The following is a 57671-nucleotide window of genomic DNA, read 5'->3' on the forward strand; positions in this document are numbered from 1 at the left end:
TCCAAATCCTACTTATGATGTAGAAGATCAAATGTATGTTAAAGTAAATCGTATTGTAAAAAATGAAATTTATTTTACCTCATCGATAAATCGTTTTTCATGGTCGGGAAAGATGGTTAAAGTGGAATAGATGCCTTTTTTGTGTCAATTTATGTTGTGTCAATTTATGTTGTGTCAATTTTTTTTTGTCACAGTAGGATTTGCCACAACTTTGTGACAAAATAATTTATTGCAATTCATTTTGTCACAAAAAAATGCATAGCTAATTATTTTAAAATAACCCAAATAGGCACATGGTCAGAAATATTTCGGGCTTCTTGTATCTCTGGGAAATCAAGATAAAAAGGAATAATTCCTTTATCGATTACTTCAAATTTTTTTGTGTTAAAAAAAATATTATCATACTCGGAAGCCAAACAATCATTTTGAATACATTTTTGACGCAAAGATGTTTTCTGATTGACAAATACCGATTCATATCCCATTTTTCGTAATGGAAAAAAAACAGTATGTGATTGCGGACAGTTGAAATCTCCTATGAAAACCAAATTTTTATTGGGATACAAATTAGGAAAAAACTTGAAATATTTTATTTCGGTTTCAGGTTGTAATTTTTTGGTTTTAGCATGAAAATTTACCAAGGTTATCTCTTTTCCTTCGTATGTAAACGTTCCTAAAAAAGGTTCTCTTTCAATTTCTTCTACATAAGTAGCTTCTAAAAAAGGATCGCCTATTTTCTTAACTTTATTAGGCTTCCATAAAAAAGCATATCGTTCTGCTTTATAAGCATTACCCGAAGTAGGATTGCTAATGGCATAGTCCCAATGATTTCCTTTTCTATTTAAAGTTTCTACTAATAAAGCAACTGCTTGAGCTCCTGCATCACTCACTATAACTTCTTGCAAGGCTACAATATCGTAGTCTTTTACTATTTGCGCCATATAACTAATATCCTTTTCACTTTTTGAACCTCCTAAATTTTCGATATTCCAAGAACAAATTTTAATTTGACTCCATGAAAATAGGCTGTAAAATAAGGCAAGAACAATACACTTTAATTTCATTATGGGATTTGGTTTTATAGTATTGGGTTTGTGAAAATAAGGAATATTTTTTTAATACGATTTTAAGAGGCAATGGCAATTTCAATTTCAATTTCAAAAATCAATGGTAATTTCAATGTATAAAATTATAGGATTACTATTTTTTTAAAAAAAGTTACTCTACTACAAATTCATAAGTAATACTATCTTGGTCTTTCCCTATAAGTTTACCATAATCTATCCATTGTACAAATACATCTTTCTTTTCTCCTTTGGCATTCACAATTTTACCTGCTCCATATTTATTTCTAATATTAATGTTCCCTTTTATTTCATTTCCTTCTGCATCATGACCTACAATATCATAATTGTATTCATAATGCTCAATTCTACCTGTTCGGTACTCATATTTGTGTGTTTTGTCTATATGATAAGTTTTCTTTTCAACCTCAGTTATTTCTTCTGCATCATTAGGAAGTATAGTGTCTTCTTCTTCCGCATAAAAAGATTGTATTTGCTCTTCGGGACTTTTAAGGGGCTCTTGATGGGTTTCTTTACAAGAGAGGGAAAAAAGGAAGAGGGTTAAGAGGAGTAGTTTTTTTGTCATAAGCAATCTTTTAATTAATTATATCCTAAAATAATTGCGCATGTTGCAGCAATTTGAGTAACTTTTTCATCATTAGTATAATCTGAACCATAAGTAGCTTCATCAATACAATTTTTCAAATTTAAAGCATGACTTTTAGCTTCATTTATAGAAATATTAGGTTTCATTTTCATAATAAAATCTGCACAAGTAGCCATTTTATTTTCATCTGTTGCTGATTTCCACTCTTCGATTTTTGATCGATGTAAATTTCCGCCAACATACCATTCATTTCTACTGTTCGAAGATAGATTCTCTTTATAAACTTCATCAGAATAAGAAACTTGATTCTCTAATTCTTTATCTTTTTTAATTTGCTGAATTATAAATAGCATTATAATATTCATTAAAATTAAACATATTATTATTCTGTAGTATTTCATGATAAGATGTTAGTATGTTGTATATAGATGACTAACACAAATCCCACAGACATTTTTCCCTATTTTAGCAGCTTTTCTCTAGCTTGTTGTTCATTCAAACAAGTACTTTCGTTAAGCCAATTACCTTCGTTTAATTTCATTTTTTTACAAATAGATTCACTATTTGCATTACAAGCATCAATAGTAAATTTACCTTCAAAAATGTGAATTTCATTAGTGCTATTTTTTTTCTTAAAACTGTAGGCTTTCTCCATAATATTAGATTTTATTGAATTAGATTATTTTTTTAAATAGTTTAAGCAAACTTTTAAAATTATCATAATTTTAATAATTATTTACACGCATTTACACCTGATTTTCAACCTCATAAAACCCAACGGTTTCAAGCAATTCCTTTTCAAATTGATAAATATCATCAATAGAGCTAAGAGCTTGCCTAGTCTCATTTTTCTTTTCATCAAAAAGACCTAAATATTTTTTGCTTCCGTTAAAATGCAATCGACATAATGGCTTTCGGTTGTTGTCATCTAACAAAATTCCAAAATAAGATTGTGTATCACGATGTACAATTCTGTCAATAGTTATTTTCCTTCTAAGTATCGCCACCACGATTCTATAGCCTTCTAATTCTTCTTCAGTAGTTTCTACTTTTGTAGTTTCTGTTATTTCTTCATTTTCATCGACTTGTTGTTTTTCGGCTTCTTTATTTAAAGCAGCATTCAGCCGGTCATTTACTTTTTCACTAATGTATTGGTTAAACCCCTTTTGCACTAAATCTTTAAATTCATCTATTACTTTTTCTGTTAACCTTCCTGAATATACTTTACTAGCAAACAATCGAATAAAATCGATAGAAGGAGTATTAATCTCTTCTTGTATCAATTTTTTAATCTCTTTTGTATATTTTAAAGAACTAGCATTGTTTACAATATTATTTACATCGAAATTTGATTTATGAAACTTCGCAATCTCATTAATCACATTTTCTTTTACATTGGTTATATCAAATTCTAAGAATGGTTTTTCATCCATCTTATTCTTTTCGTCCAAATCTGTAAAAAATTGATATTGAATACCGTTTGTAAGTAAGGCAAAACGTGTTTTAGTAACATGAAAATAGCGCAATAGTTGTGAGTTATGAATACTTAAATTTTCTCTCCAATTTTTACACTCTATAATTAAAATAGGTTCATTGTTTTCAAAAATTGCATAATCAACTTTCTCTCCTTTTTTCAATCCAATATCTGCTGTAAATTCTGGAACGACCTCTGTTGGATTAAATGTGTCATATCCTAGAAGATTTATAAACGGTAAGACAAAAGCATGTTTTGTCGATTCTTCTGTTTCTATTTTATTCTTTAGCAGATGAATCTTTTCCGCTAAAGCTTTTAATTGTACTTGTATTTCCATATTTTATTGTTTTACATCCTTAGCAGGAACCCAACCTAATTTCTTATTTTTGTTCAATCCCACTTTAATCCAATCTCCTTTTTTTTCAATTAAGGTAAGTTCGTCTCCTTTTTTCAGTTTTTGAACAATTATCCCTGTGGTTTTGGGTTCTTTTCTTAGATTTGCTGTAAGTGAACTAACTGTAATTGTTTTACTTTTAGGCTTTTCTAATTCAAATTGGGTTAGTTTTTCTTTTGCGGCAGTAGTTGTTTTTTTATGGGAAATGGACGGAAAAGTTTTTGTTTTTGTTGCTGCACAAACACCGCAACTACCACCACTAGAACAATGTTTGCATCCAGAACAATTTTTGCAAGCTGTACAATTAGCAGAACCCGTACATCTTCCTCCTTCTTTTTCACAACAAGAAGCTAATAATTCTTTTTTTTGAAAGGTTTGACTTTGCAGCGTTAAGCTAAAAGTCAATAATAGGGTTAATAGGGTTGTTCTCATTTTTTTTGTTATTTTATATTCCAAACTTAAACCCATTACCTATCAATTCCTTACGGAAAACCGTAAACTCAATTTTTTTTTAGGTATAAAAAAAATGACCTAACAAATTTTAATCTGTTAGGTCATTTATTAAGTATAATATATTTTACACCAATCCTAAATCTTTGGCTATAGCAATTAAATGTACCGTATTATTGGCTTTAAAATTAATTTTAAGTTTGTTGATGCGTTTTTCAATAGTACTTTTACTATTGGGCGTAATGCCTAATTCTTTAAATTTAGTTTCCATTTCGTCTTGTGTAATTCCTAAAGACAATTGCTTAAGTAAATCTAAATCGTAAGCATCTATTTCATTAGCTGTTTTATCTTGTAAGACGTGACTTAAACTGGGGGAAACATATTTTTTATCCGATTCAAAAACAGTGGTAATCGCTTGTTTTAATTCGGGAATACTGTTTCTCCCTTTCATTACAAAAGCATCAATATCATATTTTTCGAATAATGATTTTATGCGATACGGTCTGTCTTCAATAGAAAAAGCAATTACTTTTATACGAGGTTGTTCTTTTTTAACAGCCACAATTAATTCTTCACCAGAATGCAATTTTTGAGTATCTTTTCGATAATCTTCTTTAAAAGACAAATCGGTTATGAGTAATTGGAAACCAGTATTATTTTGCAGTGCGCTTTTTATTTTTAACAAGGCATCGTCGCAATATTTTGCATAATCTATTTGTTCTTCCAAAATATGCAATTCTTTAAGTGCTTGCTTTACTGCAAAATTTAATCCGTCTATATCTTCTGCTATAATTACTTTTGAAAACATACGCTACCTTATTTGGGAAATTCAATATTAATTTTTACTCCTTTGTTTGTTTCAGAATCAAAATTAATCTTTCCTTTAATGCTATGAATACGGTTTTCCACATTTTGAAGTCCGTTTTTGAAAACCTTATCTTTTTCAAAACCTTTGCCGTTATCGGAATATTTTATTTGTATGTTTTTGGGTAAATTTTCAAAACGAATCACTACTAAATTCGCTTGACTATGTTTTTTCATGTTTACCAGTAGTTCGTTCAAAATACGATAGACTTCAATTTGTTTGTTTTCTTTTATTTTTCCCCAATCGACAACTGTTAATCCTTGTATTATAACATTTACTTGCTCTGAAGTATAACTTATAAATAATTGGTTTAGGGTTTCGCTAAATTCTTTTCCTGTTCTTATTTCGCTGGTTTGTTTAGAAATATTTCTGGTTTTATCATAAATAGCATCTAAATCTTGTAAAACGGTTTCTTTGTTATGTGGATTTTGTAAATCTTGAGTATCTATAAAAGTTAATGTATTAAATACATCGTTAGCTAATTCGTCATGCAGTCTTTTGGAAATGCGGGTTTCTGTTTCATAACTGATTTTCTCTTCTCTTTCTTTATTCTTTTTATGAATAATATAAAAAATTGCTAAAGCAATACAGACACTTAATATAAAAAGTAATAAATAAATTATTTTTTGCTTCTTTTGATTCTCGCTTTCTTCTTTTGTTATTCTAAAATCATATTTTATATCTGCAAATTGGTTTTTAGTCGTTTGTCTAACAAATTCTACACTATCTTTTATTCTGTAAAATTGATTATAATAATACTTTAATTCATCAACAGTCAAACTATTCTTTACAAGAATGTCTAAAGCTTCTAATTTGTCATCTGGATTATTAACAATTCTTGCAGATTCATAAGCTTTTTTAGCATAATTTACAGTTGATTTAGGATCTATTTTTTGATAAAATTGAGCTAAATGAATTAGTGAAGGTGTTTTTTCAAAATCATCTCCTAAACTATCTCTTATTTCTAATGATTCTTCAAGGTATTTAATTGCTAAATCTTTTTTATCTAATTTAAAATATGCGTAGCCCAAATTATCAATGATTTTAGCATAATATTTTCTATTTAATTTTAGAATAGGATTATTTAATATTTCATCAAACTTATTGATAGCAGTTTCGTATTTCTCTTCCATTAAACTTATACTTATAACTCCTATATTATTTTTTATAATAATTTGATTTAAAGGATCTGAAGACAACTTTAATGCTTTCTCATAATATTCAATAGAAGAATCATACTTTTTTAGTTGTTCATAATCAATTCCTAAACAATTATAAATAGAATATATATAGCTTATACTATCACATTTATTGAAATATTGAAAAGATTCGGTTGCAGTTTCTATACTTCCAGCAATATCTCCTAATTTTTCTTGTAATTGAGCTGTTTTTAAAATAATAAAAACTAACCTAGTTCCTTCATTAGGTTTACAAGATAACTTCGCTTTATTAAAATAAAAAAATGCACTATCTGGCATATTTTTATTTTCAAATAACGCTCCTTTAGTGTAACTGTCAGAAAACTCTTTATCCTTTTCATTATCTACGCATGAAATGAGAAAAAGGATTAAAAATAAAAACGGGAAATGTTTCATAACGAATTGCATTTCCCGAATGTATTAAAAAATTAGCAAACTTTTGCCATATGCTTATGGAATTGTTGGCGCTGGTGGTGGTGGTGGATTTATTTGACCATTTTGCCCACCTGTATCATCATCTGCGTACTGTGTGGTTTTTACACTATCTGAAATATCTTCGGCTGTACATGAGGTAAAGCTTACTGAGAACAAAACAACTGCTATAAATAAATATATAATTTTCATTGTATTTTTTATTAAAAATTGGACATAGGAATAGCCGTTCGAGAAAGTCTCGATAATTGATTTTTACAGCTATTGCCGTGAATACTTTGTTGTGGGAAGTGAAGTGAGCTGGAACAGAAAAGTCTTATTTATACTTCCCAGATAAAAATCCTAATCTGTTTAGCATCACTTTTTTAGAAGTAGTTTTGTACATTTGTTCTTATCGCGATGAAGAACAAGAACTAAATCTGAGACAAAGATTTGTCATTTTTTTGGCAGTGTTGATATGAAATTCTGATAGTTCTGATAGTTATTAAGAAATCTGAAAAAATCTATTAGAATCTGAAAAAATCTGAAAAATCTAAATAAAAAATATGGGAAATAAATACTTTGACGCATACAGAAAATGCATTAAAAAAAAATATGAAATTGAAAAAAATGGAATTCATGCAAATTTTCTATTAAACCCTACTGAAGCCAGACTTAGAAACTTATGTATTATGCTTTTTAGAGAGCAAGAGAAAAAAGATGACTTACAGAGTTTTAAATTATATTTTGGTTTTGAATTTTCTATAGACCAAACATTTGAGTTGAATAAGACAGAGCCAATGAGTAAATTTAAAACTATTGGTAAGTTTTTTTCAAAAGGTAAATCATTTCTACAAGACAGTAATGGATTAGACTTAGCCGCTATGTTAGTAGGCTTTGATGAAAGACCTTTCAACAGGTTTTCAAAAATGTCATTAGATGAAATAGAAAATATTTATAATTCTTTAGATTCGCAGAAACAAGAGAAAGAGAAGACCAAAGAAAAAGAAAAAGAAAAAAAAGATGATAACGAATCTACTATCAAAATCAACTTTTTAAGAAAATATATCCGAGAAATTTCTATAGCTGGTTCATCTCTACTTCTCACTTTTTTAGGCATTAATTATTTTACATCTGAAAAAGAATGTATGGCGTGGATAAAAGATCATTATCAAGAAATAGATTGCAATGCTATGAATGAAAATCCCAATATAATAGTAATTCCAAAAGATGAAAAATTAATTGAGAATTTTAAAAAAATTATTCCTTGCGATACGACTCCATATAAAAAGAATGGAAAAGCATGTTTGTGGTATGGAAAATCGGCAAACAAAAATGAATATGAGTTTTTTACTTTTCATGATGTACATCCAGAAACAGGAAAAACGTTAAAAGAAGTAACTGCAACCATTATGAATAATTACGGCAAAGGACCTTGCCAATAAACACTCACTACCATGCAAAATCATTACGAATTATCTGATACAGCTTTTGAACAACGCTTTAAAGCCGGTACTTTTCCTCCCGAATTGTTCACTCATGAAGCGCATTTACGACTCGCGTGGATTCATATTCAACATTATGGTGTGGCTCAAGCGGAACAAAATATTGTAAGCCAACTTAAACATTTTGTAACCCTTGTGGGCGCAGAAGATAAATTTAATATGACATTAACTGTTGCTGCTGTAAAAGTGGTCGCTCATTTTATATCTAAAGAAAATTACAGTCATTTTAAAGATTTTATAGCGGCTTATCCTAGACTGCTCACTCATTTTAAGGAAATGATAGCACAACATTATAATCAGGATATTTACCATTCTGAACAGGCAAAAAAAGTATTCTTAACTCCAGATTTATTGCCTTTCAAGTAAACCTATTTTGTTTTTCTCATTTTCCCTGTTCTTAAAAACAGGTAATTCTACTCATTTTTTTAAATTTTTTTTAAAATACATTTGAAAAAAGTAAAATAAAAAATCAGTACCTTTTAACAGTAGAAATCGCTATGCTATCTTTTTCAAAAAAAAGATAACACATTAACCATTCACTTTTTAGTTAGAAAAGTAACAAATAAAACATTCATCAAACATCTAGACAACGATAAACAACATGATGAAAGAGGAAAAAACAATAGTGATAGGTTGCGATCAGAGTGACATGTTGGCTATTTTATTGGATCGGTTAAAAACCATTCCCAATTTTCTAGTCAATGTTATTTCTGTTTCTCGCATAACTGATTTATTGAGTATAACCAAATCCTTGTATCCTTCTTTACTCATTTTTAATTTCAGAAATAATCAAAATGCAATTGAAGACTTCAATCATTTTGTAAACAAACCGGAAATTCCTCTTTTGTGTCTTTACAATCATTATGATTCTCAATCTTATTTATGTAACGATAAAAACATTATTTTTTCTTATGCTTTGGAAAGTATCCACAACAAAGCTTTTTTTACTTCTACTGTACGATCTATTTTTCTTTTAAAAAATCAGTCTCAAAATACGATTCCAAATACTTCTTTAGCAGCACAAGCCATTGAGAGAGATATCACTCATACAAATCGAAATATGAGCCGATATGTGTTAGAACTAGATCAAAAACTGGAAGTGTTACACAGTGTAAAAGAACGCATTAAAACACTTTGTCCATCGGTCGATAATGCTACACGTATGGAACTTCTTTCTATTGTAAACGCGATTAAAACTTCTGCAAATGACACGAAACTCTGGGAAGATTTCAAACTGTATTTTGAAAAAACAAACCCAAATTTCCTGCTCTTATTAGCAAAAAAGCACCCGCAATTGACTACCAAAGACTTAAAATATTGTTGCTATTTAAAGATGAACATGTCTAACGATGATATTAGAAGTTTGTTAGGCATTAATCAGGAAAGTGTGCGTACTCACAAATATCGCTTAAAAAAGAAAATGCGACTTAGCAAAGAATTAGATCTACACTCCTATTTAAAAGCGATTTAGTTTTTAAAATTCCTTAAAAAAACATTTGTTTATTTCTCTTATGTAACTCTTACAAATCAACTTTGTGAGTCGTTTTCTTATTTTTATTTCTGTACGAATATACCTTTGCTATCCAATATATGTCTACGTTTTGTCTATGCCCTTTTAATGGATGTACACGAAAGGTATATTGCCTTTTCTTCATTTACTGAAACAAGCCTTTTAACTTTACGTCAATAAAAATGAAATCGAGAAAAAGGTTTCTTTTTTCACCAATTAAATTGTTTGTTTATGTTAATGAAATCACTACAATTCACTACTTCGGTTCTTGATCAATATATCAAGAATAGATATCAATTGAGTGAAAGTAAAGTGATCTTAAACAACATAATAGACACTAATGGTTCAATACCTACTAAGAATGAGAACAAAATTGTTATTTCATTAATTAATATTGAGCAAGAAACGTTACAACCTTTCTATGTTCGCAATCAAAAGCTAGCCAATGGCAGTTATGGCGATCTAAATCCAACGCAACGTTTTAACTTGGATTTACTCATTACAGCAAATTTTGAAAATTATGAGGAATCCTTAAAGTTTTTAAATTCAGTGATTCAGTTTTTTCAATCCTATGTGGTTTTAGATGCTACTAATTTTTCAAACATTCCATCTGGTTTAAACAAACTAGAATTTGAAGTAGCTAAATTAAATTACAATCAAATGCACAATTTATGGACAGCTATGGGTGCAAAATACCAACCTTCCATAGTTTACAAAACGCGATTAATAAGCATTCAGTCATTTGATAATGAAAACTTTACCACAGCCATAACCCAAACCGAAAATCATTAAATAAAAATCGTATGAAAACCGCTTTCCATATCCTTTTTTCATTACATGTTTTTCATGAATACTTTGAAAACGGAATATGCAATTGCCTGGTTTTTAAACCCACTTTTACTACTTTATCTCTAATAAAAAAATATGGATTTAGAATAAACGAAAATAGCAATGGTTTTACTTTTTACAGTACAAATAGCAATGCAAAAGATTACTTAAGTTACATTGAAAACAATACAGGAATAGATTGCTTTGAATTCGAAATCGTCTCAACTAACGCAAATTTTAATTCTTTTACAGACATTCCTACTAATGCAATAGTTCAGTACTCTTTTTTAAGTAATCTGGTAACAGTAGAAACCGAGACTTTAATTCTCCAAAATAATTACATTACAGTTGCAAGCGCAAATGGTATGGGTACCCTAAAAATTTTCTTTACAGATATTATTACTCAATTTATAAACAAGCTCAACTGCAATTATTTAATACAATTGAATTCTAGAGCTACACAATGGCGCTATTATGTTATTAATGAAAGTCAATTATCTCTTAGCAATCCTCAAATTGTAAGCAAGAATACCATTTCTTTTGAAGAAGCTATCCCAGTTACTATTGCAAATGGAAAAAAAGCACTCCTTTTTTCATCGGGTAAAAATTTGATAAAAATGAGTGAAGGGGTCAACTATAAATTTGATTTGATAGACAAAGCTATATCGACCAACTCAACAAGAAAAGTTATTTTTAAAGGGTTACCTAATCCAAATCCAAAGTTTTTAGGAATAGAAGAAGAATCAGAAAATAAAACAGTTACATCGCCCATGTATGTATATATATAAACAATTAATAAAAATAAACATGAAAAACCATGATTGAATCTAACATCAAATCGCCTGGTGTTTACATTAACGAATTGAATGCATTTCCTAATTCGGTAGTCCCAGTTGCAACAGCAGTTCCCGCATTTATCGGGTACACACCCACAGCTTCGTATGAAGGTAAGTCATACACCAATGTAGCACAGAAAATCACCTCTTTTGCAGAGTTTCAAGCTATTTATTGCTTTCCAGATCCGCCTCCACCAGCGAGTCCAGCAAAACAGTACCAGCCACAGTATTATTTAGTAAAACAAAAAAGTCAGCCTACAAAAGGAGATTATATGCTTATTGATAATGCTTATTATTCCATTGTACCTGATCCAAATACTATATATTATTTGTATAATAGTATCAAATTGTTCTACGAAAATGGTGGTGGCGATGCTTATATCGTATCAGTAGGTTCGTATGGTGCACCTTCAAACACACCTATAAATCCTGGCGATCAAATTATCAATCCAAATGTGCAATTAACCGATTTACAAAACGGTCTCGCATTATTATTAAATGAACAAGAACCTACTATGTATATTTGTCCAGAAGCCACATTACTTAGTGTGGAAAACAATGGTACTCTAATGCAAAGTATGTTATTACAGTGTACAGAAATGCAAACCGCAGTAGCCATTTTTGACATTATAGGCGGTAGAAATCCCGATCCTATTATGTACACAAATGATATTGAAACTTTTAGAAACAATACGGGTTCACAAGGATTAAATTATGGCACAGCCTATTATCCATTTGTAGGTACCACTATAATGCAAAACCAAGATATCGATTATACTAATTTATTTGGTGGAGATACCAAACAATTAGAAGCTATTTTAAATCCCGCAGATAATCCAAATCCAAGTGTAGCGAGTATTATGGGAAATATCAATAATCCTAATTCTGGATTAACGGTTACTCAAAACAACAATGCTTTAATCAATGCTAGTAAAACGTATAGTCTAATGATTAAACACATCTTATTTGATGCTAATATTTTACCTCCAAGTGGTGGAATGGCTGGAGTTATCACGACCACTGATAATCAAGAAGGCGTTTGGCAAGCACCAGCAAACACCTCTATGGTAGGAGTTTCATCTTTACCTATTCGTTTATCCGAAACACAACAAGGTGGTTTAAATGTGGATGCCGTTTCTGGGAAATCAATCAATGCCATTCGTTTCTTTAATGGTTTAGGAATTTTAATTTGGGGTGCCAGAACCTTAGACGGAAATAGTCAAGATTGGAGATATTTACCTGTAAGAAGAACGATGACTTTCTTAGAACAATCTTGTAAGTTGGCTGCCAATGCATATGTATTTGAACCTAACGACAAAAATACTTGGGAAGCCGTAAAAGCGATGATTGGCAGTTTTTTAACTTCCATTTGGAAAGAAGGTGGTTTACAAGGTGCTTCCGCTTCAGATGCGTTTTCTGTAGCTTGTGGATTAGGAACAACCATGACTTCTGAAGATATTCTAAATGGTTTTATGAAAGTAACTATTAAAGTAGCTATTGTAAGACCAGCCGAATTTATCGTTTTAACATTCCAACAACAAATGGCTACATCAAGCTAAGAAACATTTTTTTAAACACAATTTTTTAATAATTCAAAAAATAAAATATTATGGCAGCAGATGACGGAAGCGTAGAAGGCGCAACATGGCCCATGCCAAAGTTCCGATTTGAAGTGGATCTGGGAACTGAACTAACAAAAGTAGCATTTCAGGAAGTATCTGGAATGGATGTTGAAAACCAAATTATTGAATATAGAAAAAGTAATAGCCCTTTATTTTCAACTGAAAAAATGCCAGGTATTACTAAATATGGAAACGTAACTATGAAACGTGGTGTATTTGTAAATGACAATACTTTTTGGGATTGGCATGCACAAATCACGATGAACACCATTAAAAGAAGAACGGTTATTATTCGTTTACTGGACGAAAAAGGCGGAACCACCATGCAATGGCAATTGAACAATGCTTGGCCCACAAAAATTACCAGCACCGATTTAAAATCGGATGGAAATGAAGTAGCAGTGGATACACTTGAAATTGCTCACGAACAATTAATCATTACAAATGGCAAGTAATTATCCTGTTGGATTTTATTTCCAACTTTCTTTTAAAGGTGAAGATGCCGCTTTTAAGGAAGTATCTGGAATTTCAAAAGAATTTAATATGGAAGAAGTAGTATGTGGTGGGGAAAACCGATTTAAATATCGGCTCCCTACACTCACTACTAGTCAAAATCTAATTCTGAAAAGGGCCTTGGTATCTAAAGGATCAGAATTGATGAATTGGTGTGCAAATACTTTAGATCAAGGTTTGGCTAATCCTATAAAACCACACGACGTCTCAGTTAGTTTATTAGACGAAAAAGGTACAGTATCTATTATGTGGACATTTTATAATGCTTACCCTGTAAAATATGCTATTTCAGATTTAAAATCACAAGAGAATGAAATTGTTATGGAATCGATTGAACTAGCTTATAATTATTTTGTAATTACTTCTGAAACTTCAACTACTAACTTATTTGCCTAGATAGATTATGCCAATAGAAATTAGAGAATTAATCATTAAAACTGAAATAACCTCTAGTAATAAAATACGAGAAGATATTCCAAAAGAGAATGAAATTAATCTATTAAAAAAGCAATTACTCGATGAGTGTAGAAGAATGATTACTGAAAAAACAAAAAAAAGCAACTATAAACGATAATGTAAAAGATATGAGTGGCAGTTTGGAATTAATGAAAATTACAGGATATACAGATGAAAATTTCCAGCAAGCTTTTAGTGGTCAACCTTATACCGTTATGTTAAACCCTGAAAACATTAAATGGCAAAGAGGTATTGAATACAATGAACAACAGGCACCCAATACAAGCGCCCCATCTCAAAAATATAAAAGTACTCCAGTAGAGAAACTAAGTTTTGACATTACCATAGATTGTACAGGAGTAGTAGATCCTGATAGAACCGATATGTTTAAAGAAATTAATGCCCTAGAAAGCATTATATATACTTATAACGGAACTATTCATCGTCCCAATTTTGTAAAAGTGCAATGGGGAAAAAATATTGTTTTTAAAGGTGTTTTAAAGTCAATGGATACTTCTTTTACACTTTTTAAATCAGATGGTAGTCCTTTAAGAGCGAAACTATCTTTAAGTTTTTCAGAATATATCTCACCTCAAAATGTAGAAGAATTAGACAAAAAAGAATCTCCAGATATTACTCATTTAGTAAATGTTGTAGAAGGGAATACATTACCTCAACTATGCGAAAAAACTTGGAATGATGATTCAATGTATATTCAAGTAGCTCAATACAACGATCTAAACAAATTTAGAAATTTAAAAGGAGGGCAAAAATTAATTTTTCCTCCTATCATACAACCTATATAAATGGCAACACAAACCGAAATAGCAACAGGTAACACAGCAACATTCACTGTAAAAGTGGATGGTTCTGCAATTTCTAGTGATCTTAATGTATTGTCTATAAACATAAGAAAAGAAGTAAATAGAATTGCTTCTGCCACCATAACCATTTTAGATGGAGAAGCAACGACCGGTAAATTTGATGCCAGTTCTTCTTCCACATTTGTTCCTGGAGCCAAAATAGCAATTGAATGTGGCTATGATTCCAAAAATGAAACTGTCTTTCAAGGTATCATTACCGGACAAACCATTCGTATAGATGAAATTGTAGGTTCTGCATTAGAAATAGAATGTAAGGATGAAGCGATTAAAATGATTGTGGGTAGAAAAAGTCTGACTTTCAATAAAAAGAAAGACAGTGATATTATTTCATCTATTATTGGAACCTATTCTGGCTTAACTGCCAAAGTAACAGCCACAACAACAACTTGGCCTGAACAAATACAATATTATGCTAGCGATTGGGATTTTATTATGGCTAGGGCAGAAAGTAACGGTATGCTAATTACAACTCTTAATGGAACTGTTACTGTAGCTCCACCAGATGCCAATACTTCTCCTGTTTTAAACGTTTCTTATGGAAATGGATTGATGCAATTTAATGCTATTTTAAATGCTATTACACAAACAAATACTGTAAAAGCAAGTACATGGGATTATAAAAATCAGGCCATTGCCTCTATGCAATCTAATGCCAATGTCACAGGACCAGGAAATTTATCTACTAAAAAACTTGCAGATGTAATAGGACTTTCTGATTATGATTTACAAACTACAGCTCCTCTTGAAAATGACGATTTAACTAATTGGTCAAAAGCACAATTAATAAAAAGTGAATATTCTAAAATTCAAGGAGAAGCTAAATTTCAGGGAACCAATTTAGTAAATCCTGGAAATTATATTACGTTGGGTGGTCTTGGCGACCGATTTAATGGGGATCATTTTATTTCTAGCGTTTCGCATGACTTGTCTGATGGAAATTGGTTGACTGAAATAAATATTGGAATGTCTCCTATTTGGTTTACAGAAGAACCCGATGTTATGGCACCGCCTGCTTCTGGATTACTTCCTGGAGCTAGGGGTCTATTTAATGCAACTGTCAAAAAAATCTATGAAGATCCTGATTCTCAATATCGGATTTTAGTAACTATTCCTTTATTTGACACTAACGGAGAAGGGGTTTGGTCAAGACTTACAAATTTTTATTCTACCAATGGAGCTGGCGTTTTTTTTCTACCTGAAGTAGGTGATGAAGTTATTGTAGGTTTCCTAAATGAAGATCCTAGATATCCTATTATCCTAGGAAGTGTTTATAGTAGTTCTAAAATAAAACCTTATGAAGGATTAAATCCAAATGAAAAAAACAGTATTAAAGCCATAGTTTCAAAATCAAAAATGGCAATCGAATTTGACGATGAAAATGTCGTATGGACACTTGTTACTCCTAATAAAAACACAATTATTGTAAGTGATAAAGACAAACAAATAACTGTCAAAGATCAAAATGACAATAGTATTGTAATGTCGAGTAGTGGCATTACTATAAAAAGTGCCAAAGATATTAATATAGAAGCTACACAGAAAGTAAACATCAAAGGTAACCAAGGAATTACAATAAATTCATCAGCTGGTGATGTAGCAACTAGTGGGATAAATATAAAAGAAACGGCTCAAACACAATACACAGCTAAAGGAAATTTAACAGCCGAAGTGCAAGGAGGTACACAACTAACCTTGAAAGCGGCTATGGTAATGATTAATTAAAAAATAAAAAATATGCCTCCAGCAGCAAGATTAACCGATTTTCATGAGTGTCCTATGCAAACTCCTGCAGTACCCGCTCCTATTCCACACGTAGGCGGACCAATAATTGGTCCAGGAGAACCTACTGTACTTATTTGCAAACTACCTGCTGCAAGAGTAGGTGATATGTTAACCTGTGTAGGTCCTCCCGATTCTATCGTAAAAGGTTCTGCAACAGTAATGATTGGTGGCATGCCTGCTGCCCGTGTAGGTGATTCTACCGCACATGGTGGAAGTATTGTTTTAGGCGCATTTAATGTAATGATAGGTGGATAATAATAGTAAAACATACAAAGAAGAAAACCATTTTTTAGGTTCAGGATGGGCTTTCCCAGTCACTTTTTCAGTGGGAAACCATCAGCTGATCTTATCCGACTATGAACAAAATGTGAACCAATCGATAAATACCATTTTACTAACTCATAATGGAGAACGCATTTTAAATCCCAGATTTGGTTCTGGTTTACAACAGTACTTCTTTAGAAAAATGGACGAAACACTAAAGGGAGAAATAGAAGATACTGTAAAATTCTCTTTAATGCACAATGAACCCAGAATTACTGTAAAAGAAGTAAATGTATCCTTTACAGATATAGTAGCTGGACTTATAGAAATTCAAGTGGTATATATTTTTAATAATACTAATACAAGACACAATTATGTATTTCCTTTTTACATAAAAGAAGGAACTAATCTAAAAAGCAGATAAATGAATTCTCTGAATCAAAATACATTTATGACTTCCCTTAAAGAAGCTTTGGTGCCATCGTCAACTTTGATAGATGGCAGAACAGAGCGTGATTGGCTGGGTTTCATAGCTGATTTTGCTTCATTAATTAATTTTTATGACTCTTACAATCAAATTAATGGCAATTGGTCTCCTTTTATTTTAAAAGACCCTATTGTGATTCTGGCAACTATTTCAAGAACTAATGTGAGTAAGAAACAAACAGTCTTTCTACAAACTTGCTCACATATCAATATTTTGTATGAGAAAGATCAAAACGATCAAAATATTGGTTCTTTAATAGTTTCGCTTCTTGACCAAATCTTTAAATTGTTCTTAAAATTAGAACGCTGGATTCATTTTTTATTACAATCCAATCAAGAGTTTAGTCTAAAAGAATATATAATCTATCAGGTTGAAAATATTTATAGTGCTCAATTATGGGCTTTATTATCATTAAGAAAACAATTAATTTTACATAAAATCATTGTTACCTCAGAAGCCTTTGAATGGTCTGTTTTTCAAAAGGCTAACCCACAAATTTGGAAACAAAATAAAGACAAAAAAACATTTTGGGAAGTGCTACATTTGGATGCCACTTTCTTAAAAAATAAAATCCCCGATTTTATTCGAGTTATTAAACAATCAGGAGAGGAACTTTTTACTTTTTTTACATCGTTAACCCATTATGCAAAAATTGCCTTTCACAAACTAAAAGAAACGAAAAGTAATTTTCCGGATACTGTATTGATGCGTACTTTCATTAATTTATTAATGAATCATTGTAAAGAAATAAATGAAATTTCAAAAAAGCATTTGAACTTTTATTATTCTGATATCTTAAAGCAACAGCTCAAAAAAGCACAACCAGATCAAGTGTTTGCCTCCATTCAATTGGCAAAAAAAAATGCGGCATTTTTATTGCCAAAAAACACCTTATTTACTGCGGGTATTGATACCGAAAATAATCCCATTTATTTCTCATCTAATGAAGAAGTTAGTTTAAATCCTGCTTCGGTGTTGCGTGCTAAAACCATTTTTACTTCAACTCTAAATGAAGGCAACACTGCTTTTTTACAAGAAATTGCCTCTCCATCTACCCTTCAAAAAGACGAATCAGGGAAAATAATGGGTTGGCCTATTTTTGGTGGCAATATCTCTCCTCTAGCAACAACTGTGGATTTTGGTTTTGCTTTAGCTTCTCCATTATTGTTACTCAAAGAAGGTGGTCGAAATATTCAACTGACGTTGTTTTTTAATGAACCTAATGCGATTATTTTTTTAAACAATGCTCATTTCTATCTCAGTACTCAAGAAAATTGGTTTGCAATTTCTCCCTCAATTACAGAAGATTCTAACAACACAACCTCAGTTATTTTAAACATTTCTTTAGACAATAAACAACCTGCTATTGAAGCATTTTCAATAAATCCTGATGGTTATACTTGTGAATGGCCTTTATTAAAAATAGTCTTTACTTCTTTCCCAAGTGGTAATATTCCTATTTTAAATGCATTGCAATGGGACATTACGGTAAATAATGTTGCTTCTTTGCAATTAGCTAACGATTTTGGTGCATTGGACCCTAAAAAACCATTTGAATTATTCGGTCCTACTCCTGTTATAAACAGCAATTTTATTATAGGTAGTTCGGAAATTTTTAGTAAACCTTTACAAACATTAGAAATTAACTTAAACTGGGATACGCTACCTGATAGTTTTCAGAATTACTACTTAGAATACAACAAATATATTTCTGCAACAACTCAAAATACTAAAAAAAGCAAATCAATATTCCCAAATCAAAAATCACATGGGTTACTACAAAAATTAGAAAACATCATAAAAGGCGGCTTAAATATTGTAAAAAGTGCATTTCAAAAAATTGTAGATTCCATTATTGCTTTATTAAAAGAAATTGTACAACTATTAAAAGACCTTTTAGGAATCCTTGAACCCGACCCAACTATTCCTTTTAATAATGTTTGTTTCACAGTTGATTTTGAAATTTTAAACAATAGTTCTTGGTCTTCATTCCATATGATTAAAGAAGGGGTTGCAATAGCATTAGATGGAAGCATCACTCCTATTCCCTATGTTCCAAATCCTTATTGTGTACCTGAAGCAGACACAACGGCTAATTTACTCTTCAGTACGAATGACAGTACAAAAGAATGTCTTTTAACAGAAAATAGTTTTTTTAGATATACTTCTCCTTCAGGAAACGAAAATAAAACAATGTTTGATCCTAGCATCCAAAATACTCCTTTTGTTTATTCTGATGAAAGTAGGTCTGGATTTATAAAAATGTCCTTAACGGGTCCTAATCCGTATGGTTTTGGTAGTCAAATCTATCCAGAAGTAGTTTCTAATATTGCACTTCAAAATGCTTTACTCATTTCAAAAGACCCGAAAACGAATCCTAAAAAATTAGCAACAGCTGCCAAACTACCTTATTCACCAAAATTAAAAAAAATAACAGCGAATTACACTGTATCTGAATATTACGATGTAACCCAAACGGGAAATTATCCTTTACAATGTTTTGCTTATACGCCTTTTACTACATACTCAACATATAATAATAATGGTGATTTACCTCTTTATAATTTTAATGTAGGAGAAAATCATTTAGACCCTATGCCTAATAATGGCATTCCTTTACTATCTTCTTTTTACAATTATAAAGGGTTTTTATATATCGAATTAAAAGATGTTTTGGCTCCAAACATAATGAATCTTTATGTCGAATTAGGCAGAAAAGAAGGTACTATTCCAACCAATACAAAACCCGATTATTATTATTTGAGTACTAATGGGTGGAAATTACTTCCTGTGTTATCTGATGGAACCAATAATCTAAGTTGTTCAGGAATCATCACATTTAATATACCTAAAGATTGTAGCAATAAAACAAACATAATGTCTAGTCAAAATTTTTGGATTTGTTTAGCAACTAAAAGTGCTGTCTCAAATTACCCAGACATTACTTTTTTACAAACCAATGGTATATTGTTATCTCGTTCTGGAACTACTTTTCTATCAGCTTCAACAGCACCAAAAATAAATGCTAATGTTATAACAAAACCTAAGTCTTCTATTCCTGAAATTGAAAGTGTTTCTCAACCTTTCCCTTCCTTTGGAGGAAAACCAATGGAAACAGAAAGTATTAAAAATATACGTGTAAGCAACCGTCTTAAAACTAAAGATCGCATTGCGAGTACAACCGATTATTATCGCATGATTCAAGAAGAATTTCCAGAAATCTTTTTTTCTAAGTCGATTTACAACAATAAAAAAGCACAAATATATGTAGTTAAAAAATGTGATAATGCAAATGATTATAATGCGTTTACTCCTATGATTTCAGTATGCAAAGAGGAAAAAATTCAAAAGTATCTGTCTGAAAGGGTGAGTGCTTTTACCTCTATAAATGTTGCAAATTTTTCATTTTTATCAGTTACTGTAAATGCAACCATCACTCTTTTTGATGGCTATGAATTTCAAGGTGTAGAAAAAGAAATCCAAACCGGTTTATCACTCTTTTTATCACCATGGATAACCACAAATAACCTTCAAATTATTATTGATGAACCACTCAGTAATATAGATGTTATCAATTATATTAAAACAATCTCTGGTGTAAGTAATGTGTCTGAATTGTATTTCACAACTTCTAGAATAGATGCAAACGGAACTACTGTTACTACAGATAATGTAACCGAAATATCATTGGTACAAAACCCAGAATTACTCATCGCTTCTAGCACAAATCATAGAATCAATGAAAGAGAATAATTATATTATAAATAACCCACTACCTTTAACTCAGGATTTTACTTCATTAAAAAATGAAGGATTAGATTATATTACTAAAATTGCAGGTAATGAATGGACGAATCTAAATCCTAGTGATCCAGGTATTACCATTTTGGATCAGCTTTGTTATGCTTTAACAGAACTAGGTTATTGTAATAATTTCCATATAAAAGATATTTTAACAGATCATAATGACCAACTCATTATTAAAGATCAGTTTTATCTACCCAATGAAATACTCACTACTTCTCCTATAACTCCTAATGATTATATAAAATACATTATTGATGAAGTTAATGAAGTTGACAATGTAGTAATTGTTCCAATCCAAAGTAATTTATCGTATGTAAAAGGCACATACAGTATTTATCTTGCAATAAATCCTCAAATAAAAGATGTTGCCACCAAATTAACCATTTGTAATACCGTTTTTTATCGTTTAAATAAACGAAGAAATTTAGGCGAACTCTTTTGGGTACCACAACCTTTAAAAGAAAAAAAATACACCTTAACAGGGCAGCTTCAAATAAGTAGTGAAGAAGAAGCTTCTAAAATAATTACCTTATTAGAAAATAAAATTCATTATTATATTTTTCCAAAAGTAATACGAGAAAATACCATCGAACTCCTTTCTGAGGATGAATGTACAAATACAATTTATAACGGTCCTGAAATGAGACATGGATGGATTAATGAAGCCAAACTTAGTGAGAAAAAAAACTCGGTAACCCTTAGAGATCTTATTACTATTTTTCAATCTACTGCTGCTGTACATAGCATACAAAATTTACAAATTAAAGAAGCACAACCATTAGATTTTGTTACCGCTACAATTAGCGAAATACTAACATTTGACCTCTCAGAATTAACAATAAGCTATACCAATGCAGGTGCTACTAATGCTATAAACGAAGAAAAATCGATTGCTCTTTCAAAACTTATTTCGGATACTTCACAACAGCAACAAGACCATTTACCTAAGGGCAAGTTTAGAGACATTAATTCCTACTATTCAATACAAAATACTTTTCCTGAAATTTATGCTGTAGGTGAGAATGATATCAATTCAAACGCTTCAGATTTTGAAATAGCACAATCACGCCAGTTAAAAGGCTACTTAACTTTATACGATCAAATATTAGCCAACCAATTTTCTCAGTTGGCCAATGTGCATCAGTTATTCTCATTTAAGAATGGGATTACAGGTACTCCTTCCGAATTAAAAAATTTTTACGCCACAAAAACACAATCTCAAAAGGAGCAAAATATCTATCCAGTACCGTATTTAAGTTTTTCGCCTACCTATTTTTATCAGGCTTTATATTCGGTTCCCAATATTAAGCCTTTACTTAAAAACAATACTGTTTTCAACTACAGCCTTAACGTTCAAACACCTAATGTAGCAGAAGAAATCAGCTGGAAAAAATTCAAAGAAGATCCATACAACTCCTACATTAAAGGGTTACAAAATTGTATGGAAGCAGATAACGACAATTTAAAAAGACGCAATGATATTTTAGATCATTTGTTAGCTAGACATGGTGAATCACCTTTATACATTAATGCAATTATTGATGGCTCGTTATATACAGGTAACAGCCAAAAAGATAAAATTATCATTAAAAGTCTATATCTACAAAATCTTGGTTTATTATCCTATAACAGATACAAAGGATATAATTATTTGGGAGCAAAAAAAATAGCTTCCCTTTCAAAAATTGATCTACAAAATCAGGATGAATTATTTGCTCAACTTGATTCCCTTAATTTTCATTCTGAAACAGAAACCGATTTCTCTTTTAATAGCTATGAAAACTTCGAAACCGATTTTGTTTTTAACACCAATAAAGTAGATCAAATTGAGAAAATAAGAAAACAAGACTTTATTGATTTTTCTGGTTTAGAGTTACAACTAAATCTTTTATTAAGTCTTAAAACACCATACATTAATTTCTTGCAAAGTATTTTAGAAACATTTGATTCAGAAAACTATAGTTCACGTAGAGATACCAATCAAACAGATGAAAACTGGATTACGGGCAATGATCAAGTCGAGCAAATTCAACAGTCATTATGGTTTTTAAAAGAACGCAAAGGGGTTTTGTGTATTGAAAACAGTTTATTATATCCTATAAATACGACTATTGTAATCACTTCTTCTATTCTTAACGGACCCTATTACACAATTAATGAAGCACTTACCTACACAGATATAATTAGTTTATATACTTTACTTCAAACTGCTACAACAATTGAGATTGGTACAAAAAACGATTTGAATACGTCTAATATAATCACTATAAATAACAGTGTTAGTTATGATGTAATAGTTACCTATTCTAGTAGTACATCTGTCAATTGGTCTGAAACTTTTGCAACAGAAACACCATATTATTTTTCTATACAAAATGAAAGCATTTCTACTATAAATCAGGATGTTCCAATGATAACAGTAATTTTTCCAAATTATATTCCTTATTTCAATACTTCCTATTTTAAAAACAGATTAGAATTATTACTAGAGAATACTTTACCTATGGAAGTTTCTTTTTCTGTTCATTTCATTGATCAAGAAAACTTACAAAACATAATTCCTGCTTACACAAATTGGTACAACGATATTGTTTTTAACTACTCTAGTTATACCCAAAAAGCAACAACAGCAAATGATTTGATTACCCTTCTAAAAACAATACAAGAATAAGTTTTATGACAGCATTGAACCATCATATGATCTCTAAATTACAATGGCAAAATTCTTTTGACCAGAAAGAAAAAGCTATGGAATTACAACAAAGAGTGAGTCAATGGAGCAATACTAAGATGCAGCAAGAAATTACACGTGTTTTTGATTCAATTTGTCCCAATAGTCAAACTTGGAAAATTCCTATGCTAGCACTAGATTTAGGAAAAATTGATTATGATAATCTAGAAGAGGATTTAACATTAAAATTAACCCAACAATTACAAAATCAACTTTTTGATATAATTACTAATAAAGAAAAAGGAAAAAATAGTATTGAAATTTCCGATACCAGTGTTTCTCAAATAAATATTCTTAGACATTATTTTTTAACTGGATTAATGTCATGGAATTTTAAAGATTCGGATCACTCAATCAATAAAATCTTGGCAAAACAATTCAAAAAGAATAAACAACAAGTTATTGAAATGCTTTATAGTGTAGGTATTCTTGACGAAAAGGTTAGAAAAAGAATGGCTTGGCAACTTCATGAATCCAATATTATAAAAATCATAGAAGGACTTGAGCGAAGCAATCATACGCAAATTATCAGTTTCTCAAAGGAATTGACCCAAATTCAACAGCAACAGCCACTAGTTCCTGCAAATAAAAACGATTTTAAAAGAAATCTTTGGTTTTGGATTTTAAATTATTTGTTCACAGATAGAGGAACTATATTTAATAAAGTAGCCTTTATGAAGAGTAGTATTCTACAAATGTCTAATCATTATAATGTAGCTTATTCCGAATTATTGCACCTTATTGAATTAGCAATTGAACAAGTACAGGTTAATTTGAGTACCAAAGCCGACTTTCTTGTTATCCTAAATTATTTAACAAAAGAAAATGAAGCGCTTATTTCAAAAGAAAATAGCTTTATTGATTCAAAAATAGATTATTGGGAAGTTGTAACCACACTTTTTAAATCACCAACACTGCGAAAAGAAGCTAGTAAAAAAAATGAGTTTAATGATTTAATTTTTGTTCTCTCCAAAGAAGACAGACCTCGTTTTAAAACATTATTTTATTCATTAGGAGATCGTATCCTCTTTTGGAAATCAATTGTTAATGATTTGGAAAAAACAACTATGGAAAGTATTTTTCATGCTGTTATACCTGTGCAATCCTCTCTTCTTATTGAAAGTATCTACTTTATTGAAAAGTTGTACAAAGAAATGAATGTAAAATTAGAAGAACTTCTTTTATGGGAAATTGGATTTCAATTTATACTAGAGTACAAAAACACTCCTTTTGATAACAAAACATTTTTGAATTATACAATAACTGCATTAGGTAAAAAGAACAGTACCTTAAAGGACATTATTTATGATCAATTACCACATATAAAAGTACCTGCTTCTTCTAAAACCATCGTAACTTTAGAGATATATACAAATCTAACTTCTATTTTAAAAGAAGAAGTATTAGAAAAAAATAAAATAGTTTTATCTAGTCATTTTATGGATTTGTTAGAAGAATTAGTAAAACAAATAAAAGCAAACACTACCCATACATTAGATTGTGTTACTATTCAAAAAGAAATCATTATTTACATTCAATCGAACCCGAAAGAAGCCTTTGTAATACTCCAAAAATTTAAAGATAAAACCACATTACAACTCCTTTTTCCTTATATTTTAAACAACCATCATATTCAGCTTTTTGTAAATAAAATAGCTTCCTCCAAAATGGAATTATTACATCTTATTATCAAAGCATTTAAAGATAGTAAACAAACTCATTTTATCTCAAATTTAAGTATTCCAAATACAAAAAAGCTACATCTCTTAGGCATACAGTTATTGTTATTACAAACACAACAAACTGATTTCCATTTTCTAGAATCAATTTTAGAGAAACTTTTTATAAAACTAACACCTTCTCAAAAATTAGCCTTCAATAGTTTTATTTCTTATCTATTTAAACAAGATAAAATACAAATTATTGCTAATGCTAATGAACGTTTAGAAAAGTTACGCTTACAATTATTTCAGCAGTATTCAAAACCAGTTTCTCAAGATGAAAACAAATTTCAAAACAAGATCAATGAAATTAGAAATAGTAATTCAAATGAAATGAATTCGGTTATTATTAATGGACAAGCTGTAGAAGTAAAAAAAATGATAGAATGGATAACTCATTGTATTACAAATACCTCATCAAAAATAACCATACAGGATAACGTATTTACATTTAAAAAAATATTTGAATCGGCTTTAGAAATTAATGCAAAGGAGATCCAAAAACTTTTGGCCACCATTTCGATAACTACAAAAAATATAAAATTTTTAAAACGCAACTTGGATTGGTATCAATTTAGTTTTTGGATAGCAAACGACAGAAATTCTAAATTAAATGAAGCTTTAGAAACACTTCGGTTATTTTCAAATTTCATCGGTTATTTCATTCAGAATAAGTTGACAACAAAAATAGAATTTGCCCTTTGGGAAATTAGTTTGAAACTCATAAAACAAGAAACAAATCTTCAAGCTACTATAAAATCATTCATTACCTATTGGCTTGACCAAATGATAAAAGAAGAGGTAATAAATGCAAATTATATTCTAAACACAATTAAAAAAAATACTATTAAAATTAATCCCATTTTAAAAAACATTCTTATGGAGTACAATACAACTTTTTCAAAAATAGTGGTTTTTTCAAACGATACTATTTCTAGGGAAATACAACGTTGTGAAGTAGAAGGATTGATGGAAGAATTATTTATTGTATTACTTACCGAACGAAAAGTTCCGCATTGGTTTACTAATACAGAAAACACTTCTACGCTAGAGATATTCCATGAAGCGCTAGAAAACAGTCCTAATGCATTTATAGTAGTTTACAAACACAATAAAATACCACAACTTCAAAAACAACAATTGTGTAATTGGATTGATTTTAAGAAAACAATGCTTGTTATTAACGAACATTATAAAGGAAAACAACAATTATACATTATAGAGAAACTCTATTTTGTTTTAAGTCAAATCACAATAAAAGGAATTACTACAAAAGAAATACAAGAAATCTTATTTAAAAAAATTCTCATTGCATGGACAGAAAACAACTGGTCTATTCTTTTAGTAGATCGTATTTGGCAAGAATTACTTTGGGAAATAGTTCAGAAAAAAAACATCCTAAAAAACGATTTTTTATCTGTTATTGATAAAGTCAAACATCAATTACCACCTTCGTTACAAACCAGTTATGATCAATTAGTAAAAACAAATCAGACAAACACGATGAAGCTTCCAACTTTTATTGCTTCAAAAATGGAAAAAAAAATGGAAAAAAAATCAATCATGAACGAAATTAACACTACTCCTATTCCTATAAAAAACGCTGGTATTGTATTATTAAACAATTATATAGAAATGCTTATGAATCGATTGGGATTACTAAATGAAAAATCATTTAAAGATACCGATTCACAATTAAAAGCTGTACAGTACTTACAATATGTAGTTACTGGATTATCTGCTACAGAAGAAGTTTTTTTACCCTTAAACAAAGTGCTTTGTGGTTTACAAATCACAACTCCTGTAATGGCAAGTATTACCATAACCGAAGCGGAAAAAAACTTGATAGAAGGTCTAATTAAAGCGGTAATTTCTTATTGGAGTATCATTGGAGAAACTTCAATAAATGGTTTTAGAGGAAATTGGCTAGTAAGAGATGGCTTGTTATTAGAAAAAGAAGAGCGTTGGGAATTAACAGTAGAAAAACGACCTTATGATATTTTAATAAATCAGTCTCCATTCTCTTTCTCAATCATTAAATATCTGTGGATGAACAAACCCCTACATGTTGTTTGGCCTTATTAATTGTAATAAAAATGATAACGATAAAAAATAAAAAAATAGATAGTAGCTAAATAGAACTACAAAAACCGATTACAAATAATATAAACATTAAAAATTAAATAATTATGAGTTCCTACAATGAAAATTTAAATGCAAGTGTGGTTACTTCCTTACAAGCTCAGGAATTAAAGCTAAGTACTACACAATCAGAATTAAATGCAGGTATGTTTACCCTGTATTATGCAGAAGATGCAAAAATAACTGCCCAAGAAAAACTCCAAAAAACTGAAAACAAGTACAAAGCGCAAGAAATAATTAAAGATGAAGCTGTTAGCAACAACAATCTTGCTACCAACGTATTAGCAAGTGCAAATCAAGAAAAACAATCTAATCTACAATCTGTATCTAACTCAGCCGTTTCAGCAGCTAATGTTCAAATTGCAACCAACGCAATAGTAAATTTAGCCAGTGATATGGGAAGTATTGTAAGCATCTTAAATGCAGCGGATTATGGTAGCCAGATTTATGAACAAGCAATAGCTGTAAACCAATTAATGAATGATACTGCTTATAATGCTGAAGTAACTTCTCAATGGGCTATGGAAGCTTCTTCTCTTACGGCTGAAGTAACTGCAAGTACTGTCGCTGATATGGCGGCTTCTACTTCTACTTCTTTAACTAATTTATTAGGTGTTCTAAATAGTCAATTAGGAGCTACAGCTACTTTAGAAATCACTGAAAACACAAATTATTCTAATGCAGCTACTGAAGAGAAAAAAGCCGAAGGAAAATTAATAGATGCAAAAGTAGAATATGATGCTGCAAAAGCTACTTATCTATCAAGCATCAATGAATTAAATTTAAATTTACAAGTAACCGATACAACTCCTAACTCCTTTACTGTTGAGTTTAATCCTTATCTAAATCCTTTCCACAAATTATCTTTAAATATACCTAATTCTCCTTATAGCTCTAATCCGGTGGAGAATTACTATATTTTTGTTGTAAAAGAAAGTAATAAATCTACTTTTTCACTTGCTACAGCTGAAGGATTAATGGACACTTCTGACATTGCTTTTAAAATAAAAGCAAAACAACTAACAACAGCAACAATTTCTAAGAAAATTTCTCTTGGTAATATCAAAGATTCTAATAATGAAAATCTAGTTTTGGGAGAAAATTATGTGGTATTTGTTTTAGCACAATTTACAATAGAATATAAAAAATCTTTAAATAATTTTGATGACTATTTAACAGCAGCGTCTTCAAAATTTGTATTAACAACACCTTTAAATAGTCCTAATGCTAATGATATAACTGTTGATTTTTTACCAGCAGATAATAATCCGAATCATATAACTAGCCAAGTACTACAATTTAATGTAAATGAAAAAGTTGAAAATGTAGAGTACAGATGCCTTTTTTTACTAAACAATACGCAGTTAGTGAATCATATGCTGAAACCTGAAAATTTACTTTCTATAGAAAACCAAATCGTAAAAGAAATAAATACAGAAATAAATAAACGTAAAGATGAAGAAGATCGAATAAACGCTTATAACAATCAGAATTTACTACAAACTTTACAAAATGAACTAGATGCTTTAGAAACGCTCAAAGCACAAGCAAGTAAGAATAGTACAACTATTGAAGCAGATGCAGATGCAGATAATGACACTACTCAAACAAAAGACTCTGATAGTAACCTCACAATTGATACTCAAATAAGTGAATTAAAGACTAGAATACAATCCTTAACCTCAATAGATTTAAGAGACATTAATCCTTCTGGATCCGCTTCTCAATCAACAGGCCCTAATGAAACACCTAAACCTGGTTTTTTCTTCAACCAACTTATTGCAGAAAACATATCGAATTATTCGGTTCCTGTAGGTCCACAAATTAATAAATCAAACGGAAAAGTTGAAGTAACACTTCCTATTTTAGAAAATACAACCGACAACTTTGGTAATCCTCTTATCGATAACAAACAATACATACCTGTTGTATTAGCTGTAGCTTCAGGACCTAAAAAGTTTACTGATCAATTTTCAAATGCCATTTCCGATTTTAAAAATACAGCTGTTTTTACTTATAAAACAACAGCTAATTAATTAATGAATAAAAGAAAATAATATGTTAACAATAGCAACTCAACCTCAAAAATATGGGGTAACAGAAAATAAAAAAAGAACATTAGATGCTTTAACTATTCAAGTACTAAACGCAACCGATGAAGTAGCACAACTACAAGCAATTGTAGATTCTTTAACAGATAAATTGGCAACTTATCAAGGCTTTTTAACACAAGCTGATGCTAATAAAACACAAGCTCAAAACAATGTTACCTTGATGAATACAGTCATACAGAATGCTTTAAACTTAAAAGACAATTCTGAAATTGCTTTAAAAGAAGTTATAAAAGCGAATGAAAAAACTGAAAAAGTAGCGAAAAATTGTACCAGTGTTACCAATAAGTTAATCTATACGGCAGAAATGGTTAACAAATTAGCCAATTTAATTGTTCGTAAAAAAGCGCAAAATCCACTTATCTCAGATCAATTAATAACGATGGTTACCGCTGCAGGAACAAATGCTAATAATGCAGTAGCCTTATCATTAGTAGCTTTAAACTCTGCCTTCGTAGCACAATCAACAAATAAAGATGTGTTAAATATTTCTGGACTAGAAAATTTACAATCCGTTAAATTATACAACAAGCTAATTAATGACAATCTAACTAGTAGCCCGTATAAATCATTAAATACATTATTAAATGACGCATACAATTTTGCTGTTTTAGAATTTGATAAAATGCAAAAAGCTTATAATGAAACACTAAATCAACTCAACTTAAAAACCTCAGATTTAAACAAAGCTCAAATTAATTTGAAATCGTTGCAATCTGGACTTGCTGCTGCCAACGCTGCCGCATTAGCTTCTTAAATAGGTTTTACAACTTCTGTTTTGAATCACAGTTTCTAAAATGGTATTAGAAACTGTGAACCAAAACAACCATTCAAAATAAACAAAAAAACATGGATACTATTTACAGAAAATTTTACAGAAATTGTTATTTTAAGACTAACGGTTTTATACCTTCTAATCCCATCAATAAGACATTATTTCCTGGAGATTTCTTTCATATTATTAACGGTGAAATGGTTATTTTAGGTAATATTTTTAGTGGAAAAATTGTAGATACTAAAAATGTGGAATTTGATCATAATATACCTTTAAATCCAGATTCTTGGAAATTTAGTGATGGTGTTACTAAACCATATGCAGGTAGAGGAACTGGGCAAAGTATTGACGGTAATTTTGAATTTAGCAAACAAATTTTAGCATTTGAATCTAGTGGGAGTTTCCTTTTTTATGCCCATCAGCCAGAAGCTGTAAAAATAAAAAACTGGACCGATATTCAAAATGAACTCATTATAAAACTTACTCAAACCTATTACTCTTTTAGAAAATTGTATCTCATTACCGAAACTGCCAGTACATCGGATTGGACTTTAGCTATTTCTGGATCAAAAAAAGGGGAATTGGAAATTGCAATTGAAACTGAAAACTTTGGACTTGTTGATATTTTTGGACATCAAAACTCTAGAACTATACAATCTAAAGATATTGAGTACTACAATAGACAAAATGAACGAAACCCTTCATTTTTTAAAGCAAAAAAACTAACAGAACAATATGAAAAATTACCCGTCTTTATTAACGAATTAATTTACCAACGTTCTTTAATAAAACAATGGGGTGAAACATTTTATACATATGATGTTACTTCTAATCATGATTATGATGTAGCACTATTAAATAATGCGCAAATTAGCATTTTAGATCTTTTATCTGGAAATCAATTAAATCCAAATACAGCGCTTCAGTATTTTAAATGGGCAGATACCTGTCTGGATGATGTAGCACTTTTTTTCTAAACTATTATGAATACCCACTTACCTATTTTTGTGCTTTTAAAAGAATTAGAATGGCTAGACCAAGTAATTCAACAAGTTATTTGTAGCTATTTGATGCAAGAAGGTTTTGAAAATGACTGGCTTGATATCCCTGTTCCTGATATTTCAAAAAATGAAACTCCTTATGCTAAAATGGTACAAGAATGGAATTTAAATACTTTGGAACGTTTAACTCTTGCTCTTTGTTTGGCTCCTCATCTACAACCCGAAATATTAGACACTTTTTTTGGCAAAAACGGAATGTATGATAGAGGATTTACAGAATTTGGAGGAGTTATCGATAAAAATCATAGTGGTTTTCTTCCTACTGGACAAACTTTGATTTTTATCATTTCTGCCACCCATCCAGAACTAAGACACGAAGTACACAAAATTGTAAGCAAAGAAAACAAACTTATCAAAGAAGGCGTAATTCAATTATCAGACACTGAGGAATTTATCCCACAACTCAACGGAATTCTAAGTTTACACCACAATTGGTTTCATTTTTTTATGACCAATGAAAAAGTTAGCATGGCAGAAAGTAGTTCGTTTCCCGCTAAAAAAATTACGAGTCCATTAGATTGGGAAGATGTTGTACTAGATCCCTTGGTTATGGAACAAGTAGATGAAATACTAACTTGGCTAAAACATGGTCAAACCCTTTTACATGAATGGGGATTACAACGAAAAATAAAACCTGGGTATCGTGCTCTTTTCTATGGACCACCAGGTACTGGAAAATCATTAACAGCTACACTACTAGGAAAAGCCACAAATAAAGAAGTTTATCGTATTGATTTATCAATGATTGTTTCTAAATACATTGGAGAAACTGAAAAAAATCTTTCCAAAGTATTCGATATAGCTAGAGACAAAGAATGGATTCTTTTCTTTGATGAAGCCGATGCGCTTTTTGGAAAACGAACGGCTACCAATTCTTCTAATGACAGACATGCGAACCAGCAAACGGCACATTTATTACAACAAATTGAAGATTTTCCTGGGGTAGTTATTTTGGCATCCAACTTGCGAGCGAATATGGACGAAGCATTTACGAGACGATTTCAGACTACAATACATTTCAATATGCCTTCTGCAGAAGAACGTTATCAATTATGGCAAAATGCATTTTCAGGAACATGTAGTTTATCCAAAGAAATCGATTTATATCAAATTGCTGAAGATTATGAATTAGCTGGAGGAGCTATAATCAATGTACTACGCTATTGTGCTTTGGCTGCAATTAGTAGAAATGACACTTTAGTATCTAAGGAAGAACTACTTAGAGGAATTAAAAAAGAATTCAATAAAGAAAATAAAACTATTCTCATAAAACAATAAATCATGTTAAAAAATTTAGTCTTAGTTTTAGCATTATGGTTCTTAATTGAGTGGGTATATGTTGAAAAAATAAAACCCTTCTTAAAAACAGAATTAGCAACCGAAACACCACTACCACCGGCTAAAGATAAACCAATAGAAGAGAACACTACTATAGCAAAACCCATAAGTTTAGTTAAAAATTTACTCACAAAAGATTCGGTAACCTATGGATTAGATATTTCTCATTATCAAGGAGATTTAATTAGTGCGTTAAACAAAAGGAAAGATTCTTTATACTTTGTAATTTGTAAAGCTACTGAAGGAATAAGTTATATTGATCCTACCTATCAGAATAATTGCACTATTTTAAAAGAAAAACATGTAGTACGAGGCGCTTATCATTTTTATTTATGTGAATACGATCCTATAGCTCAAGCACAACATTTTTCAAAAGTAATTACAGATAATCAATTCTTAAATATTGGCCATTTGCCACCCGTAATGGATATTGAAAACAGCAGTATGGATAGTAATTGTGGCGATTTAGAAACTGCTCAAAAAAATATCCTTCTTTTTCTTGAAGAAGTTGAAAAACTAACGGGAAGAATACCTATGATTTACACCAACAAATCTACTGGAAATAAATACTTAAACACCAGCAATTTTTCTAAATATCACCTATGGATAGCTGCTTACACCAATGATTTAACCGAAAATAATATTCCCTCAATATGGGAAGAAAACTGGACATTTTGGCAACGATCCGATAGTTATTCGTACCAAGAAACCAATTTTGACTTTGATGTTTTCAATGGCAACCGATTGGAATTAAGGAAATTTATAAGAAATACGATTGTAAAAAACAAACCTACCAAGTAACTTCTAACATTTTTAGCATGAATGAATCGATAAAAGATATAATCCCAAAAAAATCAAGCACTGCTCAAGCTGTTGCCAATGTTTCAGGAAACCAAGGAAGAGTGCTTATTGATAATAGGAACAACAACTCTTTGCAAATGAAAGAAAACACTAATGAACCTCACCCAAAAGTTACTCAAAGAATGCCGAATAAAACCATACAGTTTGGTAGAGGTGAAAGTAAAAATATCAAACATATAGGTGGAAGATCATTTAGTAAAGCTTTGAAAAAGCGAATAGGTGGTACAAAAGCAAAACATGACATCAGCCATAAAGCTTCTGCTAAATATTATCAAATCATTGGAAAACGAATCATCCGTAAACCTGGTAAAATCCATAAACGATTTATTTCAGGAATACAAAACACAGACAAATCTGCATTCACAAAAAAAGATCATATCCTATTTGCTCAAGGAATTACTGCTTTAAAACAAGGTCGTAAAAATGGAAAAATAACGTCATCTGAACAGGATCAAATTGCAAATGTTTTACGTCTTTCTGCTAATCGAAATCCAAAAAATCTACGAAACAAACCAGAAAGAGAAAACAGACAAATTGGAGCATATCCTCACTTTAACATAGATAACGGAGAACTTTCAGATGATGGAGAAGACATCTTAGAAACTTTAAACACACAAGCAGAAGAATTTAGTGATTCTGAATTTTCAGATTCTGAAGAACTAAACATTACGAAAAGCTATAAAAATTTACCAAAACATATTGGCAAAGGAAAAAGTATTAAAAGTACTTCTGACCAAGTAGACTATCGTAAGAAAAAATAAGTCTAATCATTCACCAAAAAGAAATGTTATGCAAGACTCAAAGAACCTTCAACCTCAATCTGAATCAGTTTCAAATGCAAATAACAAAACCGTTCAGAATAAAGCAATTACGCTAGAAGACAATCGCCCCTCAACAATTTTACAAAAAAAAGCTAACAATACAGGCTTACCTGACAACTTAAAATCAGGAATAGAAAACCTATCAGGTCATTCTATGGATGATGTAAAAGTGCATTACAATTCTGATAAGCCAGCCCAATTAAACGCCCATGCTTATGCACAAGGAACCGATATTCATATAGCCTCTGGACAAGAAAAACATTTACCTCATGAGGCTTGGCACGTGGTACAACAAAAACAAGGCAGAGTAAAACCTACTATGCAGATGAAAGGCAAAGTGAATGTGAATGATGATAAAGGATTAGAGAAAGAAGCAGATGTGATGGGGGCTAAGGCGTTGCAAATGAAAGATACAGTTGAAGTTATCAAAAATAAATCGTCGGAACAAAATAGAATGCAGGTTACACAAGGATATTTCATGAATGGAATGGTAAAAGGAACTGAAGAAGATATGGAAGAGAAGTTTCAAAAGGTAAAAAGTGAGGTAAAATATCTAAGTAAATTTGAAAGTGAATTTGATACGCTCAACAAAGACGAAAATGATAACGGTCAATTATTTGATTTTTTGGTCAATACAGCTCAAGAAAAACAAAAAAAATGGGTTGCAGCAATTTCTCATAATGCTGGACTTAATTCTTCACAATTTAGTGAAGCTTTAAATGATGTGTCAAAATCAGTTGGTAAACCTAAAAAAGAATCACTTCGTTTAGATTTAGAAAAAATCAAACAGGATGAATTCGAAGAAGAACAAAAAGGAGGGACTCCTGTTAGCCCAAGAAACAGAAGTCGTTTAATTCAAATCCCAAATTTAGTAGCAATGGTTACTAAATTATTTGCTCAAAATGAACTGTTAAAAAACTTTAATTTCATTTTAGGAGGAGGTTCAGCCTTGACACTTAAATACCCTAAAGACGGAAGACTAGGAAGAAGCTCCGAAAATATGAGAGATATTGACATGGATTTTCAAATAAACAAAAAACAATCTCCTACAGAAATTTTTAAAAAAGAAAGTCAAAAAGGTCTAAAATCATTAATTAATGAAGTCAAAATAGCTATGGTCAATGAACTGGCAAAATTAAGTGGAGAAGATGGCGCTTTATTTACAGGAGAACCATCCATCACAATGGGAACAACCATAATTTTTAAAAGTTGGGATCTAGAATACTCTTTTCACTTTATTGATGGAATCTCAGAAAAAGAGTTAGGAGTAGATGAAATGAATTCACCTGATGCAGGTCCTTTTTTGGTAATTAATGATGATAGTCATTGGTCTATGACAACTTCTGCACTAGAAAATAGGCTTTCTAGACCAGATAAAATTCATAAAACACTAATAGATGCTTTAGTATTAGCTGGAAAATCTAAAAATAGGGTAGATCAAATCGGTGTTATCATAAAAGATAACGCTTTGCACATAGGCAATATAAAACGAATTCTTAAAGGGCTCTATTTAGATCGAAAAGATTCCTCAAAAGCAGGAAAAATAAGTGGACTTGAGCCAAAAACCGCTAAAACTGCCAGTGATCATTTAGATAAAATTAAATCTTCGTTTATGGATAACAAGAAATTATCAAATAATGAAATTATATCGGCAAGATTTAAATATCTTGGAACAGTAGCAGCTATTCTTAAAGACATTTCGACCAAAGCTGATTCAGCAAATAGAAATCAAGTTAAATTGAATGCAGAAAAAGTTATATCTGATATGAATAATTTTAAAAAATGGATTAAAGGATATGAACATTATGTTAACATTCCAAGAGAATGATTATAATAAAAGATGATCCGTAAAATAAGAAAATTTAAATATGGTAGTCATTATTTTTTATACACCATCACCGTAAAGTCATCTGCTATATAATCTTCTTTTAGAACTACATTATTAGAAAGCGTTTTACAAAAATTGGTGATGGTTTTAGGCGAATAGGTCATTAAAATTCCATCAAGGTTTATGGTATCACTTAATAAATTAAATCCTAATCCCTTGTTACAATGCGCATACAAATGAGCTATGGCTTTAAAAATAAAATCGGGGTCGCTATTCTTATAATTCAGAGAACCCGAAACCAAAACATAATCGATTTGAGGTAAATTACCTTTCATAAAATCACCCAGATAAAACCTTGCAGAAGGAAGATCTTTGTTTTTTTCAATCGCGTTATCTAAAAAAGCAGGAATCATATCGATACCATGATAGGAGAAATTTGTAAAATGTTGAGATAAATAATAACACAAATCACCATTTCCGCAGCCAATATCCAATACAGAACAATTATTTAAATCGCCTATTTGCGTTAATATTTCAAAACGTTTCAGTTGGTCGTCCGCAGAAAACCAAGCCAAACTTTCTGGTTTATTCGAACCGTATTTTTCAATCTTATCCTGATGAAATTTTTGAATATAAAGTTTATCTAGCATTATGATTTTTATTAAGGATAATGCATACAAGTTAAATAAAAAAAGCTAAAAAAATTGATTTTCTTTCAATTCTATTTAGCTTTTGATGTGACCCCGAAGGGATTCGAACCCCCAACCCTCAGAGCCGAAATCTGATATTCTATCCAGTTGAACTACGGAGCCATAGTAAGAAAAAGAGAAAATACAGGAAAAATTCTCTATTTAGAATCTATTAATAATCTTTCTCTTTTTTCTTTCTCTTTTTTCTTTCTCTTTTTTTATACTAATAATTTCTTTACAATTCCAGAAATTACTTTTCCTTCTGCCTGACCTCCAATTTGTGCTGAAGCCAATCCCATAACTTTACCCATTGAAGCAATTCCATTTGCTCCTGTTTCTGATATAATTTTAGCTACTATAGCTTCGATTTCCGTTTCTGATAACTGTGCTGGTAAAAACTTCTCAATTACTGCAATTTGAGCCAATTCTGGTTCTGCTAAATCGGCACGACCTTGATTAGTATATATTTCAGCACTGTCTTTACGCATTTTAACCAAACGCTGTAATAATTTAATTTCATCTGCTTCAGACAATCCATCTGATGCACCTGCTTCTGTTTTGGCTAAAATAATAGCTGCTTTAATCGCTCTTAAAGCTTCTAAAGCTACCGTATCTTTTGCTTTCATGGCTTCTTTCATTTGGTCCATGATTTTTACTTCTAAACTCATATTCTTTTTATTATATGTTGGATGTTATTTTTATTTTAAAGCATTTCGACTGCTCTCGATCTGTCAAGCGTTATAGCTATTTTTTTAAATCTGTTGCAAAAATAGTAAAAAAAATCCCGAAAATGTTACTTCTCGGGACTTAAGGTTAGGTTAGTTATAGCAGATTTTAATCTACATTATCATGCAAGAATGAATTATTTGATCGTAACTGTAAATCATCATTACTATCTGTCCCTAGTGACATTCTTGATTTTGCATTAAAGTCATTAGGTGCAGATGTTACATCGATTCCCATTCTTTTATATGCTGGTTGTTTTTCAATTTCATCAATATAAGTAGTACTATTATTGAATTTATAATTGAATTCTTTCATTTTACGTTTTCTTTCATCAGAACGTGCTTTTAATGTTTCCTCAATTGTCATTTCAAAAGGAGAATCATTATCTAAATTTGATGCACTTTCAAATTTTGGTTGTTCTGTCTTTTTAACAGCGAAATTTAATTCTTCATCTACAGGCTCATTAACTTCTGCAACTGGTTTAAATGACAATAATTCCTCTTCTTTTTGCAAATAATCTTCTAAAGAGTATCTGATAATTCCATCTTTGTTTACTTCCGTTACTGGTACAACATTTATAGGATCTTTTACTTCTATTTGCTTTGTTTCTTCAGATAAATGAAACGTCTTTTTAGGTTGTTCTTCTATTGTTTCATTACCAAATAAATCCAAAGAGAAAGAAATTTGTTCTTCTTTAATGACAAATTCTGGATCGATTACTTCTATATTTCTTACTTGAGGAGCAATAATTTCAAACATTGGTTCAGCCATAACTGATTTAGGAGTAATGACTTCAAAAGTAACGTCTAAATTTTTTATAAACTCAGATGTTGGGATTAAATCCATTGTAGGAGTGATATCTTGAATTTCAAATTGAATTTCTTTTTCTTCTACTTCTTCTAAATTAAAAACTACTTTTTCAACCGAATTTACTTCTGATATAGGATTATTCTTCTCTTCTTTAGGCACATTGGTTTCAAAAATTGGATCACTTACCACCATATTCACTATGGTTTTATTGGTTAAATCATGAACAATTTTTTGGTCATCTTCTAAAGAGTGAATAATTTTTTTAGGCTCAGTGTTAACAATTTCTGCTTGTTGTTCAATATTGAACCCAGTTGCAATAATAGTTACAGCTACAGCATCACCTAAAGTTTCATCTTCACCAACTCCCATGATGATGTTCGCATTGAATCCTGCTTCAGTTTGAATATAATCATTGATTTCTCCTATTTCATCAATTGTAATTTCTGATGTTCCTGAAACAATTAATAACAATACATTTTTAGCTCCTGTTATTTTATTATCATTTAACAAAGGGGAATCTAAAGCATTGACAATTGCTTCTTTTGCTCTGTCTTCTCCTGATGCTATGGCAGAGCCCATTATAGCCGTACCACTGTTAGCTAAAACAGTTTTAGCGTCTTTCAAATCGATATTTTGAGTATAGTGATGCGTAATAACTTCTGCTATACCTCTAGCTGCAGTTGCTAATACTTCATCTGCTTTTGAAAACCCAGCTTTAAAGCCTAAGTTTCCATACACTTCACGTAATTTGTTATTGTTAATTACAATTAGAGAATCTACTTGTTTACGTAATCTTTCCACACCAAGCAAGGCTTGTTCAGAACGTACTTTCCCTTCAAATTGAAAAGGGATAGTTACAATTCCCACAGTTAAGATATCTCTTTCTTTTGCCAACTGCGCAATTACAGGAGCAGCACCAGTACCTGTACCACCACCCATTCCTGCAGTTATGAAAAGCATTTTAGTATTCGTATCTAACATCTTTTCAATATCGATGATACTTTCTAATGCAGATTGTTGTCCTACTTCAGGGTTAGCACCTGCGCCAAGTCCCTCAGTTAAACTTACACCTAATTGTATTTTATTTGGTACGGCACTATTTTCAAGTGCTTGCGAATCGGTATTACAAACAATAAAATCTACTCCTTTTATTCCTTGTTTAAACATGTGGTTGATGGCATTGCTACCACCTCCTCCTACTCCAATAACTTTGATAACGTTGGATTGGTTTTTTGGTAAATCGAATGAAATGCTTTTAAATTCTTCCATAATGGTACTTTTTATTCTGCGTTATCTAAAAACTCTTTAATTTTTTCTATATACTTGTCAAAAAATGATTTTTTGATTTTGTTCTCTGTTGTTTCTTTCTTTTCTTCTATTTTTGGTTCTTCTGGTTCTTCGATTGTTTCAATCACTACTTTTGGTTCAAAAACAGGTTCCTCTTTTTTCATCTCCACTAAAGGAGTTGCGCTTTTAGTATTATTTCTAATACTATTCATAACTAAACCCACTGCTGTTGCATATAACGGGCTTGATAGTTCTTCATCCGAATTGCCTGCCAAATGCTCATTTGGATACCCAATACGCGTATCCATTCCAGTTATATATTCTACCAATTGTTTGATATGTTGCAACTGGGAGCCTCCTCCTGTTAAAACAATACCTGCAATTAATTTTCTTTTTGGGTCTTCATGTCCATATAATTTGATTTCCGCATATACTTGCTCAATGATTTCCACTACACGAGCATGAATAATTTTAGACAAGTTTTTTAACGAAATTTCTTTTGGTTCTCTTCCTCTTAATCCAGGAATAGAGACAATTTCATTATCTTTATTTTCTCCTGGCCAAGCCGATCCAAATCGCACTTTTAATAATTCAGCTTGCTTTTCGATAATCGAACAGCCTTCTTTAATATCTTCTGTAATAACATTTCCTCCAAAAGGAATTACTGCAGTATGTCGAATAATCCCATCTTTAAAAATGGCTAAATCGGTAGTTCCACCACCGATATCAATTAAAGCGACACCAGCTTCTTTTTCTTCCTGACTTAAAACTGCATCGGCAGAAGCTAATGGTTCTAATGTAAGACCAGACAATTCTAAGCCAGCGCTTTTTACACAACGACCTAAATTGCGAATAGAAGCGGCCTGTCCTACCACTACATGAAAACTCGATTCTAATCTTCCTCCATACATTCCGATTGGTTCTTTAATTTCCCCTTGTCCGTCCACTTTAAATTCTTGTGGCAAAACATGGATAATTTCTTCACCAGGTAACATAGCTAATTTATGCACTTGACTGATTAAAGAATCAATATCGCTATCATTTATTACTTCCTCTGAATTAGGACGACTAATGTAATCACTATGTTGAATACTACGAATATGTTGACCCGCTATTCCTACAACCACATCGTTTATTTTGTATCCTGAATCGTTTTCTGCTTCTATTATAGCTTGTTGAATAGACTGAATTGTTTGTGTAATATTGTTCACAACACCTCTATGAACACCTAAACTTTTGGACTTTCCTACACCTAGAATTTCCAATTTTCCGTATTCATTTTTCTTACCAATCATTACTACAATTTTTGTAGTCCCGATATCTAATCCTACTGCAATATTATCTTTGTTCATAATTCACTTCTATTTCTTACAAACTACTTGTTCGGTAAACATTACGTTTACTTCTTTATAATTTTTAATTAATGTGTCCTTACTTGCATGTTGAAAAAAAGCTTTGTAATTTTTCAGCTTCTTTTCAACATAAATAGGTTTACCAAAAATTATTTTATAATCATAATTTCTATTTGTCAAAATAACGCTACCCGAAGGCAAAACTTGTATTCCTGTGATGTTCTTTTTTAAGAAATCATCTTTATAAATTTCGTTACACAACAGCACATAATTAGCCTTCTCTTTTTCATCAAGATTTCCCATAAGAATAGGAACTCTTGCAGAAAAGTTTTCAGACAGAGGTATCTCAATACCTTTATAGTCAAGATAATACATAGTACTACCTGACACATATCGTACAATTGGGGTCTTTTGTGTTATGTTTGCATTTAGAGAACCATCTATTGTTGAAAAAATTTCACATTTTTCAATCATCTTGTGATTATTAAGAGCAGCTTCTAAAGACTTCAAATCTACTTCTTCTTTTTTAATTGTTAATGTACCACCTAAATTTTGTTTCAACAAGTTATTAACTATTTCATGAGTTATGAACAAGTTTTCTTCTCCTCCTTCAAAAGAAATATGAATGTTTTTTATTTCTCTTTTCTCATTTTTATGAGAAGAAAAGGAATACAAAAACAGCATTATTGCCACAATTATAATCAACCTAATATTTTGCCAATTAAATCTTCGCATTAAGTACTTCTTTTACATCTTTAACTAACTCACCTATATCGCCTGCACCAATAGTTACAAAGACGTCCGCGTCTATTGAAGCAAATGTATCTGCCAACATTTCTTTACGAATCAACCTTTTATCTTTATTTTCAATCTTACCTAGTAACCAATCTGAAGTAACCCCTTCCATTGGCAATTCACGAGCTGGATAAATATCTAACAATATGATTTCATCAAATTTTGACAAACTTTCAGCAAAACCATCTATAAAATCTTTTGTTCTCGAAAACAAATGAGGCTGAAAAGCGGCCACAATTTTTTTATTAGGATACAACTCCCTAACCGCTTGATGCACCGCATTTATCTCGGTAGGATGATGTGCATAATCATCGATATAAACTAATCTTTCTGTTCGTATTTGAAAAGAAAAACGTCTTCTAACGCCCTTAAAAGACGCTAACGCTTCTTTAATTTTCTTACTATCAACACCATAGCTTTTAGCCATAGCAAAAGCGATTAAAGCATTAGATAAATTATGATGCCCTGGTAAACCAAATTTTACATTGGTAATCACTTCTACATTAGTGTTTACATCAAAAACATAAAACCCATTTTCAATTCTAATATTTTGCGCTGAAAAAGTGGCTTCTTGATTAATACCAATAGTATTACCTTTTAATGGCAATCCTTTAGCAACAAATAAATCTTTTATTTCTACTTTATTAGCAAACTCTATAAAAGAAGCCTCAATAGATGCCACATCACCATATATATCTAAATGATCCGCATCCATGGATGTCACGCAAGCTAAATTAGGATGCAGATGCAAAAAAGAACGATCAAATTCATCTGCCTCAACAACTGTTACAGTTTTACCCTCGCCAATTAAATTAGAATTGTAATTTTCTACTATTCCACCTAAAAAAGCAGTTACATCTACACCGCTTTGATATAAAATATGCCCCAAAATACTCGAGGTTGTTGTTTTACCGTGCGTTCCGGCTACTGCAAAACAAAAGGTATCTTTGGTAATTATTCCTAAGACTTCTGCTCTCTTTTTTACTTGAAATCCATTCTCAATAAAATAATTCCATTGCAAATGCGATTTTGGAACTGCTGGGGTAATAACCACCAAGGTTGATTCTTTATCTAAAAAAGCCGAGGCAATTAACTCTAGTTTGTCCTCAAAATGAATTGACATACCTAAAGCTTCTAATTCATCTGTAAGTTGCGTTCTTGTTTTATCATAACCCGCTACATTTTTACCTATATTCATAAAATAGCGAGCCAGAGCACTCATTCCGATTCCTCCGATACCTATGAAATAAATATTTTGTATTTGGTTAAGATTCATATTTTTTATTTGTTTTTTGTTTTGTTTACTCAGTGTCTTTTTAGACTATTTTTTCTATTTCATCAACAATTTCATTTGTCGCATTTGGCTTAGCTAATTTGTAAATTTTCTTACTTAATTTGGCTTGCTTTTCGTCGTTTGAAATAAGGTCGGCAAAGATATTCTTAAAATCGTTATCCAAGTCTTTTTCTTTTAATAAAATTGCTGCTTTTTTATCTAAAATGGCTTGTGCATTCTTAGTTTGATGATCTTCAGACACGTTAGGAGAAGGAATGAAAATAGTAGGTTTACCCACTATACACAACTCCGAAACAGATGAAGCCCCTGAACGAGAAATAATTACATCTGATGCAGCATAAGCAAAATCCATTTTATCAATAAATGCAAAAACATGAACATTTTCTTTGGTATTAAAATGACTGTATTCGTCAAAATACAATTTACCACACTGCCAAATAATTTGAACACCTAGTTCTAATAAAAAATCTATTTCTTTAGCTATTAGTTGGTTAATTCTTCTCGCCCCAAGACTACCTCCTAGCACTAACAATGTTCTTTTTGTACTATCCAATTCAAAATATGTAATGGCTTCAAAACGTTTCTCATCTATATTTAACAAATCTTGACGCACGGGATTACCTGTTATTTTTAGTTTCTCCTTCGGAAAAAATTTTTCTAAACCTTCATAAGCTACACAAATAACATTTGCTTTTGATGCCAATAATTTATTTGTAATTCCTGGAAAAGAATTTTGCTCTTGAATGAGTGTAGGAATACCCAACATAGAAGCTACTTTTAAAACTGCACCACTAGCAAAACCACCCGTACCAATAACTACATCTGGTTTAAACTTTTTGATAATTAAATAAGATTTCCACAAACTTGAAGTGAGTTTAAAAGGAAACATCAGGTTTTGCAAATTTATTTTCCTTTGTATACCAGAAATCCAAAGTCCTTTAATATTATAACCTGCTTGAGGCACTTTTTGCATTTCCATCTTATCTTTGGCACCTACAAAAAGAAATTCAGCATCATGAAAACGATACTTTAATTCGTTTGCAATAGCAATTGCAGGATAAATATGTCCTCCTGTTCCACCACCACTGATAATAAATTTCAATTTCTTTTCCATATTACTGATTCAAAATAGGTTCTAAAGGGTTTTCAGTTTCTTTTTCTTTTCTATTTTCAAGTTCATCTAATTCGATTTCTCTGTCTATAATTCTTTTTAATGCTTCTTCTCTTTTCAATTTTTCTTCTTCATCTAAAGCAACTTCTTGTTCTTTTTTGGTCACACTTAATATAACTCCTAATGCTACACATGTCATCCAAATAGAGGTTCCACCACTACTAATTAAAGGTAACGTTTGCCCTGTTACAGGTAATAATTCTACTGCAACAGCCATATTAATCAAAGCTTGAAAAACAATAGGAAATCCAAGTCCAATAATTAATAATTTACCGAATAAGGTAGGTGCTTTTTGAGCGTTAATAATAAATCTAAAAAATAACAAGAGATACAAAAACATTATCCCAAAAGCTCCAAATAAACCATATTCTTCAACGATGATGGCAAAAATAAAATCGGAAGATGATTGTGGCAGAAAGTTTTTTTGAACGCTTTTTCCTGGACCAAGACCATATATTCCTCCAGAAGCAATCGCAATTTTTGCTTTTTCAATTTGATAATCGTCTTCATTTGGTTTATCGTCTAAAAATCTTTCAATACGATTTCCCCATGTATTTACCCTACTAAATAATTTGTTTGTTGGGAAAGCTTTAGCTAGTAATAAAAAAAGTAAAAGTGAAGCTATTCCCATAGCAATTACAGTAGCTAAATATTTTAACGGATAATAGCCTACAAAAATAAGCATACATACCATAGAGAATATTAGAGCTGTTGTAGAAAAATTAGTTGGTAATATTAATACTAAAACTCCAAAAACAGGCAACCATAATTCTAAGAATGACTCTTTAAAAGTATATTCTTTATCGCTTACTTTAGCTAAATAGCGAGCAACATAAACCATTAAAACAGTAAAAGCTAAAGTTGACGTTTGAAAACTGACTCCTACAAATGGAATCTGAATCCATCGACTAGCATTCGCTCCACCAATAGTTGTTCCCTGAAAGAGAGTATACAATAGAAGAACAATAACCAGTGGTATTCCAAAAATGGATAAGGCTCTAAAATAATGATAAGGCACTTTATGTACAAAATAGATTATTGCAAAACCTAAAAACAAATGACCTAAATGTTTCACTAAATACCCAAGTGTAGAACCTTTACCTATTACATAAACCAAATTAGTACTAGCACTATAGACAGGTAAAAAAGAAACTAGTGCTAATAGAAAAACTATTGCCCAAATTACTTTATCTCCTCTTAATCTAGCTACTAATAATTTCATTTTTATAAATTATGCACTGCGTTTTTAAATTGACGGCCTCTATCTTCGTAATTTTCGAACAAATCAAAACTTGCGCAACAAGGTGATAACAAAACAGTATCTCCTTTTTCTGCCATTCTTTGCGCAATTTTCACTGCTTCAGTCATAGAAGTTGTTTCAATCATAACATCGACAACTCCATTAAAAGCATTAAACAGTTTTTGATTATCTACCCCTAAACAAATAATTCCTTTTACTTTTTCTCTAACTAATGGCATTAATTCATCATAATCATTCCCTTTATCTACACCACCAACAATCCAAACTGTAGGAGTATTCATGCTATCTAATGCAAAAAAAGTAGCATTTACATTTGTCGCTTTAGAATCATTGATATATTGTACATTTTGAATTTTCAACACTTTTTCCAAACGATGTTCAGCTCCTTGAAAGTTACTCAAACTTTCTCTTATCGTTTGTTTTCTTACTTTCATTAATTGTGCTACAGCGGTAGCTGCCATAGCATTTTTCAAATTGTGTTTTCCTTCTAAAGCTAATTCATTAATTGGCATGGTAAATAGGTCGTTATTAATTTTACTATTCAAATTGTTATTTTCTATACTTCCTCCTTCTTCTAATTGATTTAAAATAGAAAAAGTCAGTTTTTTTGCTTTTATTTTATTATTCTCAAACCATTTGTTCATTTCTATATCATCATGATCAACGATCAGAAAATCATTTTCAGTTTGATTTTTTGTTATCCTAAATTTTGAAGCGATATACAAATTGTAATCATAAGCATATCTATCTAAATGATCCGGACTTAAATTAGTTATTACAGCAATATCTGGTCTGTAATTTATTATCCCGTCTAATTGAAAACTGCTTAGTTCTAGCACATAATAATCATGATTATTTTCTGCTACTTGCCATGCAAAACTTTTCCCAATGTTTCCTGCTAAACCTACATTTAATCCACCTTGCTTTAACAAATGATAGGTTAGCAAAGTAGTCGTCGTTTTTCCATTACTACCTGTTATCCCTATTGTCTTTGCATTCGTAAATGGAAAAGCAAACTCAATCTCAGAAATTACGGGTATATTCAATTCTAATAATTTCTTAACTATAGGTGCTTTTTCGGGAATCCCAGGACTTTTCATAACTACATCTGCATCTAAAATGAGTGCTTCTGTATGTTTTTCGTCTTCCCAAGCTATATTATTAATCGTAAGAACTTCTTTATAGTTTTCTTTTATTGTTCCAAAATCGGAGACAAAAACATCATATCCTTTCTTTTTACCTAAGATTGCGGTACCTACTCCGCTTTCTCCACCACCTAGTACAACTAATTTCATTTTATCTTAATTTTAATGAAACCAATGAAAAAATAGCTAACAGTATACCCACTATCCAAAAGCGTGTTACAATTTTACTTTCATGAAATCCTTTCTTCTGATAATGATGATGTAAAGGAGACATCAAAAAAATACGTCTTCCTTCACCATACTTTTTCTTAGTATATTTAAAGTAACTTACCTGAAGCATTACCGATAAATTTTCTGCTAAGAAAATCCCACATAAAACAGGTATCATTAATTCTTTTCGAATAGCAATAGCAATTACTGCTATTATTCCACCAATAGTTAAACTACCCGTATCTCCCATAAAAACTTGAGCTGGATAAGTATTATACCAAAGAAATCCAACCAATGCTCCCACAAATGCAGCAATATAAATTGTCATTTCACCCGAATTTGGGATAAACATGATATTTAAGTAATCGGAAAAAATGATATTTCCAGACACAAAAGCAAAAATACCTAGAGTAAGTACCGAAATTGCAGAAGTACCTGCTGCTAAACCATCTATTCCATCGGTTAAATTAGCACCATTTGAAACCGCAGTAATAATAATTACCACCATAGGAATAAATATAATCCAAGCCCAGTCCTGATAACCATCACCCATAAAAGATAACACTTCAGCATAATCAAACTCATTATTTTTCAAAAAAGGAATTGTAGTTGCTGTAGATTTTTCATGTAAAACACTAGGATCTAGGTTTTCAATTTTTACGCGTTCTCCGATAGTATCTTTTCTTATAGTTACACCTGGATGTAAATAAAGAACTGAACCTACTATTAAACCTAAACCTACTTGACCAAACACTTTGAAAACACCTTTTAAACCTTGTTTATCTTTCTTAAAAACCTTAATGTAATCATCAATAAATCCAATGGTTCCCATCCAAAGCGTGGTCACAACCAATAAAATGATATATATATTTTCGAGTTTAGCTAATAACAAGACTGGTATAAGTGTAGCCATTATAATAATTATTCCACCCATAGTAGGCGTACCCGCTTTTTGACTTTGTCCTTCTAAACCTAAATCTCTTACCGTTTCACCAACTTGTTGCTTTCTTAAAAAATTAATTATTTTCTTTCCATATATAGCTGCAATAAGCAATGATAAGATAAAAGCGAATGCGGAACGAAAGGTAATATATTGAAAAACACCAGCACCTGGAAAATCAATAGCACGATCTAAATATTGAAAAATGTAATATAACATATCTTTATTTTTAATTTTTTAAAAAAAATTACTTTCCTAATTGTTCTAATAATTCTTTGACAATTTTTAAATCATCAAAATCATAACGTACTCCATTAATCTCTTGATACGTTTCGTGTCCTTTACCTGCAATCAAAATAATATCATTTGGTAAAGCTAGTTGACAAGCGGTTTTAATAGCTTGTTTTCTATCTAAAACAGAAAGTGTCTTTTTGAAATTTTGTGGTTCTACACCTTTTTCCATCTCATCAATAATCACTCCTGGATCTTCAGATCTAGGATTATCAGAGGTAAAAATGGCTTTAGTACTTAATTGTGACGCAATTTGAGCCATGATAGGCCTTTTTGTTTTATCTCTATCTCCTCCACAGCCCACAACCGTAATCAATTGTTCATTTTTAGTACGAATATCTTCTATCGTTTTTAATACATTTTCTAGAGCGTCAGGTGTATGGGCATAATCTACTATCGCTGTTATTTTAGAATCAGAAACTATATATTGAAATCTACCTGACACACTTTCCAAAGAAGACAATAACAATAGTGCTTCTTGTTCTTCTATTCCTAATTCTACAGCCGTTGCATAGATGGCTAATAAATTGTATGCATTAAACGATCCAATTAATTTAGTCCAAACTTCATTATTATCAATTTTCATTAATAATCCTGTAAATTGATTTTCTAAAATTTGTGCTTTATAATCAGCATACGATTTTAGAGCATAAGTAACTTTTTTGGCTTTGGTATTTTGGAACATAATCGTTCCATTTTTATCATCTATATTAGAAATTGCAAATGCCGTTTTAGGCAACTCATCAAAAAATTTCTTTTTTACATCTCTATATTCGGCAAAAGTATTATGGTAATCTAAATGATCATGAGATAAATTAGTAAAAATACCCCCTTGGAAGTGCAGTCCTTCTGTTCTTTTTTGATGGATTCCATGTGAACTTACTTCCATAAAACAAAACTCACATCCTATTGCTACCATTTCGTTTAAATAATAGTTGATAGTTAAGGAATCTGGAGTAGTATGTGTTGCTTTATATTCGGCTTCATCAACCAAAACTTTAACTGTTGAGAGCAAACCTACTTTGTATCCAGCTTTTTTAAACAATTGATACAATAAAGAAGCGATAGTGGTCTTTCCATTTGTACCTGTAACTCCAACTAATTTTATTTTTGATGAAGGGGTCTCATAATAGTTTGAAGCCATAAATGCTAAAGCTTCATTTGAATTTTTAACTTTTATATAAGTTACACCATTAACAATTTGCAAAGGAAACTCTTCGCAGATTATAACATTTGCGCCTTGACTAAGTGCTTTTTCAATAAAATCATGCCCATCAGAAATAACACCGCGAATGGCTACAAAAACATCATTTAATTCTACTTTTCTAGAATCAAATTCGATTTTATTCACTGCTACATCGGTAATTCCTTTTACAGCTTCAATACGCACTTTATAAAGTATGTCTTTTAAGACCTTCATGATAATTCAAGTGTTACAATTAGATTTTTTATAATTTTTGTACCTGGTGCTATAGATTGAAAAGCAACTTTACCTATTCCTTTAACATTCACTTTTACTCCTAAATTTTCGAGTAATGCGATAGCATCCATTCCATCCATACCTTTTAGATTAGGTACAAAAGCTGAAACGTTTTCAACTTTTTTAAAGTAACTGTTATATTTTTTCTCAGTATCTGTAATTTGTTTATTCAAATCTTGAATATGATTCGTTGGTGGTGAATCGGTATATATTTTCTGGGCTATTCTTTTAAAAACGGGTCCAGCTACGTCTGCACCATAATATCCCGCTTGCACATTTGGTTTATGAATTACTACAATACAAGAATATTTAGGATTATTGGCTGGAAAATAACCAGCAAATGAAGACACATAATGCAATTGCGATTTGTCTCGATAGTTGGCTTGAGCTGTACCTGTTTTACCTGCCATTGAAAAATCTTTAGAATACAATTTAGATCCTGTTCCTTTTTTAACCACATTTTCTAAAATTGCTTTTACTTTTTCTAATGTTTCTTCAGAAGCTATTTTAGAATTTATAATTTCAGTATCATATTTTTTTATTGTCTTGTTCCATTCTTTAATCTCTTTCACAAAAAAAGGTTTCACCATAACCCCATCATTTGCTACTGCATTATAGAGTGCTAATGTTTGTAAAGGCGTTAAAGAGATATTATATCCAAATGCCATCCAAGGCAAAGTAGTTCCATACCATCTTTCCTCTCCAGGTTGAGGAACATAAGGTTTCCCTTCTCCTTTTAATTGAAGTCCAAGAGGTTTATTTAAACCATAACTATTAATTCTTTCAACAAATTGTTTAGGATTATCTTTATAATTATCATAAACTGCTTGAACTAATACCGTATTTGAAGAAACCTCAAATCCTTTTGCCAAAGAAATTTTCCCGTAACCTCCTTTTTTAGAATCTCTAACTTTTCTTTTATAATATTCAACTACCCCATCATGCGTATCATAAATTTGGCTTGTATCTACTTTTTTATCTTCCAAAAGCGCAATTAAATCTAGAAGTTTAAAAGTCGATCCCGGTTCATGTGATTCGGCAACTGCGTAATTTTGGGTTTCATAATAGGATCCATTATCTGCTTTACCTAAATTTGAAATCGCTTTAATTTCTCCAGTTTTTGTTTCCATAACTACAACACATCCATGATCTGCTTCATAATATTCTAACTGTTTTAGCAAAGCGTGATGCGCAATGTCTTGTATATATACATCTATAGTAGAAACAATATCGTATCCGTCTTGAGGTTCTAATTCATTATTATCATTAATAGGTTTCCATTGATTTTTTGCAATTTTTTGCATCATTCGATGTCCATTTTTCCCATTAATATACTCTTTGAACGCAAATTCCAGTCCTTTTCCATCACTATCAGTTCTTTCGTAACCAATGGTCCTTTGTGCAATTAAACCTATTGGATGTTCACGAACTGTCTTTTGTTCTACAATAATACCTCCTTTGTAAGGTCCTTTATTAAAAAGTGGAAAACTTTTAATCCTCATATAGTCGGTATAACTTAATTTACTTGCCACTAAATAATACCTATTTTGATTTGACCTTGCTTTTTGCAATGCTGCTTGGTAATATCCAGATGATTTTCCAAACATAGCCGATAAAGAATCACTTAAAGGCTTAATATTTCCCTGAAAGTTCTCCTTTGATGGAGATAATGCATCAAATCGAATAGTATATTCAGGAATAGAAGTAGCTAATAAACTACCGTCTGAAGAATACACATTACCTTTATTAGCAGGAATAACAAAATTCTTAACCGTTCTTTCTTTTGCTAATTTGCGATAATAATCTCCTTCTAACCATTGAATATTATTAAGTTTTATCATAACTAAAATAGCCATCACAAATATTGTGAAAGCTACTAGATACATACGGTAGTTATTATTTTTGTCTTTTACTGCCATATTTTTAATTTATCTATAAAACTCTTTTTTTCTTCTTTTTGGGTTTTTACAATTATTTTAGTTGGAGGCACACTAGCAGGGAAAATTTCTCTTAATTCCATTTTTTTTGCTACTGTAGATTCCATTTTAAGCTTCATTAATTCGGATCTTCTATCCACAAATTCAGATCGTAACTCTTTTACTTCATTTGTTAATTCGGTAATCTTATAATTTTTAGCATCATAGCGATGATTATTTGCAATCATAATCATGGCTAGGAATATTAGAAAAACAATAAACTTCCAGTTTTTTAAAGCATCATCACTCACTAGAAATTTTGCTTTTAACAAACTATATATACTGTTTTTCATAATTTAAATCTATTTTCTATTCTTTTTTCTCTGCCACTCTTAATTTAGCACTTCTAGCTCTGTTATTTATTGCAATCTCTTGAGCATCTGGAACAATCAACTTTTCAATAATTTTAAAAGGAACATGATAATTTCCAAAAAAATCTCTTTCAGGTTCTCCTTCAAACATTCCATTTCTAAAAAAACGTTTCACCAATCTATCTTCAAGAGAATGATATGAAATAATGCTTATTCTTCCACCAACTTCTAATATCTCTAAGGATTGTTCTAAAAATTCTTTCAAAACATCCATTTCTTGGTTTACTTCTATACGAATAGCTTGATAGATTTGAGCCAATATTTTATTACTTTTATGTGGTGGTAAAAATTTTGACAAAACCTGTTTTAAATGTTCAGAATCTTTTATTTGTTTGTCTTTTCTAGCTGCAACTATCACATTTGCCATTGCACCACCATTTTTCAATTCTCCATATTCCAAAAAAACACGTTTCAAATCGTGCTCGTCATATTCATTCACCACATGATAAGCACTCAATTCCCCTTTTTGGTTCATTCTCATATCTAATTCTGCATCAAAACGAGTTGAAAACCCTCTTTCTGCAACATCAAATTGATGTGAGGAAACACCTAAATCTGCTAATATTCCATCAACTTTTTTAATCCCATGAAACCTTAAAAACCTTTTTATGTTTCTAAAATTCTCATTAATCAGTAAAAATCTACTGTCATTGATGGTGTTCTGCAAAGCATCTTCATCTTGGTCAAAAGCAAATAATCTTCCTTTTTCTCCTAATCGAGATATTATTTCTCTTGAATGTCCACCTCCACCAAAAGTGACATCAACATACACACCGTCTGACTTTATATTCAAACCATCAACTGTCTCTTTTAGCAATACAGGGTTATGATATTCCATCTTCATCATCAATTAAATTTCCCATTACTTCTTCTGCTAATGCTGCAAAATCATCTGTAGCATTTTCAATTACATTTTCGTACAATTCTTTATCCCAAATTTCAATGATATTCACTGCAGATGACAACACAATATCTTTGTCAATTTTTGCAAAAACGACCAAATCTTTTGGAATCAACAATCTCCCTGTCGAATCAATTTCCACCATTTTAACTCCAGCAGTAAATCGTCTTATAAAATCGTTGTTCTTTTTCACAAAGCGATTTAACTTGTTTATTTTTTGCATCATCTTATTCCATTCCGACATTGAGTACAATTCTAAACAAGGTTGAAAAACAGAACGCTTTAAGACAAAACCATCCTCTAAAGAACCGAATTGTTTCTTTAGAGAAGCAGGAAGCATCACCCTTCCTTTTGCATCTACTTTGCATTCATATGTACCAATAAAGGATGTCAATTATCTTTTTCTAATTAGAATATGGACAAATTTAAAAAAAAATTACCACTTTTTACCACTTACTACCACTTTGTTAATAAGTTTTCCCATTTCATTACTTATACAATCTATCTATGAAAGAAGCATTTACAGTTAAAGACAACCATATCAATCCATTTTTGAAAAAAATATATCATTAAAAACAATTAAAAAAATCTAAAAGAACCCACACAGAAAACGACATAATGTTGAAAACTAAAAACTTAGCTTTGGTTTCCCTAAGAGCTATTATCCTTTTTAAATAGTTTTAGCAATTGCTTTTAATTAGTATATAAAATCTTATATTTGTCAAAATTTCAGAAATAAATTTGGAATTCATTTTATGTTAAAGAAAGAAAAGAAGTACACTTATTTTGAAGCTGGTGAAGGAACACCTATTATTGTTTTACACGGATTAATGGGTGGTTTAAGTAACTTTGAAGCAGTAGCTGATTTTTTTCCAAAAAAAGGTTATAAAGTAGTTATTCCTGAGCTTCCCCTTTACACTCAAAATATTTTAAAAACAAATGTAAAAGCTTTTTCAAAATTTGTAAAAGACTTCATCGTTTATAAAGGCTTTGAAAAAGTAATTTTATTGGGTAATTCTTTAGGAGGACATATCGCATTGTATCATGCAAAAATGTATCCTGAGCTAATGAAAGGTTTAGTCATTACTGGAAGTTCTGGATTATATGAAAGCGGTATGGGCGAAAGCTATCCTAAAAGAGGAGATTATGAATACATCAAAAAGAAAAGTGAAGATGTTTTTTATGATCCAAAAGTAGCTACTAAAGAAATTGTTGATGAAGTTTTTGCTACCGTTAATGATCGTATAAAACTCATTAAAACTTTAACCATTGCAAAAAGTGCTATAAGACACAATATGGCTAAAGATTTACCTAAAATGAACACACCCACCTGTATCATATGGGGTAAAAACGATAAAGTTACACCACCTGAAGTAGCGGAAGAATTTGACAAATTACTTCCAAATTCTGAATTATTTTGGATAGATAAATGTGGACATGCTGCCATGATGGAACATCCTAACGAATTCAACAGATTACTACTACATTGGTTAGAAAAAAATAATATTTAATAATTCCCCTGCTTGGGGAATTTCAGTTTTTAAAAAGATGAAAATAACAAGTGCTGAATTTATAATTAGTAATTCTGATGCTACAAAGTGTCCTAATGAACCTTTACCAGAATATGCTTTTATAGGCAGGTCTAATGTAGGAAAATCCTCCCTCATTAACATGCTAACTAATCATAAGAATTTGGCTAAAACATCTGGAAAACCCGGAAAAACGCAATTAATCAATCATTTTAAAATTAATCAAAATTGGTTTCTAGTTGACCTACCTGGTTATGGATATGCACGTGTTTCCAAAAAAACAAAAGAAGTTTTTCAACAATTTATAACTCAATATTTTGAAACGAGACAACAATTAGTTTGCGCATTTGTTTTGATTGACATAAGGCTTGAAGCCCAAAAAATAGATTTGGAATTTATTAATTATTTAGGAGAAACTGGCATACCTTTTTGTATTGTTTTTACAAAAGCTGATAAAATCGGAAAAGTAAAAGCGCAACAAAACGTAGCTGCTTACAGAAAAAAAATACTGACTAATGGCTGGGAAGAAATGCCCCAACACTTTATAACATCCTCATTAGACAGTACAGGTAAAGACCAACTTTTAGAATTTATTGATCAAATTAATTCCGATTTTAGAAAAGAAACTTTTTAGTGTTTTTATTTTTAAATAGTATATTTATCACTTCAAACAATAAACAATAGACATACTATGAAAAAATTTTTTTTAAGCGCCTTGCTAATTGGCTCATTATTGGCTTGCAAAAACAATACTACAATTTCTACAAGCACTTCTAGTTTATTTAATGACGATTCTAATGATTCTGCAAATAATCTAATTAGTTATTACAATGCTGTTATTGAATATGATTCTAATGCATCTAGAATGATTGATAATCTACTAAATAATGATTACAATAAATTAGATGAAATGATTCAAGCTAAACAAAAAACTAATGCTTTATTAACATGGACTTCATTTATAGGCATGAATCCATCAACTAATGTAGGTTATGGAACAAACCAAATAAATATTCTACAACCAGAAGATTATTTAGATAAAAATCTTTCCGCTAAAATTAAACCCTTAATTGAAAAGGTATCACAATCTTTTAGTGAAACAAAAAAAAACTATGAAGAATTAAAAAAATATTACACTAATGAAGATTATAAAGATGACAATTGGACCAAAGGAAGTGACCTCTTAGGCAAAATCAATATTAGTAGCACTGAATACTATAAAAACCGAGATGAATTTTTGCGCATTATCGACACAAGTGTTGAAGAAGCTGAAGAAAAAATATTAGAAGATCATTCGATAAAAGAGGCTATCTTACATGCTAAAAAAACATTAAAAACAGTTGATGAAATGGCCGATTTAGTTGCAGATGAAAGCACTTCTATTGAAGCTATAGAAAAAACATATACCTTATTAGAAAAAAGATTAGAAAGCAGTAAGTCAATTAATCAAGACAAACTTAAAGAACAAAACAAGTTAGAGCCTTTCAATTCTTTTTATAAAGCTATAGAAGATATTATAGGTAGTATTAGGAAAGCAAAAAGAGATGGTGAAATATCCGATGCGGATTACAAAGACATCAATTACAAGTATAGCTATGTTATTTCAACCTATAATCGATTTGTTAAATAAAAAATAAAGCTGTCCAAAAAGTAATGTTTTTTTTGTCAATCTGAACTTGTTTCATATTCTAAATAAAACTAATAATCAGAATTTTAAGATTCTGAAATAGAAGATTCAACAGAGTTAAATAAATTTCAGAATGACACCTTTGTAAACTTTTTGGACAGCCTCATTTTTTATTTTAATTCCATTTTTTCTGCAAAGTAATCACAAAAATCCTTCATAGTTGCAGCCATTTTTTCATCATTTGTAGCTCTATGAAAAGTATCAGACATCGCTACTAAAGTTTGATGAAAAAAGATTTTCATCTCATCTACAGGCATGTCTTTTGTCCATAAATCGATTCGAAGCGTTTCTTGAGCCTTAGCGTCCCAAAGAGAAACCATCATAGCTTTCGCTTCTTCCTCATTCACACCACCATCTTGTGCAGTCCATGTTAATTTTTCTGGAACTCTATTTTCATCTAGCTCAACTAAAAATTTTATTTCAGAGGTTATTGTTTTAGACATTATTTATTAGGTTTATATTTAGATTTTTCAAAAATAGTTTTCGCATCTGTAGCTAGTAATTGTTCTAAAGAAACGTCATTATTATCCATATAACTTCTCACAATTTGCCATCCTAACCATTGACCTACCCTTCCAGGGGATTCATTATCTATTTCAAGATAAAATTTTGAAAAAGGAGCTTCATTTATAAAACGAAATTCATTTTTTACGTTACTTTCGTAAAGCAAATTATTCTCAATAAAATAGCTCCACATTTGATATTCATTTTCTTTACACCAAGCTAATTGTTGTTCTGTATAACCTATTTTAGTAGCATCAGCATATTCTGGAATTAACTTATCTTTCAAATACAACTCCTTTCCATAATAAATCATAATAGAAAGTAACGTTCTGTCTAATGGTCTCGCAATTTTTCCATAACTAAAACTCGATACTAAATCGGGAATAATTTGATTCTCTTCAAAACTAAAACGTTGATATTCAGAAAAATCTACATAAAAAGGATGATCCTTACCTAAATAACAATCTAAAGAAATAAAGGCAATTGAATCTGCATAAATTGTTTTAGCTTCTCGATCAACTTCAGAAATAATTGTTATAACTCTTGGCGTTTTATATTTAGGGAAATAGTATTGAACATGTTGAAATAGATTTTCTAAATCATTTTCAAGTTTAGAAGTATTAGGATATTTTTTTATTACCTCCTTATACAAGTCTCTAAAAAGAGGATTTTTTAATTTATTTGTCCAAACTGTATCTTCATTTCCATCAGGAAATAAAAATGGATATTTTGCTTTAACATTTTTAAGACTTAATGAATCCGATTCATAGAATAACTTGTCAAAACGTTCCACTTTAAATTCTACAGGAATTTCTGCTACTTTCTCTTCAATTTTATCCTCCTGTTTACAAGCAATAATAAGCAATAGCAAGGAAGCCAAAAAAAGCTTTTTCATATTGGGTATT

The 57671-nt window shown here is 30.8% G+C and carries 53 protein-coding genes and 1 tRNA gene (1 of these 54 only partly in view); 27 read left to right on the forward strand and 27 right to left on the reverse strand.

Annotated features, from left to right (window positions below; all coding sequences use genetic code 11):
- On the forward strand, positions 1 to 130 hold the end of the coding sequence (locus HALO113_RS05510) for a hypothetical protein (RefSeq protein WP_159778070.1). Its footprint begins 350 nt before the window's first position; only the last 130 of its 480 coding nucleotides appear in the window; the start codon falls outside the window, past its left edge; the stop codon is at positions 128 to 130.
- A gap of 136 nt (positions 131 to 266) precedes the next feature.
- On the opposite strand, the gene HALO113_RS05515 is transcribed toward HALO113_RS05510, so the two are convergent.
- From HALO113_RS05515 to HALO113_RS05555, 9 genes are all read right to left on the reverse strand, one after another.
- On the reverse strand, positions 267 to 1064 hold the full coding sequence (locus tag HALO113_RS05515) for an endonuclease/exonuclease/phosphatase family protein (protein WP_159778071.1): 798 nt from the start codon (positions 1062 to 1064) through the stop codon (positions 267 to 269).
- A gap of 154 nt (positions 1065 to 1218) precedes the next feature.
- Entirely contained in the window at positions 1219 to 1650 is a 432-nt protein-coding gene (locus HALO113_RS05520) for a hypothetical protein (protein WP_159778072.1), read from the reverse strand.
- Positions 1651 to 1664: 14 nt separating this feature from the next.
- Entirely contained in the window at positions 1665 to 2024 is a 360-nt protein-coding gene (locus tag HALO113_RS05525; RefSeq protein ID WP_159778073.1) for a hypothetical protein, read from the reverse strand.
- Positions 2025 to 2131: 107 nt separating this feature from the next.
- Positions 2132 to 2326, reverse strand: coding sequence for a hypothetical protein (locus HALO113_RS05530; protein WP_201297572.1), 195 nt, complete (start codon positions 2324 to 2326; stop codon positions 2132 to 2134).
- 91 nt (positions 2327 to 2417) lie between these two features.
- The gene (locus tag HALO113_RS05535) at positions 2418 to 3482 is read right to left on the reverse strand and encodes a type I restriction endonuclease (RefSeq protein ID WP_159778074.1); all 1065 of its coding nucleotides are present in this window, start codon (positions 3480 to 3482) and stop codon (positions 2418 to 2420) included.
- 3 nt (positions 3483 to 3485) lie between these two features.
- A complete protein-coding gene (locus HALO113_RS05540; protein ID WP_159778075.1) occupies positions 3486 to 3971 on the reverse strand; it encodes an SH3 domain-containing protein in 486 nt (161 codons plus the stop codon).
- A gap of 145 nt (positions 3972 to 4116) precedes the next feature.
- On the reverse strand, positions 4117 to 4797 hold the full coding sequence (locus HALO113_RS05545; RefSeq protein ID WP_159778076.1) for a response regulator: 681 nt from the start codon (positions 4795 to 4797) through the stop codon (positions 4117 to 4119).
- 8 nt (positions 4798 to 4805) lie between these two features.
- Positions 4806 to 6449, reverse strand: a complete 1644-nt coding sequence (locus HALO113_RS05550; protein WP_159778077.1) for a tetratricopeptide repeat-containing sensor histidine kinase — start codon at positions 6447 to 6449, stop codon at positions 4806 to 4808.
- A gap of 54 nt (positions 6450 to 6503) precedes the next feature.
- A complete protein-coding gene (locus HALO113_RS05555; RefSeq protein WP_159778078.1) occupies positions 6504 to 6677 on the reverse strand; it encodes a hypothetical protein in 174 nt (57 codons plus the stop codon).
- Between the two features lie 353 nt (positions 6678 to 7030).
- On the opposite strand from HALO113_RS05555, the gene HALO113_RS05560 reads away from it, so the two are divergent.
- The 23 genes from HALO113_RS05560 (at position 7031) to HALO113_RS05670 (ending at position 36347) form a co-directional block, all read left to right on the forward strand.
- Positions 7031 to 7909, forward strand: a complete 879-nt coding sequence (locus tag HALO113_RS05560; RefSeq protein ID WP_159778079.1) for a hypothetical protein — start codon at positions 7031 to 7033, stop codon at positions 7907 to 7909.
- Between the two features lie 12 nt (positions 7910 to 7921).
- Positions 7922 to 8335 carry a hypothetical protein gene (locus tag HALO113_RS05565; RefSeq protein ID WP_159778080.1) on the forward strand — a complete coding sequence of 138 codons (414 nt, stop codon included), beginning with the start codon at positions 7922 to 7924 and terminating at the stop codon, positions 8333 to 8335.
- A gap of 235 nt (positions 8336 to 8570) precedes the next feature.
- Positions 8571 to 9440: a hypothetical protein gene (locus tag HALO113_RS05570; RefSeq protein WP_159778081.1), complete on the forward strand. Its 870-nt coding sequence runs from the start codon at positions 8571 to 8573 to the stop codon at positions 9438 to 9440.
- Between the two features lie 270 nt (positions 9441 to 9710).
- A complete protein-coding gene (locus tag HALO113_RS05575; protein ID WP_159778082.1) occupies positions 9711 to 10271 on the forward strand; it encodes a DUF4255 domain-containing protein in 561 nt (186 codons plus the stop codon).
- A gap of 11 nt (positions 10272 to 10282) precedes the next feature.
- Positions 10283 to 11095, forward strand: a complete 813-nt coding sequence (locus HALO113_RS05580; RefSeq protein WP_159778083.1) for a hypothetical protein — start codon at positions 10283 to 10285, stop codon at positions 11093 to 11095.
- A 29-nt stretch (positions 11096 to 11124) separates the two neighbouring features.
- On the forward strand, positions 11125 to 12702 hold the full coding sequence (locus HALO113_RS05585; protein WP_201297574.1) for a phage tail sheath C-terminal domain-containing protein: 1578 nt from the start codon (positions 11125 to 11127) through the stop codon (positions 12700 to 12702).
- A gap of 50 nt (positions 12703 to 12752) precedes the next feature.
- Positions 12753 to 13220: a phage tail protein gene (locus HALO113_RS05590; RefSeq protein WP_159778084.1), complete on the forward strand. Its 468-nt coding sequence runs from the start codon at positions 12753 to 12755 to the stop codon at positions 13218 to 13220.
- Positions 13210 to 13674, forward strand: coding sequence for a phage tail protein (locus tag HALO113_RS05595; protein ID WP_159778085.1), 465 nt, complete (start codon positions 13210 to 13212; stop codon positions 13672 to 13674). The genes HALO113_RS05590 and HALO113_RS05595 overlap by 11 nt, the downstream gene beginning before the upstream one ends.
- Positions 13675 to 13681: 7 nt before the next feature.
- Complete coding sequence (locus tag HALO113_RS05600) at positions 13682 to 13852, forward strand: DUF5908 family protein (RefSeq protein WP_159778086.1); 171 nt, start codon at positions 13682 to 13684, stop codon at positions 13850 to 13852.
- A 10-nt stretch (positions 13853 to 13862) separates the two neighbouring features.
- Positions 13863 to 14540 carry a hypothetical protein gene (locus HALO113_RS05605; protein ID WP_159778087.1) on the forward strand — a complete coding sequence of 226 codons (678 nt, stop codon included), beginning with the start codon at positions 13863 to 13865 and terminating at the stop codon, positions 14538 to 14540.
- The gene (gene vgrG, locus HALO113_RS05610) at positions 14541 to 16340 is read left to right on the forward strand and encodes a type VI secretion system tip protein VgrG (RefSeq protein WP_159778088.1); all 1800 of its coding nucleotides are present in this window, start codon (positions 14541 to 14543) and stop codon (positions 16338 to 16340) included.
- A gap of 12 nt (positions 16341 to 16352) precedes the next feature.
- Positions 16353 to 16655: a PAAR domain-containing protein gene (locus HALO113_RS05615; protein WP_159778089.1), complete on the forward strand. Its 303-nt coding sequence runs from the start codon at positions 16353 to 16355 to the stop codon at positions 16653 to 16655.
- Positions 16648 to 17088 (forward strand): GPW/gp25 family protein, encoded by a 441-nt coding sequence (locus HALO113_RS05620; RefSeq protein WP_159778090.1) that lies wholly within the window; start codon positions 16648 to 16650, stop codon positions 17086 to 17088. The genes HALO113_RS05615 and HALO113_RS05620 overlap by 8 nt, the downstream gene beginning before the upstream one ends.
- A complete protein-coding gene (locus HALO113_RS05625; protein ID WP_159778091.1) occupies positions 17089 to 20904 on the forward strand; it encodes a hypothetical protein in 3816 nt (1271 codons plus the stop codon).
- Positions 20891 to 23629 (forward strand): hypothetical protein, encoded by a 2739-nt coding sequence (locus HALO113_RS05630; protein WP_159778092.1) that lies wholly within the window; start codon positions 20891 to 20893, stop codon positions 23627 to 23629. Before HALO113_RS05625 ends, HALO113_RS05630 begins: the two co-directional genes overlap by 14 nt.
- Positions 23630 to 23634: 5 nt before the next feature.
- Entirely contained in the window at positions 23635 to 27495 is a 3861-nt protein-coding gene (locus tag HALO113_RS05635) for a contractile injection system tape measure protein (RefSeq protein ID WP_159778093.1), read from the forward strand.
- 104 nt (positions 27496 to 27599) lie between these two features.
- Positions 27600 to 29588: a hypothetical protein gene (locus HALO113_RS05640; RefSeq protein WP_159778094.1), complete on the forward strand. Its 1989-nt coding sequence runs from the start codon at positions 27600 to 27602 to the stop codon at positions 29586 to 29588.
- A gap of 22 nt (positions 29589 to 29610) precedes the next feature.
- Positions 29611 to 30420, forward strand: coding sequence for a hypothetical protein (locus HALO113_RS05645; protein WP_159778095.1), 810 nt, complete (start codon positions 29611 to 29613; stop codon positions 30418 to 30420).
- Between the two features lie 92 nt (positions 30421 to 30512).
- Positions 30513 to 31415, forward strand: a complete 903-nt coding sequence (locus HALO113_RS05650) for a hypothetical protein (RefSeq protein WP_159778096.1) — start codon at positions 30513 to 30515, stop codon at positions 31413 to 31415.
- 6 nt (positions 31416 to 31421) lie between these two features.
- Positions 31422 to 32777: an ATP-binding protein gene (locus HALO113_RS05655; RefSeq protein ID WP_159778097.1), complete on the forward strand. Its 1356-nt coding sequence runs from the start codon at positions 31422 to 31424 to the stop codon at positions 32775 to 32777.
- 3 nt (positions 32778 to 32780) lie between these two features.
- Positions 32781 to 33638 (forward strand): glycoside hydrolase family 25 protein, encoded by an 858-nt coding sequence (locus HALO113_RS05660; RefSeq protein ID WP_159778098.1) that lies wholly within the window; start codon positions 32781 to 32783, stop codon positions 33636 to 33638.
- A 17-nt stretch (positions 33639 to 33655) separates the two neighbouring features.
- The gene (locus HALO113_RS05665; protein ID WP_159778099.1) at positions 33656 to 34459 is read left to right on the forward strand and encodes a hypothetical protein; all 804 of its coding nucleotides are present in this window, start codon (positions 33656 to 33658) and stop codon (positions 34457 to 34459) included.
- A gap of 28 nt (positions 34460 to 34487) precedes the next feature.
- On the forward strand, positions 34488 to 36347 hold the full coding sequence (locus tag HALO113_RS05670; RefSeq protein ID WP_159778100.1) for a DUF4157 domain-containing protein: 1860 nt from the start codon (positions 34488 to 34490) through the stop codon (positions 36345 to 36347).
- Positions 36348 to 36397: 50 nt separating this feature from the next.
- Here the strand turns inward: HALO113_RS05670 and HALO113_RS05675 are convergent, their stop codons facing one another.
- From HALO113_RS05675 to mraZ, 16 genes are all read right to left on the reverse strand, one after another.
- Complete coding sequence (locus HALO113_RS05675) at positions 36398 to 36997, reverse strand: class I SAM-dependent methyltransferase (RefSeq protein ID WP_159778101.1); 600 nt, start codon at positions 36995 to 36997, stop codon at positions 36398 to 36400.
- An 88-nt stretch (positions 36998 to 37085) separates the two neighbouring features.
- Positions 37086 to 37159: transfer RNA gene (locus HALO113_RS05680), tRNA-Arg, on the reverse strand.
- A gap of 95 nt (positions 37160 to 37254) precedes the next feature.
- Positions 37255 to 37704: a GatB/YqeY domain-containing protein gene (locus HALO113_RS05685; RefSeq protein WP_159778102.1), complete on the reverse strand. Its 450-nt coding sequence runs from the start codon at positions 37702 to 37704 to the stop codon at positions 37255 to 37257.
- Positions 37705 to 37870: 166 nt separating this feature from the next.
- Positions 37871 to 39841, reverse strand: coding sequence for a cell division protein FtsZ (gene ftsZ / locus HALO113_RS05690; RefSeq protein WP_159778103.1), 1971 nt, complete (start codon positions 39839 to 39841; stop codon positions 37871 to 37873).
- Between the two features lie 11 nt (positions 39842 to 39852).
- Positions 39853 to 41211 carry a cell division protein FtsA gene (gene ftsA, locus HALO113_RS05695; RefSeq protein ID WP_159778104.1) on the reverse strand — a complete coding sequence of 453 codons (1359 nt, stop codon included), beginning with the start codon at positions 41209 to 41211 and terminating at the stop codon, positions 39853 to 39855.
- Between the two features lie 9 nt (positions 41212 to 41220).
- Positions 41221 to 41946, reverse strand: coding sequence for a cell division protein FtsQ/DivIB (locus HALO113_RS05700; RefSeq protein ID WP_159778105.1), 726 nt, complete (start codon positions 41944 to 41946; stop codon positions 41221 to 41223).
- Entirely contained in the window at positions 41933 to 43282 is a 1350-nt protein-coding gene (gene murC, locus HALO113_RS05705) for a UDP-N-acetylmuramate--L-alanine ligase (protein ID WP_159778106.1), read from the reverse strand. The genes HALO113_RS05700 and murC overlap by 14 nt, the downstream gene beginning before the upstream one ends.
- A gap of 40 nt (positions 43283 to 43322) precedes the next feature.
- Positions 43323 to 44414 carry an undecaprenyldiphospho-muramoylpentapeptide beta-N-acetylglucosaminyltransferase gene (murG, locus tag HALO113_RS05710; RefSeq protein WP_159778107.1) on the reverse strand — a complete coding sequence of 364 codons (1092 nt, stop codon included), beginning with the start codon at positions 44412 to 44414 and terminating at the stop codon, positions 43323 to 43325.
- A 1-nt stretch (position 44415) separates the two neighbouring features.
- A complete protein-coding gene (locus tag HALO113_RS05715) occupies positions 44416 to 45693 on the reverse strand; it encodes an FtsW/RodA/SpoVE family cell cycle protein (RefSeq protein WP_159778108.1) in 1278 nt (425 codons plus the stop codon).
- Between the two features lie 2 nt (positions 45694 to 45695).
- Complete coding sequence (murD, locus tag HALO113_RS05720; protein WP_159778109.1) at positions 45696 to 47027, reverse strand: UDP-N-acetylmuramoyl-L-alanine--D-glutamate ligase; 1332 nt, start codon at positions 47025 to 47027, stop codon at positions 45696 to 45698.
- A gap of 1 nt (position 47028) precedes the next feature.
- Complete coding sequence (gene mraY / locus HALO113_RS05725) at positions 47029 to 48246, reverse strand: phospho-N-acetylmuramoyl-pentapeptide-transferase (RefSeq protein WP_159778110.1); 1218 nt, start codon at positions 48244 to 48246, stop codon at positions 47029 to 47031.
- 28 nt (positions 48247 to 48274) lie between these two features.
- A complete protein-coding gene (locus HALO113_RS05730; protein WP_159778111.1) occupies positions 48275 to 49738 on the reverse strand; it encodes a UDP-N-acetylmuramoyl-L-alanyl-D-glutamate--2,6-diaminopimelate ligase in 1464 nt (487 codons plus the stop codon).
- Positions 49735 to 51717 (reverse strand): penicillin-binding protein, encoded by a 1983-nt coding sequence (locus HALO113_RS05735; RefSeq protein ID WP_159778112.1) that lies wholly within the window; start codon positions 51715 to 51717, stop codon positions 49735 to 49737. Before HALO113_RS05735 ends, HALO113_RS05730 begins: the two co-directional genes overlap by 4 nt.
- Complete coding sequence (locus HALO113_RS05740) at positions 51708 to 52067, reverse strand: FtsL-like putative cell division protein (protein WP_159778113.1); 360 nt, start codon at positions 52065 to 52067, stop codon at positions 51708 to 51710. Before HALO113_RS05740 ends, HALO113_RS05735 begins: the two co-directional genes overlap by 10 nt.
- 16 nt (positions 52068 to 52083) lie before the next feature.
- Positions 52084 to 52983 carry a 16S rRNA (cytosine(1402)-N(4))-methyltransferase RsmH gene (gene rsmH, locus HALO113_RS05745; RefSeq protein WP_159778114.1) on the reverse strand — a complete coding sequence of 300 codons (900 nt, stop codon included), beginning with the start codon at positions 52981 to 52983 and terminating at the stop codon, positions 52084 to 52086.
- Positions 52970 to 53440 carry a division/cell wall cluster transcriptional repressor MraZ gene (gene mraZ, locus HALO113_RS05750; RefSeq protein WP_159778115.1) on the reverse strand — a complete coding sequence of 157 codons (471 nt, stop codon included), beginning with the start codon at positions 53438 to 53440 and terminating at the stop codon, positions 52970 to 52972. The genes rsmH and mraZ overlap by 14 nt, the downstream gene beginning before the upstream one ends.
- Before the next feature lie 361 nt (positions 53441 to 53801).
- Here mraZ and HALO113_RS05755 point away from each other — a divergent pair, with 361 nt between their 5' ends.
- From HALO113_RS05755 to HALO113_RS05765, 3 genes are read left to right on the forward strand one after another with little or no spacing between them, the layout of a single operon-like run.
- Positions 53802 to 54557 carry an alpha/beta fold hydrolase gene (locus HALO113_RS05755; protein WP_159778116.1) on the forward strand — a complete coding sequence of 252 codons (756 nt, stop codon included), beginning with the start codon at positions 53802 to 53804 and terminating at the stop codon, positions 54555 to 54557.
- Positions 54558 to 54594: 37 nt separating this feature from the next.
- Positions 54595 to 55209, forward strand: a complete 615-nt coding sequence (gene yihA, locus HALO113_RS05760; RefSeq protein WP_159778117.1) for a ribosome biogenesis GTP-binding protein YihA/YsxC — start codon at positions 54595 to 54597, stop codon at positions 55207 to 55209.
- Between the two features lie 57 nt (positions 55210 to 55266).
- Positions 55267 to 56205, forward strand: a complete 939-nt coding sequence (locus HALO113_RS05765; protein ID WP_159778118.1) for a DUF3829 domain-containing protein — start codon at positions 55267 to 55269, stop codon at positions 56203 to 56205.
- 167 nt (positions 56206 to 56372) lie between these two features.
- Here HALO113_RS05765 and gldC read toward each other — a convergent pair whose 3' ends face one another.
- Together gldC and gldB are read right to left on the reverse strand one after the other, a co-directional pair.
- Positions 56373 to 56705, reverse strand: a complete 333-nt coding sequence (gldC, locus tag HALO113_RS05770; protein ID WP_201297577.1) for a gliding motility protein GldC — start codon at positions 56703 to 56705, stop codon at positions 56373 to 56375.
- Entirely contained in the window at positions 56705 to 57661 is a 957-nt protein-coding gene (gene gldB / locus HALO113_RS05775; RefSeq protein ID WP_159778119.1) for a gliding motility lipoprotein GldB, read from the reverse strand. The genes gldC and gldB overlap by 1 nt, the downstream gene beginning before the upstream one ends.
- Positions 57662 to 57671 lie beyond the last annotated feature (10 nt).

The sequence above is a fragment of the Flavobacterium sp. 9AF genome (genome assembly GCF_902506265.1).
Classification (GTDB): domain Bacteria; phylum Bacteroidota; class Bacteroidia; order Flavobacteriales; family Flavobacteriaceae; genus Flavobacterium.

Excerpts from the sequence above, each read along its gene's own strand:
- HALO113_RS05715 (WP_159778108.1), bottom strand. The coding sequence starts at position 45,693 with ATGAAATTATTAGTAGCTAGATTAAGAGGAGATAAAGTAATTTGGGCA.
- vgrG (WP_159778088.1), top strand. The coding sequence starts at position 14,541 with ATGGCAACACAAACCGAAATAGCAACAGGTAACACAGCAACATTCACT.
- HALO113_RS05625 (WP_159778091.1), top strand. The coding sequence starts at position 17,089 with ATGAATTCTCTGAATCAAAATACATTTATGACTTCCCTTAAAGAAGCT.
- HALO113_RS05640 (WP_159778094.1), top strand. The coding sequence starts at position 27,600 with ATGAGTTCCTACAATGAAAATTTAAATGCAAGTGTGGTTACTTCCTTA.
- HALO113_RS05675 (WP_159778101.1), bottom strand. The coding sequence starts at position 36,997 with ATGCTAGATAAACTTTATATTCAAAAATTTCATCAGGATAAGATTGAA.
- HALO113_RS05730 (WP_159778111.1), bottom strand. The coding sequence starts at position 49,738 with ATGAAGGTCTTAAAAGACATACTTTATAAAGTGCGTATTGAAGCTGTA.
- HALO113_RS05525 (WP_159778073.1), bottom strand. The coding sequence starts at position 2,024 with ATGCTATTTATAATTCAGCAAATTAAAAAAGATAAAGAATTAGAGAAT.
- HALO113_RS05700 (WP_159778105.1), bottom strand. The coding sequence starts at position 41,946 with ATGCGAAGATTTAATTGGCAAAATATTAGGTTGATTATAATTGTGGCA.
- HALO113_RS05515 (WP_159778071.1), bottom strand. The coding sequence starts at position 1,064 with ATGAAATTAAAGTGTATTGTTCTTGCCTTATTTTACAGCCTATTTTCA.
- mraY (WP_159778110.1), bottom strand. The coding sequence starts at position 48,246 with ATGTTATATTACATTTTTCAATATTTAGATCGTGCTATTGATTTTCCA.
- murC (WP_159778106.1), bottom strand. The coding sequence starts at position 43,282 with ATGAATCTTAACCAAATACAAAATATTTATTTCATAGGTATCGGAGGA.
- HALO113_RS05645 (WP_159778095.1), top strand. The coding sequence starts at position 29,611 with ATGTTAACAATAGCAACTCAACCTCAAAAATATGGGGTAACAGAAAAT.
- murG (WP_159778107.1), bottom strand. The coding sequence starts at position 44,414 with ATGGAAAAGAAATTGAAATTTATTATCAGTGGTGGTGGAACAGGAGGA.
- HALO113_RS05755 (WP_159778116.1), top strand. The coding sequence starts at position 53,802 with ATGTTAAAGAAAGAAAAGAAGTACACTTATTTTGAAGCTGGTGAAGGA.
- ftsZ (WP_159778103.1), bottom strand. The coding sequence starts at position 39,841 with ATGGAAGAATTTAAAAGCATTTCATTCGATTTACCAAAAAACCAATCC.
- HALO113_RS05530 (WP_201297572.1), bottom strand. The coding sequence starts at position 2,326 with ATGGAGAAAGCCTACAGTTTTAAGAAAAAAAATAGCACTAATGAAATT.
- murD (WP_159778109.1), bottom strand. The coding sequence starts at position 47,027 with ATGAAATTAGTTGTACTAGGTGGTGGAGAAAGCGGAGTAGGTACCGCA.
- HALO113_RS05740 (WP_159778113.1), bottom strand. The coding sequence starts at position 52,067 with ATGAAAAACAGTATATATAGTTTGTTAAAAGCAAAATTTCTAGTGAGT.
- HALO113_RS05565 (WP_159778080.1), top strand. The coding sequence starts at position 7,922 with ATGCAAAATCATTACGAATTATCTGATACAGCTTTTGAACAACGCTTT.
- HALO113_RS05660 (WP_159778098.1), top strand. The coding sequence starts at position 32,781 with ATGTTAAAAAATTTAGTCTTAGTTTTAGCATTATGGTTCTTAATTGAG.
- HALO113_RS05535 (WP_159778074.1), bottom strand. The coding sequence starts at position 3,482 with ATGGAAATACAAGTACAATTAAAAGCTTTAGCGGAAAAGATTCATCTG.
- HALO113_RS05585 (WP_201297574.1), top strand. The coding sequence starts at position 11,125 with ATGATTGAATCTAACATCAAATCGCCTGGTGTTTACATTAACGAATTG.
- HALO113_RS05520 (WP_159778072.1), bottom strand. The coding sequence starts at position 1,650 with ATGACAAAAAAACTACTCCTCTTAACCCTCTTCCTTTTTTCCCTCTCT.
- HALO113_RS05735 (WP_159778112.1), bottom strand. The coding sequence starts at position 51,717 with ATGGCAGTAAAAGACAAAAATAATAACTACCGTATGTATCTAGTAGCT.
- HALO113_RS05600 (WP_159778086.1), top strand. The coding sequence starts at position 13,682 with ATGCCAATAGAAATTAGAGAATTAATCATTAAAACTGAAATAACCTCT.
- ftsA (WP_159778104.1), bottom strand. The coding sequence starts at position 41,211 with ATGAACAAAGATAATATTGCAGTAGGATTAGATATCGGGACTACAAAA.
- HALO113_RS05540 (WP_159778075.1), bottom strand. The coding sequence starts at position 3,971 with ATGAGAACAACCCTATTAACCCTATTATTGACTTTTAGCTTAACGCTG.
- HALO113_RS05665 (WP_159778099.1), top strand. The coding sequence starts at position 33,656 with ATGAATGAATCGATAAAAGATATAATCCCAAAAAAATCAAGCACTGCT.
- HALO113_RS05570 (WP_159778081.1), top strand. The coding sequence starts at position 8,571 with ATGATGAAAGAGGAAAAAACAATAGTGATAGGTTGCGATCAGAGTGAC.
- HALO113_RS05655 (WP_159778097.1), top strand. The coding sequence starts at position 31,422 with ATGAATACCCACTTACCTATTTTTGTGCTTTTAAAAGAATTAGAATGG.
- HALO113_RS05650 (WP_159778096.1), top strand. The coding sequence starts at position 30,513 with ATGGATACTATTTACAGAAAATTTTACAGAAATTGTTATTTTAAGACT.
- gldB (WP_159778119.1), bottom strand. The coding sequence starts at position 57,661 with ATGAAAAAGCTTTTTTTGGCTTCCTTGCTATTGCTTATTATTGCTTGT.
- gldC (WP_201297577.1), bottom strand. The coding sequence starts at position 56,705 with ATGTCTAAAACAATAACCTCTGAAATAAAATTTTTAGTTGAGCTAGAT.
- HALO113_RS05550 (WP_159778077.1), bottom strand. The coding sequence starts at position 6,449 with ATGAAACATTTCCCGTTTTTATTTTTAATCCTTTTTCTCATTTCATGC.
- HALO113_RS05630 (WP_159778092.1), top strand. The coding sequence starts at position 20,891 with ATGAAAGAGAATAATTATATTATAAATAACCCACTACCTTTAACTCAG.
- HALO113_RS05590 (WP_159778084.1), top strand. The coding sequence starts at position 12,753 with ATGGCAGCAGATGACGGAAGCGTAGAAGGCGCAACATGGCCCATGCCA.
- HALO113_RS05670 (WP_159778100.1), top strand. The coding sequence starts at position 34,488 with ATGCAAGACTCAAAGAACCTTCAACCTCAATCTGAATCAGTTTCAAAT.
- HALO113_RS05595 (WP_159778085.1), top strand. The coding sequence starts at position 13,210 with ATGGCAAGTAATTATCCTGTTGGATTTTATTTCCAACTTTCTTTTAAA.
- HALO113_RS05580 (WP_159778083.1), top strand. The coding sequence starts at position 10,283 with ATGAAAACCGCTTTCCATATCCTTTTTTCATTACATGTTTTTCATGAA.
- HALO113_RS05605 (WP_159778087.1), top strand. The coding sequence starts at position 13,863 with ATGAGTGGCAGTTTGGAATTAATGAAAATTACAGGATATACAGATGAA.
- rsmH (WP_159778114.1), bottom strand. The coding sequence starts at position 52,983 with ATGGAATATCATAACCCTGTATTGCTAAAAGAGACAGTTGATGGTTTG.
- HALO113_RS05560 (WP_159778079.1), top strand. The coding sequence starts at position 7,031 with ATGGGAAATAAATACTTTGACGCATACAGAAAATGCATTAAAAAAAAA.
- HALO113_RS05635 (WP_159778093.1), top strand. The coding sequence starts at position 23,635 with ATGACAGCATTGAACCATCATATGATCTCTAAATTACAATGGCAAAAT.
- HALO113_RS05555 (WP_159778078.1), bottom strand. The coding sequence starts at position 6,677 with ATGAAAATTATATATTTATTTATAGCAGTTGTTTTGTTCTCAGTAAGC.
- HALO113_RS05685 (WP_159778102.1), bottom strand. The coding sequence starts at position 37,704 with ATGAGTTTAGAAGTAAAAATCATGGACCAAATGAAAGAAGCCATGAAA.
- HALO113_RS05765 (WP_159778118.1), top strand. The coding sequence starts at position 55,267 with ATGAAAAAATTTTTTTTAAGCGCCTTGCTAATTGGCTCATTATTGGCT.
- HALO113_RS05545 (WP_159778076.1), bottom strand. The coding sequence starts at position 4,797 with ATGTTTTCAAAAGTAATTATAGCAGAAGATATAGACGGATTAAATTTT.
- yihA (WP_159778117.1), top strand. The coding sequence starts at position 54,595 with ATGAAAATAACAAGTGCTGAATTTATAATTAGTAATTCTGATGCTACA.
- HALO113_RS05575 (WP_159778082.1), top strand. The coding sequence starts at position 9,711 with ATGTTAATGAAATCACTACAATTCACTACTTCGGTTCTTGATCAATAT.
- HALO113_RS05615 (WP_159778089.1), top strand. The coding sequence starts at position 16,353 with ATGCCTCCAGCAGCAAGATTAACCGATTTTCATGAGTGTCCTATGCAA.